Annotated in this window: 49 protein-coding genes and 1 tRNA gene (1 of these 50 only partly in view); 35 read left to right on the forward strand and 15 right to left on the reverse strand. The window is 36.2% G+C overall.

Features of this window, described 5'->3' with window-relative positions:
• From DWB61_RS08895 to DWB61_RS08920, 6 genes are all read left to right on the forward strand, one after another.
• Positions 1–46 carry the end of a DUF5320 domain-containing protein gene (locus DWB61_RS08895; protein WP_125030554.1) on the forward strand. 143 nt of this gene lie to the left of the window's left edge, so only the last 46 of its 189 coding nucleotides appear in the window; its start codon lies beyond the left edge, outside the window; its stop codon occupies positions 44–46.
• 216 nt (positions 47–262) lie between these two features.
• Positions 263–604, forward strand: coding sequence for a NifB/NifX family molybdenum-iron cluster-binding protein (locus DWB61_RS08900; RefSeq protein WP_125030555.1), 342 nt, complete (start codon positions 263–265; stop codon positions 602–604).
• Between the two features lie 70 nt (positions 605–674).
• The gene (locus DWB61_RS08905) at positions 675–1,550 is read left to right on the forward strand and encodes a nucleotide-binding protein (RefSeq protein ID WP_125030556.1); all 876 of its coding nucleotides are present in this window, start codon (positions 675–677) and stop codon (positions 1,548–1,550) included.
• Positions 1,544–2,440 carry a P-loop NTPase gene (locus DWB61_RS08910; protein WP_125030557.1) on the forward strand — a complete coding sequence of 299 codons (897 nt, stop codon included), beginning with the start codon at positions 1,544–1,546 and terminating at the stop codon, positions 2,438–2,440. Before DWB61_RS08905 ends, DWB61_RS08910 begins: the two co-directional genes overlap by 7 nt.
• Positions 2,437–2,874 (forward strand): acyl-CoA thioesterase, encoded by a 438-nt coding sequence (locus DWB61_RS08915; protein ID WP_125030558.1) that lies wholly within the window; start codon positions 2,437–2,439, stop codon positions 2,872–2,874. Before DWB61_RS08910 ends, DWB61_RS08915 begins: the two co-directional genes overlap by 4 nt.
• 218 nt (positions 2,875–3,092) lie before the next feature.
• Positions 3,093–5,570 (forward strand): FAD-dependent oxidoreductase, encoded by a 2,478-nt coding sequence (locus DWB61_RS08920; protein ID WP_125030559.1) that lies wholly within the window; start codon positions 3,093–3,095, stop codon positions 5,568–5,570.
• A 502-nt stretch (positions 5,571–6,072) separates the two neighbouring features.
• Here the strand turns inward: DWB61_RS08920 and DWB61_RS08925 are convergent.
• Positions 6,073–6,570: a GtrA family protein gene (locus DWB61_RS08925; RefSeq protein WP_125030560.1), complete on the reverse strand. Its 498-nt coding sequence runs from the start codon at positions 6,568–6,570 to the stop codon at positions 6,073–6,075.
• A 198-nt stretch (positions 6,571–6,768) separates the two neighbouring features.
• Complete coding sequence (gene ovoA / locus DWB61_RS08930; protein ID WP_125030561.1) at positions 6,769–8,904, reverse strand: 5-histidylcysteine sulfoxide synthase; 2,136 nt, start codon at positions 8,902–8,904, stop codon at positions 6,769–6,771.
• A 373-nt stretch (positions 8,905–9,277) separates the two neighbouring features.
• Here ovoA and DWB61_RS08935 point away from each other — a divergent pair, with 373 nt between their 5' ends.
• A complete protein-coding gene (locus DWB61_RS08935) occupies positions 9,278–11,743 on the forward strand; it encodes a TonB-dependent receptor (RefSeq protein WP_125030562.1) in 2,466 nt (821 codons plus the stop codon).
• Between the two features lie 116 nt (positions 11,744–11,859).
• Here the strand turns inward: DWB61_RS08935 and DWB61_RS08940 are convergent, their stop codons facing one another.
• Positions 11,860–12,501 carry a ferric reductase-like transmembrane domain-containing protein gene (locus tag DWB61_RS08940; protein ID WP_125030563.1) on the reverse strand — a complete coding sequence of 214 codons (642 nt, stop codon included), beginning with the start codon at positions 12,499–12,501 and terminating at the stop codon, positions 11,860–11,862.
• 178 nt (positions 12,502–12,679) lie between these two features.
• Positions 12,680–13,348, reverse strand: a complete 669-nt coding sequence (locus DWB61_RS08945) for a tRNA (guanine-N1)-methyltransferase (protein WP_125030564.1) — start codon at positions 13,346–13,348, stop codon at positions 12,680–12,682.
• Positions 13,349–13,904: 556 nt separating this feature from the next.
• Here DWB61_RS08945 and modA point away from each other — a divergent pair.
• The 5 genes from modA (at position 13,905) to cysK (ending at position 18,648) form a co-directional block, all read left to right on the forward strand.
• Positions 13,905–14,681, forward strand: coding sequence for a molybdate ABC transporter substrate-binding protein (gene modA, locus DWB61_RS08950; protein WP_125030565.1), 777 nt, complete (start codon positions 13,905–13,907; stop codon positions 14,679–14,681).
• Positions 14,674–15,378: a molybdate ABC transporter permease subunit gene (modB, locus tag DWB61_RS08955; protein WP_125030566.1), complete on the forward strand. Its 705-nt coding sequence runs from the start codon at positions 14,674–14,676 to the stop codon at positions 15,376–15,378. Before modA ends, modB begins: the two co-directional genes overlap by 8 nt.
• On the forward strand, positions 15,375–16,463 hold the full coding sequence (modC, locus tag DWB61_RS08960) for a molybdenum ABC transporter ATP-binding protein (protein WP_125030567.1): 1,089 nt from the start codon (positions 15,375–15,377) through the stop codon (positions 16,461–16,463). Before modB ends, modC begins: the two co-directional genes overlap by 4 nt.
• Positions 16,464–16,861: 398 nt before the next feature.
• Positions 16,862–17,701: a serine O-acetyltransferase EpsC gene (gene epsC, locus DWB61_RS08965; RefSeq protein WP_125030568.1), complete on the forward strand. Its 840-nt coding sequence runs from the start codon at positions 16,862–16,864 to the stop codon at positions 17,699–17,701.
• Positions 17,702–17,736: 35 nt separating this feature from the next.
• Complete coding sequence (cysK, locus tag DWB61_RS08970; RefSeq protein ID WP_125030569.1) at positions 17,737–18,648, forward strand: cysteine synthase A; 912 nt, start codon at positions 17,737–17,739, stop codon at positions 18,646–18,648.
• Between the two features lie 81 nt (positions 18,649–18,729).
• Here cysK and DWB61_RS08975 read toward each other — a convergent pair whose 3' ends face one another.
• Positions 18,730–19,854: a universal stress protein gene (locus tag DWB61_RS08975; RefSeq protein ID WP_125030570.1), complete on the reverse strand. Its 1,125-nt coding sequence runs from the start codon at positions 19,852–19,854 to the stop codon at positions 18,730–18,732.
• Positions 19,855–20,183: 329 nt separating this feature from the next.
• Between DWB61_RS08975 and rpsF the strand changes: the two genes are divergently transcribed.
• The 9 genes from rpsF to DWB61_RS09020 all read left to right on the forward strand — a co-directional run bounded on the left by rpsF (position 20,184) and on the right by DWB61_RS09020 (position 29,110).
• Positions 20,184–20,534: a 30S ribosomal protein S6 gene (rpsF, locus tag DWB61_RS08980; protein WP_197091168.1), complete on the forward strand. Its 351-nt coding sequence runs from the start codon at positions 20,184–20,186 to the stop codon at positions 20,532–20,534.
• A gap of 2 nt (positions 20,535–20,536) precedes the next feature.
• Positions 20,537–20,806, forward strand: coding sequence for a 30S ribosomal protein S18 (gene rpsR, locus DWB61_RS08985; protein ID WP_125030571.1), 270 nt, complete (start codon positions 20,537–20,539; stop codon positions 20,804–20,806).
• Positions 20,807–20,830: 24 nt separating this feature from the next.
• Positions 20,831–21,274, forward strand: coding sequence for a 50S ribosomal protein L9 (gene rplI, locus DWB61_RS08990; protein ID WP_125030572.1), 444 nt, complete (start codon positions 20,831–20,833; stop codon positions 21,272–21,274).
• Positions 21,275–21,618: 344 nt separating this feature from the next.
• Positions 21,619–23,061, forward strand: coding sequence for a hypothetical protein (locus tag DWB61_RS08995; RefSeq protein ID WP_125030573.1), 1,443 nt, complete (start codon positions 21,619–21,621; stop codon positions 23,059–23,061).
• A gap of 143 nt (positions 23,062–23,204) precedes the next feature.
• Complete coding sequence (locus DWB61_RS09000; RefSeq protein ID WP_125030574.1) at positions 23,205–24,254, forward strand: sensor histidine kinase; 1,050 nt, start codon at positions 23,205–23,207, stop codon at positions 24,252–24,254.
• Between the two features lie 55 nt (positions 24,255–24,309).
• Complete coding sequence (locus tag DWB61_RS09005) at positions 24,310–25,359, forward strand: histidine kinase (protein WP_125030575.1); 1,050 nt, start codon at positions 24,310–24,312, stop codon at positions 25,357–25,359.
• A gap of 54 nt (positions 25,360–25,413) precedes the next feature.
• Positions 25,414–26,196, forward strand: coding sequence for a LytR/AlgR family response regulator transcription factor (locus tag DWB61_RS09010; RefSeq protein WP_125030576.1), 783 nt, complete (start codon positions 25,414–25,416; stop codon positions 26,194–26,196).
• Between the two features lie 470 nt (positions 26,197–26,666).
• The gene (locus tag DWB61_RS09015; RefSeq protein WP_125030577.1) at positions 26,667–27,074 is read left to right on the forward strand and encodes a FimB/Mfa2 family fimbrial subunit; all 408 of its coding nucleotides are present in this window, start codon (positions 26,667–26,669) and stop codon (positions 27,072–27,074) included.
• A gap of 323 nt (positions 27,075–27,397) precedes the next feature.
• Positions 27,398–29,110: a dipeptidase gene (locus DWB61_RS09020; protein ID WP_125030578.1), complete on the forward strand. Its 1,713-nt coding sequence runs from the start codon at positions 27,398–27,400 to the stop codon at positions 29,108–29,110.
• A gap of 156 nt (positions 29,111–29,266) precedes the next feature.
• Here DWB61_RS09020 and DWB61_RS09025 read toward each other — a convergent pair whose 3' ends face one another.
• From DWB61_RS09025 to DWB61_RS09045, 5 genes are all read right to left on the reverse strand, one after another.
• On the reverse strand, positions 29,267–29,563 hold the full coding sequence (locus DWB61_RS09025; protein WP_125030579.1) for a hypothetical protein: 297 nt from the start codon (positions 29,561–29,563) through the stop codon (positions 29,267–29,269).
• 172 nt (positions 29,564–29,735) lie between these two features.
• A complete protein-coding gene (locus tag DWB61_RS09030) occupies positions 29,736–30,980 on the reverse strand; it encodes a hypothetical protein (protein WP_125030580.1) in 1,245 nt (414 codons plus the stop codon).
• Positions 30,981–31,017: 37 nt separating this feature from the next.
• Positions 31,018–32,466 (reverse strand): carbon starvation CstA family protein, encoded by a 1,449-nt coding sequence (locus DWB61_RS09035; protein ID WP_125030581.1) that lies wholly within the window; start codon positions 32,464–32,466, stop codon positions 31,018–31,020.
• Between the two features lie 335 nt (positions 32,467–32,801).
• Positions 32,802–33,443 carry a response regulator gene (locus tag DWB61_RS09040; RefSeq protein ID WP_125030582.1) on the reverse strand — a complete coding sequence of 214 codons (642 nt, stop codon included), beginning with the start codon at positions 33,441–33,443 and terminating at the stop codon, positions 32,802–32,804.
• A 34-nt stretch (positions 33,444–33,477) separates the two neighbouring features.
• The gene (locus tag DWB61_RS09045; RefSeq protein WP_158614386.1) at positions 33,478–36,030 is read right to left on the reverse strand and encodes a sensor histidine kinase; all 2,553 of its coding nucleotides are present in this window, start codon (positions 36,028–36,030) and stop codon (positions 33,478–33,480) included.
• Between the two features lie 622 nt (positions 36,031–36,652).
• Here DWB61_RS09045 and DWB61_RS09050 point away from each other — a divergent pair.
• Positions 36,653–39,460: a cache domain-containing protein gene (locus DWB61_RS09050; protein ID WP_158614387.1), complete on the forward strand. Its 2,808-nt coding sequence runs from the start codon at positions 36,653–36,655 to the stop codon at positions 39,458–39,460.
• A gap of 416 nt (positions 39,461–39,876) precedes the next feature.
• Here the strand turns inward: DWB61_RS09050 and DWB61_RS17670 are convergent, their stop codons facing one another.
• Complete coding sequence (locus DWB61_RS17670) at positions 39,877–40,038, reverse strand: hypothetical protein (protein ID WP_156190208.1); 162 nt, start codon at positions 40,036–40,038, stop codon at positions 39,877–39,879.
• Between the two features lie 572 nt (positions 40,039–40,610).
• Positions 40,611–41,504, reverse strand: a complete 894-nt coding sequence (locus DWB61_RS09055; protein WP_125030585.1) for a phosphatidylserine decarboxylase — start codon at positions 41,502–41,504, stop codon at positions 40,611–40,613.
• A 245-nt stretch (positions 41,505–41,749) separates the two neighbouring features.
• Between DWB61_RS09055 and DWB61_RS09060 the strand changes: the two genes are divergently transcribed.
• From DWB61_RS09060 to brnQ, 3 genes are all read left to right on the forward strand, one after another.
• Positions 41,750–41,971 (forward strand): YwbE family protein, encoded by a 222-nt coding sequence (locus tag DWB61_RS09060; RefSeq protein ID WP_317124882.1) that lies wholly within the window; start codon positions 41,750–41,752, stop codon positions 41,969–41,971.
• Positions 41,972–42,213: 242 nt separating this feature from the next.
• Positions 42,214–42,843, forward strand: a complete 630-nt coding sequence (locus tag DWB61_RS09065; RefSeq protein ID WP_125030586.1) for a carbonic anhydrase — start codon at positions 42,214–42,216, stop codon at positions 42,841–42,843.
• A 314-nt stretch (positions 42,844–43,157) separates the two neighbouring features.
• A complete protein-coding gene (gene brnQ / locus DWB61_RS09070) occupies positions 43,158–44,441 on the forward strand; it encodes a branched-chain amino acid transport system II carrier protein (protein ID WP_125030587.1) in 1,284 nt (427 codons plus the stop codon).
• Positions 44,442–44,495: 54 nt separating this feature from the next.
• Here brnQ and DWB61_RS09075 read toward each other — a convergent pair whose 3' ends face one another.
• Positions 44,496–45,614 (reverse strand): NADH:flavin oxidoreductase, encoded by a 1,119-nt coding sequence (locus DWB61_RS09075; protein ID WP_125030588.1) that lies wholly within the window; start codon positions 45,612–45,614, stop codon positions 44,496–44,498.
• A 66-nt stretch (positions 45,615–45,680) separates the two neighbouring features.
• Positions 45,681–46,346, reverse strand: a complete 666-nt coding sequence (locus DWB61_RS09080) for a putative quinol monooxygenase (protein ID WP_125030589.1) — start codon at positions 46,344–46,346, stop codon at positions 45,681–45,683.
• Positions 46,347–46,646: 300 nt separating this feature from the next.
• Between DWB61_RS09080 and DWB61_RS09085 the strand changes: the two genes are divergently transcribed.
• The 10 genes from DWB61_RS09085 to DWB61_RS09130 all read left to right on the forward strand — a co-directional run bounded on the left by DWB61_RS09085 (position 46,647) and on the right by DWB61_RS09130 (position 57,228).
• Entirely contained in the window at positions 46,647–47,255 is a 609-nt protein-coding gene (locus DWB61_RS09085) for a TetR/AcrR family transcriptional regulator (RefSeq protein ID WP_158614388.1), read from the forward strand.
• Positions 47,256–47,265: 10 nt separating this feature from the next.
• Complete coding sequence (locus tag DWB61_RS09090) at positions 47,266–48,555, forward strand: TolC family protein (protein WP_125030591.1); 1,290 nt, start codon at positions 47,266–47,268, stop codon at positions 48,553–48,555.
• Positions 48,556–48,575: 20 nt separating this feature from the next.
• Complete coding sequence (locus DWB61_RS09095; protein WP_125030592.1) at positions 48,576–49,466, forward strand: HlyD family secretion protein; 891 nt, start codon at positions 48,576–48,578, stop codon at positions 49,464–49,466.
• 3 nt (positions 49,467–49,469) lie between these two features.
• Positions 49,470–50,396 (forward strand): ABC transporter ATP-binding protein, encoded by a 927-nt coding sequence (locus DWB61_RS09100; RefSeq protein ID WP_125030593.1) that lies wholly within the window; start codon positions 49,470–49,472, stop codon positions 50,394–50,396.
• Positions 50,393–51,139: an ABC transporter ATP-binding protein gene (locus DWB61_RS09105; protein WP_125030594.1), complete on the forward strand. Its 747-nt coding sequence runs from the start codon at positions 50,393–50,395 to the stop codon at positions 51,137–51,139. Before DWB61_RS09100 ends, DWB61_RS09105 begins: the two co-directional genes overlap by 4 nt.
• Positions 51,140–51,462: 323 nt before the next feature.
• Positions 51,463–52,569: an ABC transporter permease gene (locus DWB61_RS09110; RefSeq protein WP_125030595.1), complete on the forward strand. Its 1,107-nt coding sequence runs from the start codon at positions 51,463–51,465 to the stop codon at positions 52,567–52,569.
• Between the two features lie 107 nt (positions 52,570–52,676).
• Positions 52,677–53,795 carry an ABC transporter permease gene (locus DWB61_RS09115; RefSeq protein WP_125030596.1) on the forward strand — a complete coding sequence of 373 codons (1,119 nt, stop codon included), beginning with the start codon at positions 52,677–52,679 and terminating at the stop codon, positions 53,793–53,795.
• A 153-nt stretch (positions 53,796–53,948) separates the two neighbouring features.
• Positions 53,949–55,226: a cyclic nucleotide-gated ion channel gene (locus DWB61_RS09120; protein WP_125030597.1), complete on the forward strand. Its 1,278-nt coding sequence runs from the start codon at positions 53,949–53,951 to the stop codon at positions 55,224–55,226.
• Positions 55,227–55,256: 30 nt separating this feature from the next.
• Positions 55,257–56,537: an adenylate/guanylate cyclase domain-containing protein gene (locus DWB61_RS09125; protein ID WP_125030598.1), complete on the forward strand. Its 1,281-nt coding sequence runs from the start codon at positions 55,257–55,259 to the stop codon at positions 56,535–56,537.
• A 202-nt stretch (positions 56,538–56,739) separates the two neighbouring features.
• Positions 56,740–57,228 (forward strand): C40 family peptidase, encoded by a 489-nt coding sequence (locus DWB61_RS09130; protein WP_125030599.1) that lies wholly within the window; start codon positions 56,740–56,742, stop codon positions 57,226–57,228.
• A gap of 256 nt (positions 57,229–57,484) precedes the next feature.
• On the opposite strand, the gene DWB61_RS09135 is transcribed toward DWB61_RS09130, so the two are convergent.
• A tRNA-Arg gene (locus DWB61_RS09135) sits at positions 57,485–57,558 on the reverse strand.
• Between the last annotated feature and the right edge of the window lie 113 nt (positions 57,559–57,671).

Below are 57,671 nucleotides of genomic sequence, written 5' to 3' on the forward strand. Positions count from 1 at the left end.
ATGTGGTAGAGGTCAGAGAAGAAGAAAACGAAAAGGTTCTTGCTAACACCTAGTTTACCACAAAATGGTCTGTTTTCAGAAACAAAATTCACGCAAGGTTCGCAATTGATCACTATAGTGTTGGAAGAATTAGGTTTGGAATTATTCTTTTGTCATAGTCAGAGATTGATTTGAGAGCTCTGCGTGGAATTTTTCTTCCATAGCAAATAGAGTTTCATTTAAACATCATATACAAAAACGCAAGCCAATAAATAATAAAATCATGAATAAAAGAATTGCAATACCTGTTGACAATCAAGACATTTTAGATGCCCATTTCGGACACTGTAGCTTTTTCGCTATTCTAAATATTGAAAATGAAACCCTTGTTTCTGAAGAAAGATTACCCCCTCCTCCTCACGAGCCGGGTTTGCTTCCAAAATGGTTGGCAGAAAAAGGCGTTAGCGATATTATTGCTGGTGGAATGGGTCAAAAGGCCATTCAACTTTTTAATCAGAATGGGGTGAATGTTTTTGTAGGTGCTCCTAAATTATCAGCTAAAGAATTGATTGAAGCCTACCTTAAAAACAGTCTAACATTTTCAGCGAACTACTGCGATCATTAATAGCTTAGATCAGGTCAATCAATAATCGGTGTCAATATAATGCACCGATTATACATTAAACTTAAATGATATGTCCTATAAAATTGCCATCGCAAGCGGAAAAGGTGGTACAGGAAAAACAAGTATTTCAGTTTGTTTACAACATTTTATCACGAAATACATCACAAAGGAAATTCAACTTATTGACTGCGATGTAGAAGAACCTAACGATATTCTATTCTACCCTGCAGCCAAGAAAAAAAAATCAAATAGTATTACCCAATTGATCCCGGAGATTGACAAAAACAACTGTAATTTTTGCAATAAATGTGCTGACTATTGCGAGTTTAATGCCATCAGTATTATTCCTTCAGCTCAATTAGCAGAAGTAAATGCAAGCTTGTGCCATTCCTGTGGAGCTTGTTTAGTGGCCTGTGAACAGGATGCAATTAAAGAAAAAGAAGTTGTTATTGGCCAGACTAACTTCTATTTGGAGGGAAATCAAACAATATTAGTAGAAGGTGTGTTAAAAATTGGTTCTCCTATGCAAACCTTAGTCATAAAAGGATTGAAAAAAGAGATTTCTGATAGCAATGTCATCACTCTTTACGATGCACCTCCTGGCACTTCATGTCCGGTGGTTGAAACCATAAGCGATACCAATTATATTATTCTAGTTACTGAACCCACTCCATTCGGCTTGCACGATTTAAAATTGATGATCGCACTAATAAAGGAAATCAAGATACCCTTTGGTGTGATTATAAACAAAGCAGGCTTGGGAAATAATGAAATCTACGACTATATGGAAACAGAGCAGTTTGAACTGTTGGGAGAAATACCCTTCGACCAAGACTTTGCAACAAAATATGCCAAGGGTGATTTACTAAAAGATATACCACAGAAAATTTCTGATTCGTTTTATAAAATAACAAATCAAATAAAAAAGAGAATGAGTTTATGTTAGAACTTACCGTATTAAGTGGAAAAGGTGGAACGGGTAAAACGTCAATAACAGCTGCACTAGCTGGTTTGGCGTCGAAGGCCGTATTATGCGATAATGATGTGGATGCAGCTGACTTACACTTAATCCTCCATCCTGATATAAAAGAAAAGCATAACTTTTCAAGTGGTTGGAAAGCGATTATAGATGCGAGCAAATGTAATCAATGTGGATTGTGTATGAGCCATTGCCGATTCGATGCCATTCACGACACAAAGAACCAACTTGAAGTGAATCCCTTTCAGTGCGAAGGATGTCGTTTGTGCGAACGCATCTGCCCCGAACAGGCTATACGATCGGAACAAAATACGAATAACTATTGGTACGTTTCGGATACTCGCTTTGGCACAATGGTTCATGCTAAAATGGGGCCCGGCGAAGAGAATTCTGGCAAATTAGTTAGTCAGGTTCGTAAAAAGGCGAGAGAAATTGCAATGATGACACAACAGGATTTTATCATTAATGATGGCCCTCCTGGTATTGGCTGTGCTGCTATATCTTCACTAACGGGAACCGACCTGGCTCTTATTGTGATTGAACCCAGCAAATCAAGCTTACACGATGCCGATCGTCTTATTAAGCTGATTGAATCGTTTAAGATTCCTGCATTTGCTCTTATCAACAAATTTGATTTAAACCTCGAACTAAGTCAATGTATAGCAGATTACCTGAAAACAAAGAATATCCCTTTAGTGGCTAAAATCCCATTCGACAAAGCCATGGTTCACGCCATGATAAACAAACAAACCATTGTGGAATATCAACCTGACTCCAATATCTCTAAAGAAATAAAAAGACTTTGGCATAAAATACAACTAAGTACACACACAGTCAATTTACATCAAGTAATATGATACAAGATACAATGCAATTAAGACCTCGCTATGGCGAAGTTGATCAGATGGGCTATGTTTATCATGCCAATTATGTGAGTTATTGTCATCAGGCTAGAACAGAGCTTTTACGAAAACTTAATTTGAATGACAAGTATCTCGAAGACATGGATATCATGATGCCTGTCATATCTTTCAATATCGATTACAAAAAACCAGCTCATTACGACGAACTCATAAGCATTACAACGATAATAAAAGGCTTGCCAACAACTCGATTCTATTTTGAGTTCCTAATAAGCAACGAAGAAGGTCAAATTCTTAGCATAGCGAATTCAACTCTTGTTTTCGTAGATAAAAAATCTCGGTATCCTAAATTAGTCCCTGAGTTCATAACAAGCAAACTTCAAGCTAGCTTCAAACACGAAAACGAGCATTCATTATTGACTTCCTAAACTCCTACACCTCAATACATTTAATATGAAAAAAGGCTTAACCCCTATAAATACGGGTGTGCCTAGCTTCATATTTGAACATATGTTCAAATACATATTGTATAACATATTACAAACTCCTGATTTCATGCTGTCGAAATGGAATGATATATTACATTTGCACTCCATACATATGGATATCTAGATATATATAATAGAGTAGCACAAAATATAATACCATGACAAAATATTTAATAGTTGGAGGTGTAGCTGGAGGTGCAACAACCGCTGCACGTCTTAGAAGAATAGACGAATCAGCAGAAATCATCATGTTCGAAAGAGGGGAATATATCTCTTATGCCAATTGCGGTTTGCCCTACTATGTAGGTGGTATAATTGCCGAAAGAGAAAAGCTAATATTGCAAACACCCGGAAGTTTTAAAGCTCGATTAAATGTTGAAGTCCGTGTTAAAAACGAAGTTATCGGTATTGATACCAAGAATAAATCAATAGAAGTTAAGGATCTTATCAATAACACATCATATACAGAAACATACGACAAACTGATCGTTTCACCTGGTGCAGAACCAATCAAACCTCCTATCCCAGGAATTAAAGATGAAGCCATATTTACCGTTCGTAATGTAAGAGATACCGATAAAATCAAATCATTTTACGATGAGAAAAAGCCTAAGAAAGCGGTAGTCGTTGGTGCAGGTTTTATCGGTCTTGAAATGGCAGAAAACCTTCACCATATGGGTATGATGGTTACCATTGTTGAGATGGCTGATCAGGTGATGACACCTCTTGACTATGAGATGGCAGCTGAAGTACACATGCACCTTAAAACTAAAAATGTTGAGTTTTACCTAAATGATGGTGTGTCTGAATTCAATCGTCAAGGTGATAAATTAAACATTCACCTGCAGTCGGGTCGAAAGATAGATGCTGATATGGTGATTCTATCTATTGGTGTTCGTCCAGAAACGAGATTAGTTAAAGAAGCGGGTATCGATTTGGCTCCCAACGGCGGTATTAAAGTAAACGAATACCTGCAAACGAGTAACGAGCACGTTTATGCACTTGGAGATGCCATGGCATTCCCTCACCCAATTACAGGAAAATACACCAATGCCTACCTTGCTGGTCCTGCCAACAAACAGGCACGTATGCTAGCCGATAATCTGGTAAACGGGCATACAAAAAAATATAAAGGTTCAATTGCTACAGCAATTGCCAAGGTATTCGATATTACAGTTGCCTCAACAGGTTTGGCTGAGAAAGTATTGAAGAAAGAAGGTATCAAGTATATCTCAAATATTACTCATGGAGCATCGAATGCTGGTTATTATCCAGGTGCAATGCCAACCACTATCAAAATCATGTTCGATCCGGAAACGGGAAAACTATTTGGTGGACAAATCATTGGTTATGTCGGTGTTGATAAGCGTATCGACATGATTGCAACCGTGCTAAAAAATAAGGGGAGCATTTACGATCTTCAAGAAATTGAGCACGCCTATGCCCCACCATTTTCATCGGCTAAAGATCCTGTGAACCAAGCAGGTTTTACGGCTGGTAATATTATCGACGGTTTAGTCAATATTATCCATTGGGATAAGTTGCACCAGATGGATGCTTCCGATAACTTTATATTGGATGTGAGAACACCAGATGAGTTTGAGCTAGGAAAAATTGAGGGTGCTGTTAATATCGAAGTTGATAAAATACGCGAACGCCTTGACGAAATTCCAAAGGACAAAAAGATTATCATTTACTGTGGTGTAGGACTTCGTGGTTATTTTGCTGCAAGAATCCTGATGCAGAGACGCTATAATGATGTTGTAAACCTAAGTGGTGGTTACAAGACTTACGAGCACGCTACCTGCAAACAAAGCAACGAGGATATTTTCGGATCGAGCTATATTGCTAAAGATGGCCAGATCTACAGAGGGAAAGCTAAGAATTCTGAAGTAAAAAAAGAGATCGAAACCATAGATATAGATGCCTGTGGCTTGCAATGTCCAGGTCCGATTATCAAACTGAAAAAAGAAATTGACAAGCTTGAAGATGGTCAACGTCTTCGTCAAAAAGTGACGGATGCCGGATTTACTAAGGACGTGGTATCGTGGTGTAATATAACAGGTAATAAGTTGATTTCTTGTGAATCGGAAAAAGGAATTATCTCTGCAGTTATCGAGAAACAAAGTAAACACGAAGTCTGCGAGCTTTTACAATCTGCCGAGGCAAAGAATAAAACCATGGTTGTGTTCTCCGATGATATGGACCGAGCTTTGGCTTCACTTGTGATTGCAAACGGTGCAGCAGCTATGGGTAGCAAGGTCACTCTGTTCTTTACCTTCTGGGGATTGAATGTGATTAAGAAAACCAACAAACCCAAGGTTAAGAAAGACATGATGGGCAAAATGTTTGGTAAAATGATGGCCAATGATGCTGGTAATCTTAAGCTATCGAAAATGCACATGATGGGTATGGGCTCAATGATGATGAAAAAGAGAATGCTTTCGAAAAAAGTTGACTCTTTGGAAGATTTATTACAGACCGCCATGGAAAATGGCGTTGAGATGATCGCCTGCCAAATGTCTATGGACGTTATGGGAGTTGACAAAGCAGAATTGCTTGATGGAGTTCAAATTGGTGGTGTAGCCACCTACCTTGAAGAGGCTGAACAATCAAACGTCAACTTGTTTATTTAAGACAAAGCAGAAATACTATTATGTAACGATGGACTACCGAAAGGTGGTCCATTTTTTTATCTCCCAATGTGTTTGCAATTACATATTAAATTATTTGTGAGCCCATCTATTTATTCTCTAGGTAGTTTAAAATATAGTCAAAATGCTTTTCACGCTTACCTATATCAGCAAGTGTTACATCATGTTTTTTTGCCATATCAATGGCTATAGCACTGCCCACCATACCAGTACCTAATACAATAACGACTCATAGAAAACAATCTTTAAGACTTAAAATCCAAAGGAATCACAACAAGTCTAACCTATTCAAAATCAAACGACGACCAAGACCTGAAGCATCAAAAAAGTAACAAAATGAAATTGTAACTAGAATAAGAAATTACCAATAAGTATAATTCAGTTTCAGTATGGTTTTGGTAGAATAGAAATAGATTTTAAACAATAAGTTGATCTGCTATGTAAAGAGTCGTTAAAGTGAACGAATCAACATTAACACCGAAGTTTAATCTTTGATTTCAATTTTGAAAGTGAAATATTTTTGAACAGTGTAGCTAAACAAAATCACAATGAGAGTGGTTACCATTTTTGATGGAGTTGGGTACCAGCCAAAGGACTCTACAAAAAGTTTCAGGAAAATATAGTTTAGAACTAGGCTCCCCATTACACTTAGTCCATACCTCAAAAGTTGAATTCGTTTCCTCAGGTAAGAACCGGGAAAACTGATATATTTAGCCAATATAAATCCAATTGGGAAAGTTATAATAAAGGACATGATAAAGGCAGCTATATGGGGTGAAATAACAATAAACCCAAAATCAACAAGCTCTTTATTCAGTACAAAATTGTAGAATAGGAAGAATAGGAAAATATCCAAAGCCGTGTTTGCACCCCCAGTTGCCGCATATTTAAAGGTTTGCTCTGGCATGAACTTTCTGAAAGGTGGGTAAAACCACAAAATAATCTTCTCTATCAATCTTATAATTGCGTAAAATAGCTTCATCTCTATAATTTAGATGACAAATATATGATTTTCAATCATAATTTTTGACTCTGATAAAATATGATTTAATAGGCTTATATCTTATTCTTTTATTCCTTTAAAATTATATAAACCTATCATTAAAATCTGCACCTGACTAAACAAGATAAAAATAGGCTTCCCTATACAAGAAGCCTTTGTTCAGATCTTCATCGAAGATTACTTTCTTCTCCAAATAGTCATTTGTGCAATAGTGTGTTGATACTTGCGAGCTGTTTCGCGAATCACAAAAGGCACATCCTTAGGTTCTGCAATCAAATCAAAATGCTCTTGCAGTTTTTCTTTCAAACCATCAAGTGTGCTGTAAGGCTCACCATTTTTACGATAACCCCCGATCCAATTCTCTACATCGGTAAACTCTTCTAACCAACTGTAAGGAGAAGTCAGCACCAACAGTCCGCCCACATTAATTCGAGAATGAATGTCGCGTAAGAACTTAAGTGGATCATAAAGTCTATCGATTAGGTTACTTGCAAAGACTAGGTCGTAAGCCGTAAAGAAAGGCTTTAGGTTGCAAGCATCCCCTTGAAAGAACTCTACCTTATAGCTATTGACATCCAAACCAAAGTCGGATAATTTAACCTCCATAAAGGTATCAAGCTTCCCTTCCTCTATTCTGCTATAATTCAGTCTACCACTCTCTTTCAGCTGCGTGCCAATGCGAATAAAACGAGTGGAAAAATCCAAACCTGTGACCTTATCGAAATACTTCGCCAACTCAAAACTTGTTCGGCCTGTGGCGCACCCCAAATCGAGGGCTGCACCCTTATTGATACTTTGTAAATGTTCTTCGATTAGATTCAGGCATGCCAAAGCATAGTTCTCTACCCCAAAGTAAGTCTGCCCATACTGAAACTCACAATATTGCGAAACCAAATCGTCGCTCTCATAGTAGTTGTCCTGAATTACCAGCTCCTCTTCTGATTCGATATAACGAAAACCAGCATGCTGAAAGAAATGACGACGAAAAGCATAACGCGAATCCTTAATGGCTAAATTTCCTGTCGATATCCATGAGCCACCTTTTATCAGATTGTGTCGAGCATCAAAGGTCGGTGTTGAAAAATCATCGTAAAAAGGATGAATCTCGAAACCCTCCAAGGCTGAAATAGGCATCTCAGTCCACTGCCATACATTACCAATTGCATCGTAAATACCATTGAATTCGAACTTATCAACTGGACAGGAAGAAGCGTAATGTTCGAGATTAATATTGCCAGGAGCCTTGTTCCAATAGGGTTGATCAGGAATATCCAACGAATTACGAAGCAAATAGTATTCCGCCTCGCCTGGCATTCTTAGCTTTTTATCGGTCTGTGCCGATTTCCAATTACAAAAAGCTTTTGCTTCCAAATAATTCACTTCTACAGGCCAATTCCATGGCATATTAATTTTCTGCAACATGCAACGAAGTTTCCAATTCTCATCGTCTTTCACCCAAAAAACAGGGTATTCACAGCCCTTATATCGAACCCAATTCCAACCTTCTTCGGTCCACCATTTTTGGGTTTTATAGCCCTTGTCGTCAACAAAAGCCATGTACTCCTTATTCGACACCAAATACTTCGAAGCCGAAAAACCTTTGACATCAGAAGATAAGTTTCCAAACTCATTGTCCCAACCGTATAAGGCAGCATCGCGTTCTTTACCCAAACTTACATTCCCCGATTTCACCTTTACAAGTTCATTTTCAGGAGCAATCCCGGCATCTGTACAAATCTGAAAAAGTGGATTTGCCTGTACCATATCGATTGGCAATTGTCGGATAAGAACAGAAGAGGTCTCAATATGTATACGTTGATGCTCAATCCCCATCATAATCACCCAAAAAGGATCATTCCAATTGATGGGGATTTTCAGGGGAAGATTAGCAATCAAATCTTCCATCATAGCTTTAACCTGCTTGCGGTAATCGCGCACTTCCTGAACGGTTGGCCAATCGTAATGCGCCTCATTCAAATCATCCCAGGACATTTCATCCACGCCAACTGCAAATATAGATTCGAACTTAGGATTTATTCTTTTGGTGATAAGACCTGCCAACATCAACTTATTGATATAAAAAGTAGCGGTATGACCAATATAAAAAATAAGCGGATGACGCAAGGGATCGGCTCGCATATAAAAAACGGTATTATCCTTCAACGAATCGTACAAGCGATCGTCCAACTCCCAAGTCGCCAAAAAATATTTAAGAATTTCCTCTCTCTTATCGGCAGGATTTCCTTGATTCAGGATAGGTGTTTTGGTTACAAGTATATTTTGGTAAGACTTTGAGTCGATGGCATCCTTCATCATAACGGCTTTAAATTCACTTATTATTCTTAACGTAATGAAGTTAAGAATTTTATTGCAAGCTTACTATCTATAAAACCAATTTCTAAGGTTTATTGTAATCTAAAGTCTAAGATTATCAGAGTAAAAACAGATTCGTTAAATATTTGTTAAAACTTAACAAAAACCACGATAAACCAGTCAAAAACGATTTTATATGATAATTTTGGCTTCGGAAGCAAAAAATAGACTAAACCTTTTGAATAAATTGGTGTCAAAGATTGATATTCGATAAAACTGAAACATTTAGTTTTATTTCAAATACAGATACAACTAACTAAGCACAACAATTGAGCCAGACAAGTGTGCTCAAACTAACACAAGGACTCAAAACATGAAGAGAATATTATTCTTACTGATTTTTGCAATGCTTGCTAATATTTCGCAAGCTGTGATGCCTGTACCAAACACAACTGGGGCAATGGGTGGTACAATTAAGGGTATTGTAAAAGATAAAGATTTAAAAACGGCTGTTGAATATGCCACTGTTTCGGTTTTCAGAATGGCTGATTCAAGTTTAGTGAATGGTACTATTACCAATGATAAAGGTGAATTCGAATTGAAACAATTAAAACCTGGCAAATACTATGCTGAGATTTCATTTATAGGCTACAACAAAAAAACTATTCGCAACATTCCAATCAGTAAAGATCAAAAGGTTGCCGACCTAAAAGAGGTTTTATTGTCACAAGCTAGCGAGGCTTTGGGGGAAGTTACTGTTAGCGCAGAAAGACTACCCATACAATATCAGATTGATAAAAAAGTGATACCTGTTAGCAGACAATTGACAACCGCTAGTGGTAATGCTGTAGATGTACTGGAAAGTGTCCCCTCGATCAATGTTGATATCGAAGGTAATGTTAGCTTACGTGGCAGTAGTAGTTTTACAGTTTTGGTCGACGGTCGCCCTTCTATTTTGGAAGCTGCCGACATCCTAACTCAAATGCCAGCTAGTGTAATTGAGAATATTGAGATCATCACCAACCCTTCCGCCAAATACGATCCGGAAGGCTCATCGGGTATCATAAATATTATCACTAAAAAAGGGAACTTGAAAGGGACTTCAGGTGTTGTTAATCTAAATGTGGGAAACTTTGGTAACTACGGAGCTGATTTCTTGGTGAACCTACGTAAAAACAAATTCAATTTCCACTTAGGGATGGATTATAGCAATCGTAATTTTTCAGGAAGTAGTGAAAGCGAGAACAGAACAACTACAGATAATAAAACAACTTACGTTTTCTCTGAAGGTGATTCTGATCGAGAGCGTTTGGGTTACGGTCTTCGAACTGGTTTCGATTATGAAATTGACGATAAGAATTTAATCACTCTTGGCCTTCGTTATGGTGGTAGAGAAATGGATATGGGCTCAAATCTTGACTATACCGATTACTTTACTTTAGATGGGGGTGCACCTAGTCTAAAGAAATATTATAAAAGTACTGACAATTGGAATCGTGAGATGGAATTCTACAATGCCAATTTCAGCTACCAGCGTAATTTCAAAGGCAAAGGTCATCAGCTATTAACTCAAGTGAACTATTCATACCGTGATGGTGATGAAAAGTCAAAAACGGAACGCAAGCAAGACGAAACAATTGTAGATGGGAAAAAAGGAACTGAAAAAGGCCCTGGTTCACATCTGGATATTAAAGCCGATTATACATTGCCTTTGAAAGGCAAAAGTAAGTTCGAAGCAGGATATCAGGCCCAACTACGACAGAGTGAAGATATTACAACACAATCGGACTATAATATCGATAGTAGTCGCTACGTTTTACAAGCAGAATATGGTCACGAAGTTGATTATAAAAAAAATGTACACGGGGTTTATGCCCTATATGCTGATCAAGTAGGTAAGTTTGGTTATCAATTAGGATTAAGAAGTGAGTATACAGATAGAGAAATTAAGTTTAAGGGAGAAACTGAAAGCTTTACAATCAATCGTTGGGATTTCTTTCCTACCATTCACACACAAATTGATTTAAAGGAAGGTAATCAATTAATGGCCAGCTACACCAGACGAATTCAGCGCCCAAGAGGATGGAACCTTGAACCCTTTATCACCTGGAGTGACGCTTATAACGTTCGAAAAGGAAATCCTAGTTTAAAGCCTGAGTATATCGATTCATACGAATTGGGATATCAGAAACGTATGGGCGAACAATCTATCTCATTTGAAACTTATTATCGTGTTACTCACAATGTGATGGAACGCATCCGATCGGTTTACCAGGATAACGTGATGTTATCAACGACTGAAAATGTTGGAACAGATTACTCTTTAGGTGTTGAGACTATGGTGAATTTAAGCTTCGCTAAATGGTTTAAAAATGACCTGATTGGTAATATCTTTCACTATAAAGAAAAAGGTGAATACTCAACTTATAATAGTGAAAATGTAGCTACTGTTCAAGATTTTTCAACAGAAAGTTTAAATTGGAGTCTTAGGAACAATTCAACTTTCATGTTTAATAAAACCACTCGTTTTCAAGTGAATGTGATCTACAATTCTGCCAGCAAAAAAGCTCAAGGAGAACGTAAAGGCTTTATTACGGCCAACTTGGGCTTGAAAAAAGATTTCATGCAGCGCAAGCTGTCAGCAACATTACAATTACGCAATATATTAAATACTGCTAAACACGAAAACATTAGTGAAGGAAATGGCTTTTATAACTATAGCAAGTTCGATATGCAATGGCCAAGTATTAAACTAAACCTAAGTTATAAAATCAATAATTACAAAAAGAAACGTGGAGCCAACGGTGAAGGTGGTGATATGGAAGAGTTTGAAATGTAGTTAATGTGGTAATAAGAGAATCTGATAATATGTTGAAGATGATTTATTTCTAAATTCAACTGCGAGATATTGAAAAAGAGGTATTTTTAGGAATGCCTCTTTTCTTTACAAGGAATTTACACCCTCGATTTTATAAAACGTTTCACAGCCTTTATTCTAAAAACAAAGCCCAAACCAAACAGAACTCCATAAGCTATCCACGACTGATCAAGAATAATTAGATGAAGCATGACAAAGAAAGTAGCTAAATAAACCCATCGATGTAGACTCTTCCATTTACGCTTCAGCAATTTCATAGCCCACTTACTTGATGTAATCGTCAAACTTAGAATGATAAGGAAAGCGACAAAACCAAAAATAAGTTCAGCCCTTGTAAAGACTTGCAAAATACCTTCTGAAAAAACAAAAACCAACACATGTAGTGTTGTAAAAAGTCCTGTTGCAATACCAATGGATTGACGAAAATACAATGGAAAATTTCGTCCAATAACAAGACTAATGGGCGTCATTAAAAATGCTGCCAGAAAAAATCGAATTGCCCATAAACCCGTCAAACTGGTCACATATTCAATACCTGGAATAAAATCTCGATCGAGTCGATAAGCCTCTTCATCCGACAACTCCACATCAATAAAATTCAGCATATTATCAGCCTGTTCTGAAAAATCTATTACTATAAACTGAGATAATTTCCATAGGACAAATAGAGCAATAAGCACGGTAGGGAATATTCCTATATAGTGTTTTTTCGAAGGCATTAAAACTTGATCTATTAAATATGAGGTTCAAGTCTTCATAGAAAATAGACTTGCATTACAAAAAAAGACAAAAAAGTCCAATTTATGGCATACACCGATTAAAATACCTAAATGTTGGTATAAAAAAAGAGTCTTAATCTGACGATCAAGACTCTTAAATATTTTTGAAGATGAAAATCTACATGCCTAAATTTCGATTCTTGTTTATTTCATCTTGTAATTTTCTAGCTAATTTCTGCTCACGCACTAAAGCATTTTTTCTATGCGTATCAAACTCTTCTCTAACCTCATCCAATCTAACTTGAGTTTCTTTGGTTACTGAATTACTTCTTTTAAATAATAGAAAGAAAAATCCTGTTAATACTAATAAGCCCCCAACTAAACTCCAGATAAATAAATTATAGCTTGACTTTGACATTTGAATACCTAATAAAAACATGCTATCTTTTTCACCCTTAATAGTTGCTAAAGCATCCTTGTTTTCTTTTAGTTCCAACTCCAAAGATTTAATCGTTTTGTCTCTCTCTCCAACTAGCTTCTCAGAAACTAGATAATCCTGGCGTATAGCATTCAAACTATCCACAAAACCAGACTGAAACTTCTTCATCCAATTAATCTGGATAACCTTATAATTTTTCCAGGTATCCCCTTTTTCCATGATATATTCAAATTGCTCTTTGATTGGAGCATCTTGAATATAGGCACGAGGCTTAACGACAGCCTGGTTATTTTGAGTTGTTTCTTCTTGTTTTGTTTGTGATTGTTCTGTTTCATTTGTTTGAGCAATAAGAGCAAATGAAAAGAATAGAATTAAGGCTAGGGTCGAAAAAAGTTTTGTAGTTTTCATCAGATGTCGTTAAAATGGAAAAGTTGTATGCACAAAGAAAATAAAAATATACCGATTCTTTATCCAATCAAAAATCTTTTTTTCATCAAAAACTGAAAATATTCCATAAGATACAAAATAAAATACGAAACAATAAATAAAATTCCCCTACTCACTTCAATTCCAATTGCCCACAATTCAAATAAAACATATTAACAAGAACTAACTAAAGCGCCACAAATACCTGAACAACAGAAAATATTAACTCACATCCACGATAGATGAAAACAGAAAACAAAATCTTTAAAACTGAATCAGAATCAAAATTAAAAAACAGATAATTTAGACTACTAACAAGAAACTGCAAACATTCATACACAACAGAAAAAGCTTCATTCGTCAAAATCAAGGGATTTTTCACAATAATAAACTTCAGAAAAATAAGGAAAGCTAAATTTCATAGGGAAGATGATTTTTTTTAAAACTATTCCTAAATAATTTGTTAGAGAATTTAATCAGAACCATCTGAATAATTCATGCAAATTGTTAATATCATATAATAAGCTATATTTGAAATATGAAGCCTATTCGTATACTGATCATATGCCTTTCCCTAGTTGTTATTCAACTATTCCCTTACTGCAAAGCGGAAAAGAAAGTTGAGAAATTAAATATTTTTGCTGCAGCAAGCCTGAAAGATGTTTTAAGCAATACAGCTGAGATTTACAAAAAGAAAACAGGAATAGAATTAAGCTTAAATTTTGCTTCCTCAGGTATACTTGCTCGACAAATTGAGCAAGGTGCTGATGTTGATTTCTTTTTCTCTGCAAATCGTGACTGGATCGATTATATTTCAAAGAAGGAATTACTACTTGCTTCATCAAAACTAGAATTAGCACAAAACAAGATGGCTTTAATTGTTCCTGAAGGAAGTAAACTAAGAGACTTTGAAAACTTCAGACCTGAGATTATAGCATCTCTTTTCGATGGTCGTATAGCCATTGGTGATCCCAATCATGTCCCAGCAGGTAAATATGCCCAAGAAATTCTTAAGCACCATAACATATGGCAAATCCTTAAGAATAGAGCGCTACCCTGTAAAAATGCAAGAGAAACACTACTTATGGTTGAAATGGGTGAAGTTGAACTTGGGATTGTTTATCTTTCCGATGCTAAAAAATCGAAAAAAGTTCGCTGCATATATGAGTTCGAAGAGTCAGACTCTTCCCCTATCCTCTATTATTCAGCTCATCGTACAAACCCCAATTCTATGGTTCAAGATTTCCAGAACTTTCTGAAACGACCAGAATCTAAAAGAATTTGGAAAGACTATGCATTTATTGTCCATGACTAATTACTTTGAATTAACAAGTACAGAATGGGAAGCCATTTCTCTTTCGCTTCAAGTTGCTTTTTGGAGCGCTTTGCTGTGCTTACCCTTGGCTATATTCACTGGTTGGTTTTTAGCCAGAAGACAATTCAAAACTAAATTTCTATTTGAAGGCTTCATCAATTTACCTTTGGTGCTTCCTCCTGTAGCAACCGGTTTCATTTTACTCCTCCTTTTAGGTCGTAATGGACTCATCGGTCAATTCCTTAATGAAATGTTTGGAATTAAAATTGCATTCTCTTATTATGCTGCTGTTATCGCGTCTATGATTGTTGCTTTTCCATTGAGTGTACGCAGCATGCGTTTATCCATAGAAATGATTGATCCTGCTTACGAAGAGGCTGCTAGAACCTTAGGGGCAGATCGTTGGCAAAGCTTTTTCCGAATCACTTTACCTTTAGCACTTCCTGGCATTATCTCAGGGTTTATTTTAGCTTTTGCTCGCTCATTGGGTGAATTTGGAGCAACCATCATCTTTGCAGGTAATATTGCTGGTGAAACTCAAACTTTACCTTTAGCCTTATACTCTGCTATTCAGATTCCTGGTCAGGAAACAACTGCCTTTCGTCTTCTGATTATAGCGGTTATTTTCTCATTTATCGCCATGGCGGGATCGGAATTATTAGTTAAAAATCTACACCATCGCAAACATAAAGCATGACAGCACTTTCTATCGATATAAAATGGTCCAGAGATAATTTCAAACTCGAAATGCAAGCTGATTTCACAGATGGAATCACTGGTATTTTTGGTGCTTCAGGAGCTGGAAAGTCAAGCCTTTTACAACTGATAGCTGGCTTAGAAAAGTTGGATGAAGGGCAAATTTCAATTGGTGATGATATTCTTGATAATAGCACAATAAAACAATTCACAGCATCTCACAAAAGACAAATAGGCTATGTTTTTCAGGAAGGTCGCCTTTTCCCTCATATGAATGTACGTCAGAACTTACTTTTCGCGACTAAATATATCAAAATCAGTCAGCAACAATTTATGCTCAGTGAGATCGTTGAACTACTTGAAATAGAATCACTCTTAGATAAATTACCCAGACAATTGTCTGGTGGTGAAAAACAGCGTATTGCAATCGGACGTAGCCTTCTTTCATCGCCTCGCCTATTGTTAATGGATGAACCTTTCTCTGCTCTTGACACATCATTACGTCGACAGATCATTCCATTTCTAATCAAAATTAACCAGAAACTAAAGTTGCCTATCTTGGTTGTCAGTCACGATTTACCAGATTTATTAAGTTTGAGTCAAAAGCTTTTATTGGTTAAAAATGGACAGATTTTAGCTCAGGGGAATTACTTTGAATTAATCGAAAAAGATTTATTAATCGATATCATGAAAGAATCAGGTTTGATCAACATGATTCCATTCAAAATTGAACATATCGATACTGATTATTTTGAGCTGAGTAAAAAAACGAATAAAGGAATCATCAGCATTAAAAGAGAAAAGCAATTACAGCACTTCGAATTGAATGATGAGATTCATGTATCGCTTCGACCTGAAGACATTGTAATTGCTTTACATCAGGTAGAAGATGTCTCTATTCGAAACCAACTGGAAGGAACTATCCTTCAGATTATCAAGCATGGTAACCAAATATACTGTCTTGTTGATGTAGGATTCAAACTACTTGTTACAATTACTGAAACTTCTCGCAAAAATCTAAAACTAGCAGAAGGCAAGACAGTATGGTGCCTATTTAAATCGATGGCTCTCAAAGTGAATATTTAATCTTAGATTCGCTCCATTTCAACTAAATTTAATGACGGTTTGCAAAACAATTCGGACAAAGAAGTATTTTATATGTAAATATTTCTTAGATTTGCATCAGTATTAATTTCCTTATGAGAGAGTATAATAGTCATATCGCATCATTTTCTTCAACTCTAATTTCTTTTGAGTTGAATATGCATGCATCTACATTTTTGACTTCTTTCAAATCAAACACATCTTTTTCAACCAGTAACACGAATTGTTGTTGTTGTTGTTGTTGTTGTTGCTGCTGTTGTTTTACCTCTTGTTGTTAGTTCTATAGTACTGTATTCTTTCTATAGACTCTCAATTTAAATGGGCAGGTTTCCTGCACCCCAAATTTTCCTTTTCAATTTACATTTTATAATCATCCAAGAATGAATTATCTAGCAAAAGTTATGGAAGAACTTCAAGCTTCACGCGAGATCAACGAACTAGATCTTCCAAGTAGAGATTTAACTCAAACCTTTGTTGAAGAAGCGATGAACACCTTATTCCCAATCAGTGCTCGACGTTCAAAAAGTCACTGCGCTCAAGAGGCTCTTTTAATACAATTAGAAACGCATCTAAAACTTCTTCTTCTCCCAGTAAAAGAAGAACTTAATAAGCCAATTGATGATTTATCAAAACAGTTTATGCTTAACCTACCCAAAGTATACAAGGCACTTTTATTAGATGCACAAGCTATTCAAGATTTCGATCCAGCAGCCAGAAATCTCGGAGAGGTCATCGTGTCCTATCCTGGCTTTTTCGCCATTATGGTTTATCGACTTAGTCATGAACTCTATCTAGCCAATATTCCCATTATTCCTAGACTAATGAGTGAATATGCACATTCTAAAACTGGTATTGACATTCATCCAGGAGCTCGAATTGGAGAATCTTTTTTTATTGATCATGGTACAGGTGTCGTTATAGGTGAAACAGCCATTATAAAACATCATGTAAAAATCTATCAAGGTGTAACTCTTGGAGCATTGCAAGTGAAAAAAAGTTTAGCTAAAAAGAAACGTCACCCAACAGTTGAAGATAACGTCATTATATATTCGAATGCAACAATCCTTGGAGGGGAAACCATTATTGGTCGAAATAGTGTAATTGGTGGTAATGTATGGTTAACTTCAAGTGTCGATTCCAATTCATTGGCTTATCACAGTCATAAAATTAAAGTCAGGTCAAGTATCAACGAGAACAACATCATTGATTTTCAAATATAGGATTATAAAACACAAACTTATAAATATATAAACAGATGAAATTAAATCATATTTTAGAAACTATTGGACAAACTCCAGTCGTAAGAATCAACAAAATTCTAGGTCAAAAGACAAAGGTTTGGATTAAATTAGAACGTAATAATCCTGGGGGTAGCATTAAAGATAGAATTGCTCTATCGATGATTGAAAAAGCTGAAAAAGATGGCATTATTAAGAAAGGGACTACTATTATTGAACCTACATCTGGAAACACAGGAGTTGGCTTAGCAATGGTTGCCGCAGTCAAGGGATATAAATTGATTCTTGTCATGCCTGAATCAATGTCACTTGAACGTAGAAAATTAATGTCAGCTTATGGAGCAGAGTTTGTATTAACACCACGTGAATTAGGAATGAAAGGTGCCATATCAAAAGCAGAGGAGCTCATAAAAACCGACGCAAACAGCTGGATGCCATCTCAATTTGACAATGAGGCCAATGTGGAAATACATAGACAAACAACTGCTCAAGAGATCATTGCTGATTTTCCGGATGGTATTGACTATCTGGTTACTGGAGTAGGAACAGGCGGACATATCACAGGAGTAGGTGAAATTCTTAAAGCTAAATTCCCAAACTTAAAAGTTTTCGCTGTGGAGCCCGAAGCTTCTCCTGTTATTAGTGGTGGAGCACCTGGTCCACATCCTCTTCAAGGAATTGGTGCTGGATTTATACCTGCAAACCTTAATGAATCTGTTCTGGATGGCGTTATAAAAGTAAGTCAAGAAGAGGCTTTCTCAATGGTTAGATCTTTGGCTAGAGAGGAAGGAATCTTAGCGGGAATATCAACAGGGGCATCTCTTGCTGCCGTTGCTAAGAAAAAGGATGAATTTGGTCCAAAGGCAATAATTCTAACGTTTAATTACGATACCGGGGAACGTTATCTTTCTACGGAAGGTTTATTCTAAATTTGATAAAACACAAAAGCTATCGAAGTCATGTTTCTTCGATAGCTTTCACATTGATACAGACCATAGGGGCATGAACCTCTAATGAAATATTAAAATTGGCATATGCGTTTTTACAAACAGCTTACGCGACATTTGTCCAAAAAATAAGCGTTCAAGTAAATTGTGCTTTCTAGCCATAATCGCGATCATTCCAATATTATTATCATGAACATAAGATTCAATTCCCTTCATCTTATCTTCAATTTTAAAAATTTGACACTGCACTGAATCATCACCCAATGACCGTTTTAGATACTTACGTAAGATGCCCATTCGATGTTCTTCCAAAGGATGTTCATCTTCTTCTTTCTCGAAATGAACACAATGTATATTCATAAAAAATGGTTCAGTAATATATTTGAGAATAGCAATGGCCTTAAAATCTGCCTTATCAAAATCAGTAGCATACATCACCTCTTTAATCTCATCTAAATCCGGATTCTCACCTCTATCAGATAAGATCAACATAGGTACGTCTATATTATCAATCACTGAAGAAACCACTGAACCAAGCAGATTTGAGGTTCCAGCAGTCTCACCTCGAGATCCCATTACCAATAAATCAGGTTGATATGTTTTTGTCATGCTTATAATTTCCGAACTTGCGATACCTCCTGACAAAGCCACATCAACTTCAACACCTTCTATTTTATCTTTTTTAATTCTAGCACTTAAATAATCCTTTAATTCATTAATCTTCGATTTGGCATTCTTTTCAACCTCGGCTAGGACTTCAACTACTGTTGCATTATAGGTATAACTATCCGAGAAAGGAACGGTCTCGATAGCAGAAGCAAAGTAGGTGTGAAATAATAGGATATCAGCGTGAAATTTCACGGCTAAATTATAAGCATAGTCGCAAATACGGGGGGTAGAATCTGAAAAGTCTACAGGAACCATTATTCGGTTTAATTCCATTACAGAACTGGGAACTAATTTATCCTCATCTTCCTCAACATAGCTCAACTTAAAGTCTTCAATTAAGATTAAAGATTTAATTAAATCTTCTTCACGAATTCGAATCTTTACACCGCCACCAATTGCCGACTGCAACAGATTGATATTTTTCAAGAAGCATTCCACCCCTTCAGATTCTAAAAAAGATTTCAATAATTGAGCCCGAGAATAGCTGTAAGTTGCTAAAGTTATGATCCTGTCTTTCATATGTGCCGATTTTAAAATGATTTAAACTAAAATCATACGACCATTAAGAGTAAGAATAATGGAACTGTTGGCATTTAAACAAACCCCGTGTTAGTTGTAAAACTTAAGCTTTATTAAAGACCTAACAAATGATTTTCTTATCATTAGGTTCACTATACAATTTAATGAAAATAAGCGAGACTCAAAAAAAATATTAAAACTCAGAAAAAAATAAAAATGGTGATAAAACTTAAGCCTTATTGGGGTTTTGAATATTAAAAAAGATTGATTACTTTTGCGGCTTAGTAAAACTATTAATTATTAGTTTATTAATTAAACATTTTTAAATTATGTTGAATCATTATGAGACCGTTTTCATTGTAACTCCCGTTTTATCTGAAGCTCAGGTAAAGGAAGCGGCGGAAAAATTCAAAGCTCTTATCATCGAAAATGGTGGTAAGATTACAAATGAGGAGAATTGGGGACTTCGCAAATTAGCCTATCCTATTCAAAAGAAAAGCACTGGGTTCTACCAATTGCTGCAATTTGAAGCTCCAGGCGAAACTATCGAGAAATTGGAACTTAACTACCGACGTGATGAGAAAGTCATTCGTTTCTTAACTTTCAGACTTGACAAGCACGCATACGAGTATTCAATTAAACGTAAAGGAAACCTTAAAGCATCTAAAGAGGAGAAATAGTCATGGCACAAAATCAATCAGAAATCAGATATTTGACTCCCCCAACGGTTGAGATCAAAAAGAAAAAGTACTGTCGTTTCAAGAAGAATAAAATTAAATTCATCGATTATAAAGATCCTGAGTTTTTGAAAAAATTCTTAAACGAACAAGGAAAGATTTTACCACGTCGTATCACTGGTACTTCTTTAAAATATCAAAGAAAGGTAGCAACTGCAGTAAAACGTGCTCGTCACATTGCTCTTCTACCTTACGTAACTGACATGATGAAATAATCTTTTAAAGAAGGAGGAAACGAAATGGAAATCATCTTAAAACAAGATATCCATACTTTAGGGTATAAAAACGATATCGTAACTGTTAAGAATGGTTACGGAAGAAATTACTTGATTCCTACAGGCATGGCAACTCTAGCGACACCGTCTGCTAGAAAAATGCACGCTGAAAACATGAGACAAAGTGCTCATAAGCAGGAGAAAATCAAAAATGAAGCTCTTGAGCTTGCGAAAAAACTTGAAGCTGTAAGCTTATCTATTGGTGCTAAAACTAGTACTACTGGTAAGATTTTCGGTTCTGTTAACAATATTCAGATTTCTGAAGCTCTTGCAGCTCAAGGATTTGAGATTGACAGAAAAGTAATCGCAATCAAAGATGCTGTTAAAGAAATTGGTAAATACACTGCTTCTGTGAAACTTCACAAAGAAGTGAAAGTAGATATCGCTTTCGAAGTTGTTTCAGAATAATCTGAATACAGCTCAATTAATTTAAGTTAAGACACAACTTAAATCTTTTCAAACAAACATATAAAAACCACTCCTTTTTCCGGGAGTGGTTTTTTAATTTCCCCCTACACGTCCTTATTTATCCAAGGCTTAAAAAAAAGCATCTCCCATTCTTTACAATTCATGACAGATATTCGACAATTGAAGTCATTCACTTTTTTATTCTTCTTAGTTTTCCTGAATATTGTACTTAGATCAAGTTAAAGACAAGGAATAAAGATTGTCAAACCAAAACGATCACATCCTAACGGATATTTTCTAAAGGATCATCAAACTATTATTGGAAATCATAAAATCAAAAGCATATGAAAGCTGTATTTAAAATCACAATCGCTCTTGCACTGATTCTATCGTCATTGATAAATCCAGCACAAGCAAACCAATTGAGTTTAGATAAGGATATCACCAATCATGAAAGATCAAATTGGAAAGCTGAGAATATTAAAGTTTCATCTCACGGGGAAATTGAGTTCAATAACAATTATACCGATGTGATAAGTATTAGTAGTGATGGCTACCTAAAAATTAGTATGGTAAGTTTCGGCATGAAACGTAAGCTTTATTTCCGCTCACAGGAAGGTCAACTGGATAAGCTATATTATGAAGGAAATAAACAGATTGAATTTGAGCCCAAAGGTCGTGAGTGGATGCAAGAAGTACTACCTGAAGTGGTACGTAACTCTGGTTTAGATTTAGAGAACCGCGTTAATAAGGTATATAAAAAAGGTGGCATAGATGCTTTCCTTTCTGAATTAAAAGCAACCGACAGTGACTATTTTAAATCACGTATGGTTCATTACCTTCTGGATAATAATGAATTGAAAAAGGAGGAAAAAGAATTGCTTTTAAAGCAGTTTCCAGCTAATATCGATTCTGATTATGAGCTTTCCCAAATCTTTAAAAAGCACAATTCCGTATTCATTGATGACAGTATTCTTTCAAAGGAGTTTTTTAACAGCCTCAATCAAGTTTCATCAGACTATGAATTATCTCAAATTTTAAATTCTGTTTTCAAGAATAATGATTTAAACGATGTAAGCTTCCAACTCTTCATATCGGCAATGAATAAAATTGATTCAGATTTTGAAAAATCTAATTTAATCAAGCTTGCTATATCTGAAGGCAAAAATTCGAGTATAAAACTGAATCTTATCCTAAACAACTTAAAGGGTATCGATTCCGATTATGAAAAAGGAGTTATCATCAAAACGGTTATCAATGAAGAATTGTTTGATCTTGATAATATCGATAAAATAATCGAATTGAGCCGGGGAATTTCTTCTGATTATGAGCATACTCAAATCATGAAAAATATGATTAAGCATAAGATGATAACACCTCAGAACAAGGATAAATTCAAAGAAATGATGAATGATATTTCTTCAGAATATTCATATAAGGAGATATTGCTTGACTTTATGGAGTATGATAAACTGGGTGAAGAAAACTTTGATTTTTTGATGGAGGCTTCAGACAAAATCTCATCCTCTTACGAATTGAGCCAACTTTATAAAATGATGTTGAATAGAGAAGATCTAAGTACAAAACAACAACTAAGGCTCATCGAAAAAGCAAGTAATATCAGTTCTGATTATGAATACTCATCCTTTCTGCTTGAAGCGACAAGAAAGCTGGATTTGGATAATGAAAAAATTCAAAATGCTTTGATTGATGCAAGTCAAAAAATTGATTCGGAATATGATTATGGGAAAATCATGAAGGCCATATACTCTCATAAAAGAAATTAAAGGTTCATAATTACGCTTCTCTAGTTAGTTGAGATTTCATGACTTTACTACCATTTATTGTAAAGTCATGAAGTTTCCTATAGAATTAGCCCTTAATTAAATCTCAATTCGTAACTTCAAGTATTCCAAATTCGTTCAATACTATGTCGCAATATTTGCGTTTTATCGTCATAAGCCCAGTTTTCGGAATACTTAGCTACATGCTAAGTTATTACAGTCAAATTGGAGAACTACCTTCTCTGAAAGAGGAATTTCTTCCCTATTTGACATCTGCGACTTTTGGCCTGCTTGCTGGATTTTCAGCAATGGGTATAGGAAAGCTCCTCAATAATGTTGTTAGTTGGAAAAAGAAACATAGCTTTCGATTTCTAGTTCAGTGTTTGGCACTTTTTATGGTTGGTTGCATTCTTATAGTTTGTTACCTTGAGCTTTTTGATATGATACTGGGGACCAAAATGACCTATGAAAAGTTTTGGTTAGAATATAAAGACGAGTTCTTAAAAACCTTGCTTATTCTTTTCATTTTCGTCTTTATATACACCATTCTTGATTTTATGATTTACTCTTTCAACTACCTTAAAAAAGAAGAAATTCAATCAGTTGAGATGATTAACAATCAGATGAATTTGCAGTTTAAAGCATTGAAATCTCAATTAAATCCACACTTTCTTTTCAACTCACTCAACACCATTTCATCTTTACTTTATAAAGATCCTGAGAAGGCTGAAGAGTTTATTCGAAAATTTGCTGAGAGTTATCGTTTTATACTGGATCAGAATGATAAAGCACTTATTCCACTAGAACAAGAGCTCGCCTTTGTTGAAGCATACAACTATATCCTTAGAATGCGATTCCAGGATTCTTATAAGCTTCGTATTGATTTGCCTGAGCTTGTAAGACATAGTTTTGTACCTCCGTTGAGCATTCAAATGTTAGTTGAGAATGCCATTAAACACAACTTAATTTGTAAAAACTCACCCTTAGAAATTAAACTAAAATGCAAAGACAACTATCTGCATATCAGCAATAATATCAACCCTTTACGCGAACAGGCTGAGTCATTCCACATTGGAATAGAAAATATAAAGAAACGTTATGCCTTTTTCACGAATGATAATATTAAACTGGAAAAAACTGATTTTTTCACTGTAAGCTTACCCCTGATTAATGAAAACAATCGGCACTTGAACTAAAAATACGATTTAGCCCTTAGAACATTACAAATGAACTAGCCACATAAATAAGGTAATGAAAACTAAATATCTCAACCAATCTCTATATCGAATATTTGCCCCTTTAATCGCGGGGCTTTTTGTCTACATACTTCTTCTTTTGGTATTCGACCGATTATCCGAAATTATCAATAATTTTCAGCCAGATGAGTTGGCTTTTCTTATACTAGTCAACTATATTTTATTCGAGACTTATAGGCTTTGGATAAACGCCTTTGAAAAATCTAATCGTTTCATTTCTGCACCCTATATAAAAAAGAGTTTTCTTTTTTTAGGAAGTTTTATTATTACTATTTCAGTAGTATCACTATGTTTATGGCTGTATTTCAACTATTATATTGAGATGAGTAGTTTTGGATCGCAACTCATATCCCTCCTTATTGTTTTTATTCTAGTTGGGATTCTCTTTCACCTTTTTTATATCAGTATTAGCTTTCTCGATAAGCAAAACTCGCTCCTATTACAAAAAGAAGAGCTTAATAGAAGAAACATTCAGTATGAACTTGAAGTGTTTCGAAATAAAATCAACCCTGATTTTTTATATAATTCTCTTGAAGGCATTATCAGTTTAATCCGTAAGAATAATGTCGATCAGGCTGAGAAACATATCGATTATTTGGCCCTATTCTATCGAAGAATTCTGGGTAATCGCTATTCAGAAATTATCAGCCTTGAAGATGAAATTAAAAAAATTGAACACTATATAGAAATTCAAAACTATTTGTATGCAGGTAATCTGGTTTTAGATTGGCAGTTAAAAACAAGTGCAAAAGAGATTATGATTGTTCCCAACACCGTTCTTCAGACCATAAATCTGATTGAACAAACCCAATTGGTAAATGCAAATACAAAATTGAACATCAAAATAGAGATCGAAGAAGAATATATTTGCTTTAACTATAAATCATCAGCTCGATTAAAAGGAGATATCAGGCCTAACTCTTTACTAGACAGTATTAATCATAGTATTAGTTTTTATAGTAACTTTAAAGCCATCATCATCGAAGATGATAAAATAAATATGATGAAAATTCCCACAGTTAAGTTGGAGAACCACCAAGCATAAAGAAGCAACAATCGAACTATCTCTTTATAGAAAATATATAAAGTAACACGCAGCATGAAAGTCATAATAATAGAAGACGAAGTTTTAGCCGCAGAAAAACTTGAACGCTTAATCAAGAAATACGACTCCAAAATTGAAATTATTGAACGTTTCGATTCTGTAAGTGAGTCGAGTATTTGGTTGGGTGATCCAGAAAACAAAATCGACCTTATTTTTCTTGACATTCATTTGGTTGATGGTTTGAGTTTCGAAATTTTCAATAGAGTACAAGTTCATACACCTATCATTTTCACAACGGCTTATAATGAATATGCTCTAAATGCTTTCAAATTAAACAGCATTGACTACCTACTAAAACCAGTTAGCTTCGACAACTTGTTTACAAGCATGAAGAAGTTAGAAAATATGCGAGCCTCTCTTTCTTCAGAGCCAAATCTCAGAAGTTTCGAAAATCTAAGTCAGGTATTATCTAAAATTCAGAAAAACTATAAAACACGCTTCATGATTAAAGTAGGTGAAAAACTACGTTCTTTCACTTGCAACGAAATAGACCTTTTTTTTAGTGAGGGGCGTGATGTCTTTATTCTACTTAAAGAAGGCAAGCATTATATTGTCGATTACAAAATGGAGGAATTACAGGAACTCTTAAACCCTGATGAATTTTTCCGTATTGGTCGATCATTTATTGTTAATATTAATGCTATATCAGGAGTTAATATCCACTCGAACTCACGTCTTAAAGTCAAACTCAATCAGGAAACAGATAAAGAGCTTATTGTTTCGCGTGAAAAAGTGAATGACTTTAAAAATTGGTTCAGTGGAAATCAAAGAGATTAAGTTATTCAGAAAGATCTATTTTTTTTAAAGCGAGCATTTTTCTATATAAAAGATGCTCGTTTTTCTTTTTAGACAACTACTACCCTTGTAACTGACAAATAAAATCTCAGATTAAACACCTTCTTCAGAATTAAAATCCAGGCTTACTCGATTCAAAAAAGAAGCCTTTATCGAACAAAATTCTCAAAATTGCCCTTTTACTCACTTTTCTCCCTTTTCCGAAAACGTTATCATAATTAGAGAATTATAGATTCAGCCCTATTAATGATAATTTTCTTTAATAAACTTCTCGAACGCAAACATTTTCGGAACTTAACGAAACCGTTTGTAATGAAAATAATTGCAAAATCAACTCTCTCTGGTCATTTTATCTAGATCTTTTCTAAGAATACTTCATAGATTTACAATGTCAAACAAACCACTTAAAGTGTTTGTCAAAACAATTAATTATTAACCAAAGTTTTTTAAAGATGAAAAATCTAAAATTGAAATTGAGAGGATTGGCACTCGCTGCCGCACTAGTGTTAAGTTTGAGTTCTGCCTTTGCAGGCGGTAATGTTAAAATCAACCCTTACCTAAACACAGATTACTCTATCGTTTCTGTATTTAACACTAGCAATTCAAACCTTAAACTAAAAGTTTACGACGAGAACGGATATGTGTTTTATAGTGAAACTGTAGAAGCAGAAAGCAACACACAAAAGCTTTTCGATCTATCTTACTTATCTGATGGAAATTACACTCTAGTTTTAGTTGGTAAAAACACACGTGTTGAAGAAACCTTTCAGGTAGCAGGTAAAAAACTCCTTGTTACAAATGAATTGATGCAACTAGCAGAGAATAAAAACAAAAGCTCTCAGTATGCATTCGAAAAATAAGTATTCTAGTCAGTACGATGTTTGCATAAAGCATCAACATTTATATAAGTGTATCCCTCAACAATAAGAGATACACTTATTTTTTTTGTTTACTTATCTCCCCCCTTCCTTTTATATTTTAGTTGAACCCCCTGCAATGGTTGAGTTAAACAACACTTTTCAATAGAGCGATTATCGCTTCCTAATCTCCCATTTTTTGCTATTTTTGTACATCTTCGTTCCATTTTTGAAATATATAGATTCTTAAATGGTCGAACACCAACAAACAATTGTAACGCAAAACAAATATTAACTGTCTTTAGACCAGTAAAAAAACAATTAAAATGAAAAAGTTATCGATTTTTGCATCACTGTTCATGTTGTTAGCCATTTTCTCAGCTTCAACTGCCAGTGCATGTACCAATTACCTAGTAACTCGAGGTGCCAGTGCTGACGGTTCCAACATGCTTACCTATGCTGCCGATTCACACGTTCTTTACGGAGAATTATATTTCCGCCCAGCTGCAGATTGGGCTGAAGGAACTATGCTAGATGTTTACGAATGGGATACTGGAAAATATTTAGGACAGATTCCTCAAGTACCTCACACCTATTCTGTAGTGGGAAACATGAATGAATTCCAATTGGCTATCGGCGAATCCACTTGGGGTGGTGTTGACCAGTTAGGTTCACAAGAAGGTGGGCTGATTGACTATGGTAGTTTGATTTATTTAGCCCTTCAGCGTTCGAAGAATGCACGTGAGGCGATTAAAGTAATGACTGAATTAGTTGAAACTTACGGTTATTACAGCTCTGGAGAATCTTTCTCAATCTCTGATAAAGATGAGATTTGGATTCTTGAACTGATTGGAAAAGGAAATGGTGAAAAAGGTGCCGTTTGGGTAGCGCGCATGATTCCTGACGGTTATGTTAGTGGACACGCGAACCACGCTCGAATCACAACTTTCCCATTGGAAGGTAAAACGTCTATCTCGTCTGATAAAATCGACAAAATTTTTGATACTGATGTAACAACTGTATACGCTAAGGATGTTATTTCTTTTGCAAAAGAAAAAGCGCTTTATCCTAAGGATGGTAAAAACAAAGATTTTAGTTTCTCTGATTCTTATGGTCCTGTAGATTTCGGTGGTGCACGTTACTGCGAAATGCGTGTTTGGACTTTCTTCAACCGTGTAAATAAGGATATGGCTAAGCATTTCGATTACGCTAAAGGTAATGTGAAGCTTGATAAAAAAGGATATGCAAGTAACCGTATGCCTCTTTGGATTAAGCCAGACCATAAAGTTGAACTTTCGGAGCTTAAGGATGCCATGAGAGATCACCTTGAAGGGACTGAACTTGATATGTCGAAAGATATGGGTGCTGGTCCTTTTGGTAATCCTTACCGCTGGAGACCTCTTACCTGGAAAGTTGATGGTGTTACTTATTGCAACGAGCGTGCTACTGCCACTCAGCAAACAGGTTTTTCTTTTGTTACTCAGTCTCGTAACTGGTTACCTGATGCAGTAGGTGGAATCAACTGGTTTGGTGTTGATGATGCTGCTTCTTCTGTTTATTTCCCAATGTATTGCTCAGCAACTCGTGTTCCTGAAACATTTGCTGTTGGTAATGGCAAAATGATGGATTTCACGAACAAATCTGCATTCTGGGTATTCAACCAGGTAACTAACTTGGCTTATACTCGTTACAATGCAATTCACCCTGAAATAAGAGACAAGCAAGTTGCTCTTGAAGCTAAATACCAGAAATTCACTCAGATTATCGATATGGCTGCTGAAGGCATGATTAAAGCTGACAAGGCTGCTGCAATCGAGTTCTTAACTGACTTCTCTTGTAACCAGGGCGACAACCTTACAAACGAGTGGAGAGACTTCTACGGTTACTTATTTGCTAAGTTTATGGATGGTAACATCAAAACGAAGGATGGTAACAAGCAGAACCCAACCATGAAGCAACCTGGCTATAGCGAAAAGTGGAAAAGAGCTGTAGCAAACGACACTGGTGATCAGCTAAAAGTAAAAGGTTCTTCTCATTAATCGGGAAATAAACCTATAAATATTATAAAAGGAAGCTTCGGCTTCCTTTTTTATTACTCTAAACATTCATATTCTGATTATAGGTAAGCTTTAAACTTAAGTTCGTGACTAAAAATCAGAAGAACTTATAAAAGTCGGTAGTAAATACTCATATTACTAATAATGAGACCAGGGGGTTTTTACTTGCCTAATATTATCATCCTCATCAAGAATCTGAGGTACAGAACAATGAATATAGCAAGTCAATTGAAAAAGGTTTTTGTAACGAAAGCTGCGATCAATAAAATTGCAAATTTCTATTTCAGTTCCATTTTCATTGACAAATTTATCCTTTCTGGTATAGCAAGTCGTGATGTGGAGTGATTGAGAATCGTCTCCTAAAAATTCAATATCTTTTACTTCCCAATTATTAGGCAAGTCTAATGCTAAGCGAATTAATTCAATGCTGTTCATACTAAATCGAATTTAAGATGAAACGTCTTTGGATAAGTATTAACAAAGATATGAAACAAAACAGACCCGTCAGAACGACGAGCCTGTTCTTTCTATATACCCTTTAAAAAAAACAAAGCTATACTCATAAATATCGCCTGACAGCTCTGCTTTTCATTTGTGATTCAGATGTCTAGAAAGTATATTTTACATGCAGGAGTACTCGAGTACTGCTTACAAGGTCAGTATTGACAACTGTTCCATCTATTTGAGTCGTACCATAAGCTGCACCAGTATAAATGATTTCACCACCAAATTTCATTTTACCAGACAAAAATTCAATACGAGGAGAAATTTGGTACAGATAATCAATATTTGATCCACGACTATACAAACCGATAAACTTATCATTAGATCCTTTAGCCAAATCGTCCGCGGCCCCTAAATTCTTGCTATAACCAAGGTTGAAACCATAACGAACATTACCTGTTGTTGTATATAAATCTGAGGTTAAACTCATTGTCGAGATATTGGTGTATTCGTAATCGCCGTTGGCTTTCACATTTTTCACACCGTATCCTCCAATCATTACAAAGTTATACATGTTCTGACCATAGATTCCCTGCAAATTCCACTTCAGTTTCTTTCCAGTCATTCCCAACCAGGTATTGAAATAGTAACTCCCAAGTTTCTCATCTGTTTTTACACCATTGCTATTTACAGTAAGCGGCATAATTGTTTTATAACCTGCAGTAAAGCCAGCTTCTACCCCTTTTGATAAATTCGTCTTTACTTGAGCTGTAAATTCCGGAATACTAGATTGCTGAGCGTACTTTTCACTAATGCCATCAGGCCCTGTACTCTTGAAATCCATTTCGGATAAAGCTGCAAAACTCAATGTGGTATTCGTATTTAGCTTACGGGTGTAACGCAACTGTGGTGCACGATTCAATAATCCAAAAGGAAGACCAGCACCCCAGTGCAAAACATTTGGGTAAGCTGAAGGAACAAACATGGGATGCCAGAATTTTCCAGCAATCAGTTGATCTTTCTCCCAATCTAATTTAATGAAAGCATGACGAAGACGGAACAAACCCGTTTTATCGTTTGATGTTCCTACAAAATCACCTTCAATTACCGCAGATCCCTGTGCACCAAAAGCCTCGAAACCAGAAACTGTTGCTCTCAAACGCGATTGCACTGTTGTCATGAAAAACTCAGAGCGATCATTCAAATCATTTCCTTCAGAATCCAACAATTCATTAGCAGGATACAGTAGGATAGCGCCTTCCCGAGAGTTAACTGTTTTACGAGTATCGAAATAGCTTTCTGCTGCAACGAATCCACTCAACTTTACACTTACTTTTTTCTCTTCTGCTTTGACTGAAACTCCAGTTAGTATCAGAACCATTAAGCATATAAAAAATCTATTTTTCATTATTCTTCAGTTTTATAGATGTTTAGGTTTGATTATTTTACACTCTCACTTTTACTTCTCTCAATTCAGGTTTCATTTTCGTATTAGCCACGTATAAAAAAACAGATAAGGTTGCAATTGTAGTTAGAATACCCACTGTATAAGCGATAGTTTGTGATACGTGGAAACCTTCAGGCGCAATAAGAATGTAAGTGGTTACTACAGCTGTCATAAATGTGGCAGGGATTGTTGCGAACCAGTGACTGCGTCCTTTTGTTACCATATACATAGCAGCCGTCCACAATACAATTGTTGCAAGAGTTTGATTAGCCCATCCAAAATATCTCCAGATAATAGCAAAATTGACTTGAGTCAATAAAAAGCCGATCGCAAATAAAGGAAGTGTAATCGCTAATCGCTGAATCAATTTCTTTTGAGAATAACCAAAAGAATCGGCAATCGTCAAACGAGCAGAACGGAAAGCAGTATCACCAGATGTAATTGGAGCAGCAACAACACCGAATATTGCCAACACACCACCAATTTTACCTAATAGACCCCCGCAGATTTCATTCACAACCCATGCAGCATTATGCCCTGATTGTCCCATAGTTTCACCTAATTCTCGAACACCACCAAAGAAAGTCATAGCAGCTGCTGCCCAAATCATAGCAACAATACCTTCTGAAATCATCGTTCCATAAAAAATCTTTCTCCCCTGCTTCTCATTGGTCATACAACGAGCCATAAGCGGAGACTGCGTGGCGTGGAAACCAGATATAGCACCACAAGCAATCGTAATAAATAGCATAGGGAAAACAACAAATTTAGAAGGATTGGCATGCATATTAGCAAAATTGGTTGCTGTTAATTCTGGAATGCTATGATCCCCTAAGATTAAAGCACCAGCAATACCAAAAGCCATAACCAAAAGAGAAATACCAAAAATTGGGTATATTTTACCAATCAATTTATCAATTGGAATCATGGTCGCTAATAAATAGTATAAGAAAATACCACCAATCAATATAGAAACATTAACACCTGTTAATCCGGTAAGAATGGCAGCAGGGCCTTTTATAAAAACAACGCCCACAAGCACTAATAGAATAACAGAAAAAACACGCATGAATTTTTTGAAGCCTGACCCCAAATATTTCCCTACAACCTCAGGAATACTGGCTCCACCATGGCGTACAGAAAGCATTCCTGAAAAGTAATCGTGAACGCCACCGGCAAAAATACAACCAACAACAATCCATATAAAAGCAACTGGCCCCCAGAGAGCTCCCGCGATAGCACCAAAGATTGGTCCTAAACCGGCAATATTCAGGAATTGAATCAAAAAGATCTTCTTCCAGTTCATAGGAACAAAATCGACACCATCTTTTTTTGCGATCGCTGGGGTAACCAGATCAGGATCAACTCCAAATTTTTTCTCAACAAATTTTCCGTAAATCAGATACCCTAGGATAAGGGCAACGATACTTAAAATAAAAGTTATCATACTCGTGTTGTTTAGTTTGTAAATAGCTCTTAGTAAAGTGAATCGAATCACTACAAACAAAACAAGCGGATTTGGCAAGAGCAAAAAAGGTAGAAAAGACCTATTTATAAGACAGACAACACCCATTTCAATATGGGTATTTTCACCCATATTTTACGGAACAAAACACATAAGAGATTTAATGCAAGGCAATTACATTCCTTATTTTGAATACATCTGCACAACAGGAAACGTTTGCGGAGATTAAAAAACCTTAAATTTTGCAAAAAAAAACCTTTTTTCAGAGGAACAAATTTAGGCCCTAGAAAAGCAGATATAATTTATCAATTGAGGGTTTACACTTCAATAATTTTATTTTTCACAGCATACATCACCAATGATGTCGAATTGGGACAGCCAGTTTTACTCAAAAGATTGGAACGATGACGATCAACCGTACGATGACTAATAAAGAGTTTCTCGGCAATATCTGTATTACAAAAGCCTTCGCAAATCAACTTCAATACTTCCAGCTCACGCTGGGTTAGTTTAACTACTTCGTTCTGAAATTGCTTTTGTTTCTTTTTGTCGAGAATACCAACCAATAGTTCTTGAGAAAAATAAGTACCGCCATTAATAACAGCCTGCAAAGCCGCATTCAATTCTTCAACACCCGAGTTCTTCAAAAGAAAACCCTGAACACCAGCATCCAACATCTGATCGTAATACTCCTCTTCACCATGCATAGAGAGGACAATAATTTTAAGTTTAGGGTAAAGTTTTAGCGCTTCACAGGTAGCCTCCAATCCATTCATCTTGGGCATATTAATATCCATCAAGGCAATATCGATAATCTCATTGGCTGCCAAGTCAAGAAATTCCAAGCCATTGGAAGCCTCACCCACAACTTTCATTTCGGGAATATCGTTTAGTAAAAAACGTAATCCACTACGAAACATTTTATGATCGTCAACTATGGCTAGCCTGTACTCTTTCATTCTCGTCTATTTTAGGGTATTTCTATACAGTTTATTATTTCGCTCCAGATTCTAACTTGACTGAAAGTACAGCCATCATTCCGCCATTCACGAGGTTACTCTTAATTTTATGCGTTCCATTTAAGGAGCGAACACGACTCAAGATATTGTAGAGTCCCATCCCGTTGGTCTTATCAGATTCAAGTTTTCGAGTATCAAAACCAATACCATCATCAATATAGATCAACTTAAGTTCATCCTTTTCACGTGAAAGATTAATTTCAATATTTTCGGCCTTAGCATGTTTAATCGTATTGTGAATCAGTTCAGTTACCACTCGATATATCACAACTTCGACCTGTTCATTAAGGCGCTCATTTAAATTCTCTGCATGAAAACTAATATTAATCCGCTCCGAAACCTGTAATTTTTGAGTAAAAGAATTAATGGCTTTCTCTAGCCCAAAATCACTCAAAATGTGCGGACTCAGATTGTTCGAAATCTCCTTAATACTCACTAGGGCTTCATTTACCGCTTCGCGTGAAACTTTAATAATACTTTGCTTTTTCTCCGCTTCATCGGTTTGCTTAAGAGCCGAAAGATAAAGATTTATACTGGAAAGCAAAGGTCCTATAGAATCGTGTAAGTCCTTAGCAAAGCGTCTTCGTTCATTTTCCTCGGTCTCAATTACCGCATTCAGAACCTTGCGCTCTGTTTCCTGTCTCTTACTAATGTCTCTCACTACGGCCAGTATTAACTGATCCTCTTCCAGGTCGATAAGACTTAGATTAATTTCCACTGGAAACGTGGATCCATCATGCCGTTTTTGTATAGATTCCATATTGATAGAACTTTTATCTGGACTGAGCTTATTCCAATAATCCACCAAGTTTTGAGCTGAATACTTAGAATCCAAGTCTGCATAATTCATCTCTAACAAATCCTTATGGCTATAACCCAAGCTTTGACAAGCTGAGGAGTTAGCATCAATAATTTTTCCACTAAAGTTGTGAATCAAAATCTCGTCAGCAGCCTGTTCGATCAGCGATCGCCAACGTTTTTCAGAAGCCCTAATCTGCTTCTCATCTTCCTGTATTTGCTCTTCGGCCAATTTTCGTTCTGTAATATCAGTTAGGGTACCTACCATATTTGTGGGCGCATTAGCATCATCCCGATCCAGTATCTTCCCCTTTCCCTTATACCACTTCCACTCCTGATTGGCATTACAAATGCGAAATACAACTTCAAAAGTCTCAGTTATCTCCTTTAAACAATCTAATCGTTTGCCTTCCACTTTTGCTTGATCATCGGGATGAATATGTGCGTATACAAATTCCAGTGTATTCTTAACCCGATCGGGATCATAACCCAAATTCAACCAAATTTGTTTACTGAAAGTAAGGCGCTCCGATTTAAAATTGTGTTCCCACACCCCATCTGAATTTGAATCCAACATTCTGAGCAAACGTGTTCTATTGACTTTTAAATCCTTATTAATAGCAAGTAATCTATTTTCATTTCGCTTCCGTATGTATCTGGAATAAAAAATAATTATACATATCAGTATTAAAAAAACGGATATAAGAAGCAGATAAGTTTTATACTTCTCAAACAAGGTAAGCGGTAAATGAATAATTTGACTCCCTTCAGGCAATTGGTCAGGACTAATATCAAATCGCTGCATCTGATTATAATCGAAAATGAGGCTATTGTAGCCAGATGTTACCAAAGGAATCTGGTTGATGTCCTCTCCATTTATCACTCTCAATGCAATTTGAGCTGCGAGCTTACCTTGTTCAAAACCACTGGTCAGCATGCCACCCACAATACCCTCACCCAAATAAAATACCCAGGAACTATAAATAGGAAGCTGAGTAGCCTCCCGAATAATCTCAATGTTCTCCTGGTAAGAAATATAATTACCCTCTTTGTCTTTACTAAAATTCAAAAGAAGAATGATATTTGAATCATCCAATTGGTTCACTTTATCAACGAGTTCATCAATTGATAAATTCTCTAAAAAAACCAGATTGACATCTGTTTTAATATCGGGCCAAAATGATTTAATGTGATTACGATTGATGATGGCAGAGGTGGTTTGATTATCGTTAATCACTACCAGATTTTTTGCTTTGGGATGCAAACGTAAAGCCTCCTGAATTGTTCGCTTAAAATCGATGAATTCGGTTACCCCGGTCACATTTGTCATCCCTTCAATCAGACTCTCATCAAATTGATCGATAGAAGCAAAAACGACGGGAATATCCTTAAAATAAGTATTCTGATATTTTCTGGCAAACTCAAGTGCATTATTGTCTGAAGCAATAATCACCTCAAAAGGGATATTATGATGTTTCAGTTCGTAGAGTTTGGCAAATTCAACCAAATAGGCAGGGTCCGAATTTCGCTTTGAATCCATATATTCAAATTGCACTTCCAAATTGTCGTGCTGCTCAAAAATAGATTGCATCCCCCGTGTAATATTATCCGTCCAGTTCAAACCCTGATGATAGGAATGCAAAACCAGAATCTTTTTCTTGCGTGCCCAAGTTGGATTCGTTAGAAAAAGTAAGCACAAAAACAAAAAAAGATAATGTTGATATTTCATGGGATAGCTTCCTTTAGTCAGACCTAATTGCTGTAAAATCAAAGGACACAACAATCTCGACCTGCGTAATTTACTAAAGCCACTAATTAAAAACAAATTACACATAGAGTAAGCTGTAAATCAATACATGATTCTAAAAATTCAATTAAGTAGAAAATTTTTACTGCACACTCAATTTAGATTATAATAGTGTAATAACTGTCGTAAAAAACCAACTATAGGTTTAAAATTTATGACCTTAAAAATTTAAAAAAAACAGTAATAGAAAACTAAATTTCATGGGCGGTGGAGTCGCCAGAGAGTTAGTTCAATTAATAAAAACTGACAAACCATCTAGATTTGATTTTCACAAAACACAAACAAGTTTAATCGACTTACTTATTTAACTATTTAATAGGAGGTGCGTTTGAAATCGTCCACGAAACTTGGCAATACCTTTACATTTATTGACATAGCCTTGTTGAAAATTATATTAATAAAATTCATTATATTTAAAATTTGATTAAAATCACTAAGTAATAGCTAGTTGAAGAATTATAAGCTTTATTAGAAATTATTGATCAAACTTAGAAAATTATGGTAGAGAAGAAAAAAACTCATGACTAATTCCAATATTCAGAACATGAAAAAAATCCAATTTAACTCATTAAAATCACGAATAACGATTACCATTACAGGAATTCTTGTAGTATCACTATTGTTTACTACATTTTTTTTTGCAAGCAGTGCAAAGCGAGAGTTATCTAATGCAATTGAAGCAAATGCACTTAATTTATTAGAAGCAACAAAAAACCATGTTGAATCTCAACATAATAGTATTCTTTACCATAAAACATTTGTACTGGAACGTAGAAAAAATGAATTAAAAAATAATATAGCAGTGCTGTTAACGATGATTAACAGGGCATACAAGCTTTATGAAACAGGTCAGCTAAACGAATATGAAGCCAAGCAACGTGCAATCACAGCAATACAACAAGCACGATATGATAATAATGTGGGTTATTTCTGGATTAATAATACAGAACAACCTATTCCACGAATAATATTGCATCCTACAATGCCTCACCTCGAAGGTACTATTCAGAATAGTTCTAAGTATGATAGTGCTCTAGGAAAAAATATTAATCTGTATAAAGCACAGCTTGATATTTGTTTGGAACATGAAGAAGGATTCCTCGATTATCTTTGGGAAAAACCAACATCAGAAGGGCTCACTGAACAAAAACAACTAAAAATTTCGTATGTAAAACTTTTTAAACCTTGGAATTGGATAGTTGGTAATGGTGTTTATTACGATGATATTGAAAAAGATGTACAAAACAGAATTAATGCTGTACTTGACGATTTAAATAAAACAATTAACAAACAGCGAATTGGCGAAAGTGGTTATTTCTTCATTTTTAATGAAAAAGGCCTTGTACTTGTTCACCCAAGTTCTACAAGCGACAGCTCGAGTCATTTAATCAATCCTATAACAGGCGATCTGCTTTATGAAGAATTAAAGGCGGCGGCATTTAGTCAAAGTCATTTTATGGAATACAATTGGGATAAACCAGGCTTCGAAGGCGAATATAGATTTCCTAAGAAAGCTTTTGTAACTTATTATAAACCTCTTGGATGGTATATTGCGACTTCAGTTTATAAAGAAGACTTTGAGCAAAAAATAACAAATCTAACCAATACAATTCTCTTGTTTTCAATCTTTTTTATCGCAATTGCTTTTGTTATTTCGCTTCTTATGTCCAGAAGCATTTCCAACCCTTTAAATATGCTTGTTAATACAATAAGCACAGTTGATAAAGATGGTCTGCCAACGAAACCTATTTCCCCGGCAAAAATTTCAGAAATAAAAGTACTCAGTGCTACAATTAATACTATGATTGATTCTATACGGAAATCCAGAAAGGAGTTAAAAGTCGAGAGAGATTATTCTATGGAGCTTATTAATGCTACGCCTGATATTATTTGCGGTTTGAATAATGAGGGTATTACAACATTTATTAATCCTGCGGGAGAAAGAGTAACGGGTTACAGTAAAGAAGAAATTATTGGAAAGAATTGGTGGAAACTGTTATATCCAGACAAGGTATACAAGCAGGTTGAAAGAATTTTTAATACTTTTCCAGAAGGTAAAGTTATTGAAATAAAACTATTCAGAAAAAATGGGGAAAAGAGAGATATTGTCTGGAACTCTTTTACCAGGAGAGATCATAATAACAATATTTTGGAAATCATCGGGTTTGGTAATGATATCACCAATCGTAAGCAAATTGAGAAAGAACTAATAGAAGCAAAAGAAAAAGCAGAAGAAAGTGACCGATTGAAATCAGCATTTTTAGCTAATATGAGCCACGAAATACGTACCCCGATGAATGGTATTCTGGGATTTATCAACCTTCTTAACGAACCTAACTTAAACAAATCTCAAATTGATAAATACTCTACTATCATTAATAAGAGCAGTGACAGGCTACTAAATACAATCGACGACATTATTGATATTTCAAGGATTGAAGCTGGAGAAGTACTTGTTTTAAATACTAAGATTTCGATACAGGCTGTCATGAATGAACTTTATACTTTCCATTCTCCTGAAGCAAAACTGAAAGGATTATCGTTATCTATACAACCTTCACTCTCCCCTGAACAAACAAACATAATCACCGACCGCAATAAGTTCCATAGAATATTAAGTAACCTTATTAAAAATGCAATTAAATACACTAAAAGAGGGGCAATCACTTTTGGCTATTCCTGGAAAAATAAATGTATCGAATTTTTTGTAAAAGATACAGGAATAGGTATCCCCAAAGATCGAACGCAAGCAATTTTTAATCGTTTTGAACAGGCTGATAATGGGAACACAAGGCTCTTTGAAGGTTCTGGCTTGGGACTTGCACTATCAAAGGCTTATACTGAAATGCTTGGCGGAAAAATTTGGGTCGAGAGTAAAGAAGGGAAAGGCTCAGTATTTTATTTCACAATTCCATACAAGCCTGAATTGAAAGATAAGGACAGTTTAGCTAAAATTGACAATGATTCTAAGGATGAGAATCTAATTAATAACCTAAAAATTCTTATTGCCGAAGACGACGAAATATCGGGAATGCTAATTGAAATTGAACTTGAAAAATACTGCAAGACGATTATAAAAGCTAGAACTGGTGCAGAAGTTGTTGAAATTTGCCGAAATAATCCTGACATTGATTTAATTCTGATGGATATAAGAATGCCAATTATGGATGGATATGAAGCCACACGTCAAATTCGACAGTTCAATAAAAATATTATAATTATTGCTCAAACAGCATATAGTTTTGTTGGAGATAGAGAAAAATCTATAGAGTCAGGATGTAATGATTATATATCGAAACCAATATTAAAAGATAAATTATTTGAGCTAATACGTCTCTATTTCAGAAAATAAAGTTAGTATAAACATATCGACTATGGATAATAATGCATATGGCTATAATCGAATAGGTCGCAGCTAGATCATAAGCCTATTGGAAAACCTAAGCCTCTTTATATTTAAATGATTGAACAAGTTCAGTTCTAACCAATGGCGGATTTAATGACATCGTACTTTTAAGAGATAAGCTTTTTTAAGAGGCAAGTCTTGAGAGATTCTATTAAATAATTTTAAAGATAAAATTAGATATTATAGAAAAACAATCATAAAAAAGCAGTTCCTTCAACAAATATTCTGAATGGTCTGCATTTTACCGATAATAGTCAATTTTATAACAACGGTTGGAGTATTTTCAAGTATTATCTGTTCTCTTTATGTAGGGTTTACTGAAAAACGGACAAAGTTTGCTTTCTCCGTTTTTCAGTAAAACCCTAAGTAGTACGCAACCATAACTTTATTTGATGAATGACATGATGAAATTGTTTGAAATTCATCCCATTACTACGGCCAGGTTTCATATTCTCTTTGCCTCCAATTACAAATTCATCAACATGAATTTTCCCGTCTATGGGATGAGTTTCACTACTTTTCATTGCAACTCGTGCTTTATGAGTGAATAACCATGCGGTTTTTCCGTGTTATACCATACCGTTTTGCTAATTGAGATGCAGATATACTTTTAGTTGTTGCAGTCATCTAAAATGAGAATAAAGAATGCCTTTCTCAATTCAAATTTAACTTTGTGGAACATTATATTTGCTGTAGGACTTTCGATATGAAAACATTTAGTGCAGACCTTAGACATGTTCGGTTTGTTTGAATGTTTATCATGTCCACATTTACAGCATTTATACCCATCATTCCACATTATGTCTGACAAATATTGTTTACATAGTTCATCTGTTGGAAATTTCGCAGTAAATTCAATAAAGTTCTCGCCTTTAAATATATCCATAGCCTTCTTAATTGTTAAGGCACAAATATAGTTGAATTGTACTTAGGGTCTACTGAAAAACGGAGAAAGCAAACTTTGTCCGTTTTTCAGTAGACCCTAAATACAGTGAAACTAAAATGACCAATGGTCTATTCGAAAAGATGTTCAATTGCAAAGCAACAACACGAAATTGGAAAACAGTACTGAAACTTTCAGACTTAGCTCAATAAATTAAACCGTAGTTTTACAAGCAATATTTTCACCCATAAACACAGCCGTTTCAAAGCCTTTACGCGTATTTTCAAGAAGGTCATCAGCTAATTTCACTTTCCCTTTTTCGAAGAATAGCACTAGAGTAGAACCTCCGAAAGCGAAATAACCTTTCTCATCTCCTTTCTCAACCTGAGAATTATCCTGATAAGTTTGGATGATACTACCAACCATGGTAGCCCCTACTTCAGAGATAATGATATTACCAAAATCTTCAGTTTTAAGCGTACTATAGGTTCTGTAATTCTGACAGAAAATTTCCAAACTCTTTTTCAAAGCCATTGGAGAAACCGAAAAATACCTTCCTTTAATTGATTTAGATTCGGATATAAAACCACTTGCGGGGAAATGAAATCGATGGTAATCCGTAGGTGCCAAACGAACTATGACCATGGAACCATCGACATACTTTTTAGTCAGTTCTTTATTCTTAAGAAAAGTTTGAATCGTAAACTCTGACCCCTTCACAAAAAACGAAGAAATATCTTTTATGGACTGAAAAGCAAGAATCTTACCATCAGCAGGTGAAACAACCCCATTACTTATAGGTCGCTTTCCAGCTTGTATTTTTCTAAAGAAAAAATCGTTAAAGTTGAGATAAGCTTTACTATCGGTTATCTTATAATTGGATAGATCAATTTGATATTGAGCAATAAATTTATCAATCTTCTTTTTCGAAAAACGACTACTCATATACCAGCCACCAAGCATGGTTAACATCTTTCGTTTAACAAGAGTATGAAGTGTTACTTTTCCCAAAGAAGAATTATAAAGCCATCTTAACATGCCTTCGCTTGGAACGAATTCCTTAACTAAACTTCCACTCTTTCTGTCTATGTATCGTATCGTTCCCATAAATCTGATTTGAATGCAAATTTAATCGATTTCGAAAAACATCAGGTATTCTTTTCCATTTTCTCGTAATTTTATCCAATCTTATATGCGTCTCACCTCTTTTTAGGACTTACTTATCTCTTAAACACCATCATTTCATGTGAAAACTCCTTAAAGCTAAAAATAGGTTTGAAGAGATCATCAGAAGCTCTATCTTGTCGAAGCAAATAGAAATAGCCTTTGATCTAAAAATTAGCAGATAAAATATGATGGAAAATGGTCAGCCAGATGGCAGAAAAAGAAAAGATATTAAAGTTGGACTAGAAGTTGAAATTGTGCAAAAGCAAGATCAACGAAGTGGCAATTTAACCGAAGGTATTGTGAAGCGCATTCTAACCAAATCGCCGAATCACCCTCATGGTATCAAAGTGCAACTAGAAACAGGTGAAGTAGGCCGTGTAAAAAACATCCTCGATAATGAAGATTAAATAAAAAATATAAACAGAAACGTTTTGACTATACGAAACGTTTTTTTTTTATGCCCCACATCCCTTATTCAAAAGCATAAAACAGACATTCTCCTCTTTTTATCGCATCGATTCAGCTTATAAAAAAAAGAACTTTACTATATTTAGTCTCACAAGAGTGAAAACCACACACACATTTCCATCACACAGTTGCTGGAAGCAAATATCAGACACTCTAAATTATATAACCAAAATAGACCATAGTGGACATCGAATACATTTTTAACAACAATCGGCAATGGATTTCTGATAAACTCAAACAAGATTCCGACTATTTCAAAAAACTTTCAGGAGAACAAAGCCCCGAGATTCTATACATAGGTTGTTCCGACAGTCGCGTGACTACAGGCGATTTAATGGGCATAGAACCTGGTGATATGTTTGTACACCGAAATATTGCTAACATGGTATCTAATACCGATTTGAGTGCCATGTCAGTCATCAACTACGCCGTTAGCTACCTTAAGGTGAAACATGTCGTTATCTGTGGGCATTACAATTGCGGTGGTGTAAAAGCCGCAATGCAGTCTAAGGATATGGGCATTTTAAACCCGTGGTTAAGAAACATTCGTGACGTTTATCGTTTGCACAAAGATGAACTGAATGCCATTGAGGATGAAGAACAAAAGTACAACCGACTGGTTGAACTGAATGTGCAGGAACAATGTGTGAATTTGATTAAGACTGCCGAAGTGCAAAAAGCCCTTCTACACGATCATATCACTGTTCATGGTTGGGTTTTCGATATCCACACAGGGCATATTATCGATATGAAAATTGATTTCAATAAAATATTAAAGGACATCATGGAGATTTATCGACTGGAGTCGTGAGTTCACTTTATCACACCACATAAGTTTAACTTTATCCACATTCATAAATAAGATTATTCCGATAGAAAATAGGAGAAACTCACCCAAATCTGGTGAGTTTTTTTTTATGAATATACCGAAGTGAATTTTTGCACCAAAAGTCAGGCTACACCTCATAGACAAAAGAAGCATATTTTACAAACATCAGTTGAATGCATTCATTCCCACTTATAAGCGCCTATTTTTCTACACAAACCCCAAATAGATGATAATTGTTAGTTTTATTTCATCAATCAATTAATACATTCGCGCTCTATTAAAAAAAATAAGATCTAATGAAGAAGTTTAAGGATATTGTGGTGATTGGCGTAGCACTGTTTGCGATGTTTTTTGGAGCAGGAAATTTGATATTTCCACCTCAATTGGGAGTTTTGAGTGGTGATTCGTGGCTACAAGCCATCATGGGTTTCTTCACGACCGATGTGAGCTTGTCAATACTGGCTATTATTGCTATTGCAAAATCGGGAGGCACATTCAATTCTTTTGCTTCTAAAGTCGGACCTAAGTTTAGTATCGTCATGGGTATCATCATCATGTTGATTATTGGTCCACTCTTGGCTCTACCCAGAACGGGAGCGGTCAGTTACGAGATGGGTATACTGCCCATATTCCCTGGTATTCCTCAATATATCTTTACTTTGGTTTATTTTGGCATATCCCTTCTCTTTGTCATCAACCCCAAGGGCATTATAGATAAAATAGCCGTCTATCTGACACCGATCTTGCTTATTGCACTGGTATCAATAATCGTAAAGAATATATTGATGCCCGATAACATTATGCCTGCGGCGAAATTAACAAACGTCTATACCTATGCATTTCTGGAGGGCTATCAGACTTTGGATGGCTTGGCAGCAGTGATCTTTGCTGGCATTATTCTTATGGGCTTAAAAGAAAAAGGCTATACCGATACCTCATCGCAAATAAAAATGACCATCAAATCGGGCTTAGTCGCTTTTAGTATTATTGGTTTTGTATATGGCGGTTTAATCTATTTAGGAGCTAATGGAGCCAGCAGTATTCCCGAAGGCATGAGCAGAACAGAAACATTTATGGCTCTTGTTGATCGAATGTTCGGACAATATGGCCTTTGGATGGTCGCCGTTACTGTTATATTTGCCTGTTTTACTACGACAGTCGGATTAACAACTACCGTTGCTGAATATTTTAGTGAATTATCAAACAACAAACTTAGTTATCGATTCAATGTCGTTACAATAACTTTAGTCAGCTTCGTCCTTGCGAATCTGGGTGTTGAACAGATCGTATATTTCTCAGGTCCTATTTTGGGTATCATCTATCCTGCCATACTAGTTTTAATCGTCCTCAATCTCTTCGATAAATACATCACTTATAAAGGAATTTATTCAGGAGTTGTCGGCGGAACACTAGGCTTTAGCACCCTGATGTTTATCTGTAAGTCATTCGATTCCTTATCGGCTGCGAAAGATTGGTTATCATCCTTCCCTATGAGCACTTACGAAATGGGATGGTTGATACCTGCCATTTTTGGAGGGTTGATTGCTACAGCCTTTTATAAGATTAAGACTGTACGATAAACTCAAGCTAAAATGAGCTTTAAGTGTGCAATACTATTAAATCTGCTGATTAAATTATTTCTTATTGGAAATCTTATTCTTGCGATCAAGAATGCAAACATTCCCTCCCGGAGACCAGCATTTAGCACAGGAAACACATCTGGGTTCATGGGAAGGATTTTGTTTCCATTTATTCGGAAGGTCTGGCTCAGAAAATAGAGTGCGTGACAAAGAAACATAAGAGATATTACTATCATTCAGGATGTGTTCCATCAATTCCACATGTCGATGACCACCTACGGATATCACGGGAATACTGAGTTCTGCAGCAATTTGTTTTGTTGCTTCATAGAAATAGGCTTGTTTTTCCCTTTTCACAATCTTGGTTCTTATGGGTCTTTTAAGAGGGTATCCAGGATCAGGATTGCCACCACTAAACTCTATAGCTGTGATGCCACGTTTTTCCAGTTCTTTTGCCACCCAAAGACTCTCATCTGGAGTCAAACCGTTTTCATCCCAATCGTCGGTGCAATGCATCTTTATTAAAACAGGATAGTCAAGCCCCACCTCTTTGCGAACCGCTTCGAGTGTTTCGAACAGTATCCGGGCACGGTTTTCTATTGAGCCCCCATAGGCATCCTCCCTACGATTGAAATAAGGCGAAAGAAACTGGCTATACAAATAGGAATGAGCGGCATGTAATTGTACCCCGTCAAAACCGGCTTCTTTTACCCTTCTGGCACTTTGCGCATAAGCTTCTATCACAGTTCGAATATCCTCGGATGTCATCTTTTTGGGAGTTACTCCAGAGGACGGATTCTTAACAGCAGATGGTCCCCATATCAGCCTACCTTCAGTTTGATATTTAGTTGAGGAGCCTCCGTAGCAAACCTGCATGATGAGCTTAGAACCCAATTCATGAATTCGCTTAACGAAAAATTGGTATTCCTCAATAAAATTATCTGAGTAGATGCCCAACATCCCTGCATTGGGTTGTTCATTTTCCAGAATATGAGCATAACCCGTAATAACAGTGCCCACGCCACCTTTAGCCAGTTCTTCATAACGCCAAATCAGTTCCGGAGTTAGGTGCCCCTTTTCATCAGCCAGGTTCAACCAGGTAGCCGAACGCCACAAGCGATTCTTTAGTTCTAAATGACCAATACGAGTCGCTTCGAAGATCTTCTTTTGCATATTTTTATATTGAATATCTAAGGTCTAAAACTAAACAGACCATTTAAAACAAACGTTCTTTCTAATTTATTCTTTCGCCCAATTCCCACGGGGTTGAAGGATACGAAAATTTCGCAAAGTTTGAACTGCATCGGGTAAAATACTCTCGTATAGCTTTTGATGTTTCTCTGGAAAATCAACCTGACAGGTTTTGTTCCAGCGCTCATAAATAGTAAATCGAGTTGGATCTTCAGCATCCTGATGTAGAAAAGCACAAATAAAACTGTCTTCTTTCACCATCCTATCAAATACCTTCATGGCTGCTTCTTTCCAATCTGTTTGCCTGTCAGTCTTAATCTGAAAGTTCGAATAAATAGTCAAATCATTGGCTACCGTTTCGAACTGCGTACTTGCCCAAAAAGCCATTGGGCGCAGGATGTGTATTTTTCTCGGACTAGCACTCATTTCTGGCAGTCGCTGCTCATAAGTCTTACGATAATCTTTGGCAGCCATCTGATAGGTCATAAAATCCTCTTTCGAAGCCTCGGTCCAACGTTCATACATGCTAAATCGGTTAGGGGCTTCAGTATCCTCGTGTATAAAAGCACTTACAAAAGCTGCCTCTTGAGTCATATTATCCACAAGCTCAAACAAGCGTTCCTGGAACTCTTCAATATATTCGGGCTTAATATGGTATTTAACGTAGAAAACCAGATCATCCGGATTGGCTATTCTTGCTGGATTGGTAGTCATGATTTAATCCCCCCTTTTATCTATTCGTAATAATTTTACAATTCTTCATTAGGTTTATACAAGTTATCACTTTTGAAAGCATAAAGCAATAAAGAAATCTTCACATATCGCAAGAACCTAAAAATCAAAGCTTATATCTATATCTTCAGGATTTCAACCATCTAATTTAACCAAGTGGTTAAAAAAACCACTTTTAATTTGCAGATAAAAAACAATCCATTACATTTGCATTAACCAAATGGTTAAAACGTCTGGTTAATTTTTTACAAACAATTTAACCAAATGGTTAAACATATGAAGATGGAAAAGAAATCAATTGAAACCCAAGAGAATATTCTAAACGCCGCAAGAATAATATTTGCAAAAAAAGGATTAAGCGGAGCCCGTATGCAAGAAATAGCTGATCATGCCGGTATTAATAAAGCACTCTTGCATTACTACTACCGAAATAAAGAAAAACTGTTTGAGCAGGTTTTTGAGGAAGCCTTTAAAAAGTTGATTCGCCCACTTGGGGCATTCCTAACAGATGATTCAGAATTGTTTCAGAAGATCAGGAACATTTGTAAACTCTACAACGAAGTGTTGACCAAATACCCCTTTATCCCCAACTTTGTAATAAATGAAATGAATATCGATCCTTCCAGAATACTCAACCTACTGGATATTGGAGGAGTTAAAGAGGGGAAAATCAAAACTGCCATACAAATTAACGAAGCCATTAAAACAGGCATGATCAGACCCATCGACCCTAGAGAACTAATCCTAAACATTATTAGTCTCTCTGTATTTCCTTTTGCAAGCCGTCCCATATCAGAACAATTTTTATATAAGGATGAAGACATGGATGAGGTTCTTAAATCAAGAGCCGATGGTGTAGCAGAATTTATTATTCAATCGATAAAAATTTAAATAAATTAAAATGGACTCACTTTTGAAAAATAACAAATACCTCCTTCTCTTGGTGTTCCTTATTCAAATTCAGGTTGGATGGACTCAAGAAGTAACACTAAGTTTGGAGCAATGCCAGAAAGAAGTGCAGGAAAACTTTCCTTTGGTTAAAGGGAAAGAACTTTTAAGTCAATCTTCAAAACTGAATATTGAGAACATCAAAACATCATATTTACCCAGGCTTTATGCAAATGGGAAACTCTCCTACCAATCGGATGTAACCGGCATTACCTTTCCAGGCATGGCAACGCCCCAAGCACCAAAAGACCAATATGCCCTCAATCTGGATGTGGAGCAGTTGATATATGATGGCGGAAAAACAAAAAATAGAATTAAGATCGAAAAAGAAGCTTCGGAGGTAGAAATTCGAAACCTTGAGATTCAGATCTATCAGTTGCGCGAAAGGGTGAATTCCGCATTCTTTGGTATTCAACTTGTTCGTAAAAATAAATTGATACTTATCGACAAGCAAAAAACCATTTCGAATCGATTAAAACAAATAAGATCAGCGGTAGAAAATGGTGTTATTTTACCCGCCAACCTAAAAGTTATGGAGTCGGAATTGTTGCTAATCGATCAACAGGTTCAGGAACTGAATGCGCATGAAGCCTCTTCATTTCATATCCTGTCGGAATTAATGGGACGACGAATCGATGCAAAAGCCAAATTGAAAGCAAGCAGCTTTGATATGGAATCAGCCAATGATTTAAAGACAGATAGTAAAGAGAGACCGGAATACCACATGTATTCGAGTCAGAAGTCATTGCTTGAAGCGCAAAAAGAACTGCTAAAGAAAGACCGTTACCCCGTGATCTCAGGATTTGGTCAGTTGGGATACGGAAATCCCGGCTACAATCAATTGACGGATGAGTTCGATACGTATTACATGCTGGGTGCGAAAATATCCTGGAATATTTTCGATTGGAAATCAAATCGCCGAAAGCTAAAAGAGATTACCATCCGTAAGGATATTGTAACAACTCAAGAACTAAGCTTTTCTCAAAACCAACTGATTGAATTGGGAAATGAATCCATCAAGCTGAGGAAATTTAAAATCTTGCTCGAAAAAGATGAAGCCATTATCGACCTGCAAGAAGCCATCAGTGCAAGCTCAGCCTCCCAGTTGGACAACGGCATCATTACTTCAAGTGATTACCTGGAAGATTTAAACAAGGAAATTCAAGCAAAATTGAATAAGGAATATCATTTAATTCAGTTACAGCAATCTTTGGCTGAATACGAAAGAATCAAGGGAATTTAAAAGTACTTAAAAATATAAACATGAAACTACAGACAATAATCGGACTAAGTCTGGCATTGGCATTTCTGACTTCTGCCTGCAATCAAAATGGAGAAGAATCGGATGCCTACGGAAATTTTGAAGCGACGGAATACCTGATATCAGCAGAAAACAGTGGGAAGATACTCGCTCTTAATCTTGATGAAGGAGATGTGTTCGATCAGGCGAAACAGGTGGGGCTTATCGACACAACGCAGCTGTTCTTACAGAAAGAACAACTGAAAGCACAAAAGCAAGCCATTGCCTCGGGTGTTAAGAATATACTCTCGCGAATTGCAGTTTATCAGGAGCAGATAGCCATACTCAAAAAGGATAAGTTGAGAATCGACAAGATGTTTGCAGATGGTGCAGCAACCAGCAAAGAGGTTGACGATATCAATGGAAAGATTCAGCTTGCCCAAAAACAAATACAGGCAGTTAGAACTGAAAATGCCAAGGTACTTGGTGAACTTGAAAATGTTGATCGCAAGATAGAGGCTTTGAGCGATTTGATTGGGAAAAGCGTAATCTATATTCCAAAGTCGGCAACTGTTTTGGAGAAATATCACGAAGAATACGAAATGGTGAATGTGGGCACTCCCCTATTCAAATTAGCCGATTTGAACACACTTGACTTAAGGGTTTACATCAGCGGCGATCAGCTCTCTGAGGTTAAAATTGGTCAGGAAGTTAAAGTATTGATTGATAAAAACAAAGAGGAAAACCAGACGCTCACAGGAAAAGTGATTTGGATTTCTTCACAATCGGAATTTACACCCAAAATTATCCAAACCAAGAAAGAACGTGTAAAATTGGTTTATGCACTTAAAGTGAAGGTGAAAAATGACGGGCGCTTAAAAATTGGCATGCCAGGTGAAATCAGATTCAAGTAGCTTATGGACTCCAAAATCAGCATAAAAGATCTATCGAAATCCTATGGGGATGTTCAGGCTCTTAAAGGGATTAATCTCGACATAGAGTCAGGAGAGCTGTTTGGCTTGATAGGACCGGATGGCGCGGGAAAAACAAGTCTTTTTCGCCTGCTGGCAACCTTACTGCTTCCCGATTCGGGCTCTGCCACACTCTGTGGCTTCGATATGGTAAAGGAATACAAGCCCATCCGAAACATTTTAGGTTACATGCCTGGTCGATTTTCCTTGTATCAAGATTTAAGTGTTCTGGAGAATCTCAATTTCTTTGCTACTGTCTTCGATACGCGAATCGAGGACAATATGGAAATGATTCGGGATATATGGCTTCAAATTGAACCCTTCAAACACCGATTGGCAGGAAAATTATCCGGTGGTATGAAACAGAAACTAGCCCTTTGTTGTGCACTCATTCATCAACCCAAAATATTGTTGTTGGATGAGCCGACTACAGGCGTTGATGTGGTTTCGAGAAGTGAATTCTGGCAAATGCTAAAGAGCCTGAAAGCAAAGGGTGTCACCATTATTGTGGCAACGCCCTATATGGATGAAGCCAATTTATGTGAGAGGGTTGCACTGATGCAGGATGGAGAGATATTAAGTCTGAACACGCCTGCCGGTATCATTTCAGATTTTGGCAGGGATTTGTATGCGATACAAGGCAAAGATATCTACCAACTGCTTTTGGACTTGCGCACCTATCCTCATGCAAATTCTGTTTTCCCTTTTGGTCAGAGCATACACTATACCGATAAACGGGATGCTATTTCTCCTTCGGAGCTTAAAGATTATTTGATATCTAAAGGACAATATGATATCGAGATTAGCAAAATTACCGCTGGCATTGAAGACTGCTTTATGGCCTTGAGTCAGCAAAATAAGGTTCAGGCATGAATACAGATCAAAAAGTAATATCGGTACGAAACTTGACCAAGAAGTTTGGCGCTTTTACGGCTAATGACAGTTTATCCTTTGATGTATACAAGGGTGAGATTTTTGGCTTTCTTGGCGCAAATGGTGCAGGTAAAACCACCGCCATGAAAATCCTTTGCGGTCTTTCGTATCCAACATCCGGTGAAATCATGGTGGCAGGCTTAGATGTATACAAGCAGCGGGAAGAGCTAAAAAAGAATATCGGTTACATGAGTCAGAAGTTTTCCTTATACGAGGATCTAACGGTATTTGAGAATATCCGATTTTATGCGGGTATTTATGGCATGTCGTCCAAGGAAATCAAGGCTAAATCGGATGACTTGCTGCAAAAGCTGGGTTTGGTTCATGCCAGAAACAAGCGTATTGGTGAACTGCCACTGGGATGGAAACAAAAGCTGGCCTTTTCGGTAGCCATTTTCCACAATCCTGAAATTGTATTTTTGGATGAACCAACAGGAGGTGTCGACCCCGTTACCAGGAGGCAGTTCTGGGATTTGATTTATGAGGCTTCACGAAACGGGATTACCATTTTTGTAACGACACACTATATGGATGAAGCTGAATATTGCAATAGAATTTCCATTATGGTCGACGGACGAATAGATGCATTGGATACACCGGAAAGATTAAAGAAACAGTTTGAAGCCAAGGACATGGATGAAGTATTCCTTAAGCTGGCTAGAAAAAGCAACTATCAGGAGTAATACCAATTTTTCTTCAGGAAGTCATGAATCATTCTTACGATCGTTTATGTCTTTCTATTAAAAAACAAAAATAGATTAAACCACTAAGCGCACTAAGAACGCAATGAAAAAAAATGATAAAATTAAACTTTGTGCCATTTTACTCATTTACTAACAAGAATGTATCGGTCTGACTAAAGTGAATTTGACAAAACAAGCCCTTATGTACGCAAAGGAATAATATAAATCAACTTTGTGTTCGTTGTGATCTTTGCGGTTAATAAAAACGCTTATCGCACATGCTAAAAGGACATTATTCTTTTACTATTATTTTAAAAATTACTATGAAGCGATTTATCGGTTTTATAAAAAAAGAGTTTTATCACATTTTCCGCGACAAAAGGTCAATGCTGATTTTATTTGGAATGCCCATTGTGCAGCTATTGCTTTTTGGCTTTGTGATTACCAACGACCTTAAGGATGTGAAAATGGCAGTGGTAGACCATTCCAAGGATGAATACACATTAGAGATTATAAATAAAATTACATCCTCTGGCTATTTCAAGCTGGTTGAAAATCTTGATGGCATTGCACAAGTGGATGAAATATTCCGAAAAGGCGAAACAAAGGTGGTATTGGTTTTTGAACCCGATTTCGGTAAAAATCTTGTTAAAGGATCCCATGCCTCAGTGCAACTATTAACGGATGCCTCAGAGCCCAATATGGCGAATATGGAGGTAAACTACCTTCAGGGAATCCTGCAGAATTACAATGTAGAAATAAACAGGGGAAAGAGGGTACCGAATCAGATTGTCCCACAAACAAGAATGTATTTTAATGCCGAACTGGAGAGTGTTTATATGTTTATCCCAGGTATTATGGCAACTATTCTGATGTTGGTTTCCGCCATGATGACCTCCATTTCAATTGCACGGGAAAAAGAGTTGGGAACCATGGAGATCCTTCTGGTTTCGCCCCTTCAACCCTGGCAAATTATTCTGGGAAAGGTAACCCCCTACTTGGTCTTGTCTTTTATAAATGCTCTGGTTATTGTTGGCATGGGGTACTTTGTATTTGGGGTTCCAGTGTTGGGCAGTTTTGTGCTGCTTATGGCTGAAAGTGTTTTATTTATCTTATTGGCACTCTCACTGGGGATTTTCATTTCTACAGTGTCAGACAGCCAGCAGGTAGCCATGATGCTTTCCATGTTTGCCTTAATGCTGCCAACAATTCTGTTGTCAGGCTTTATTTTCCCCTTACGGAATATGCCTCTGCCCTTACAAATACTAAGCAATATTATTCCGCCCAGATGGTTTATTGTGATCATCAAGAATATCATGCTTAAGGGAACCGGCTTTGAGTTTGTTTGGAAAGAAACACTGATTCTTATTGGAATGACAGCAGGTTTAATAGCCTTAAGTGTCAAGAAATTTAAAATAAGATTGGAGTAATATCGGCAAATCTAAATTTGGGATGAAACGATCTCAATACCGTCTTGAAAGGGTTCAGATTGAGACTCTGCCAGAGGCTATTTTTTAAAACTTTACAGAACGAATACATGCGAACAATTAAATACATATTGCAAAAAGAGTTTCTTCAGATTTTTAGAAACAAAAGTATGTTGCCCATCATTTTTGCAATGCCAATCATTCAACTTTGTGTTTTGGTTTTTGCAGCAACCTTCGAGATGAAAAACACGAATGTGTATGTCGTGGACAGGGACCTTTCCAGTCATTCCAGACAAATTATATCCAAATTTTATGGCTCGCCTTTTTTTACCGTTAAGGATGTTGATTTCTCAATTAAAAATGCAGAGGATGAGCTTTCAAAAGACAATGTGGATGCTATTCTGTATTTTGAAAATGGCTTTGGCAAGGCTGTGGATAAAAAAGAACACGCATCGGTTCAGGTTTTGGTGAATGCCATAGATGCCAGTGCTGCCGGATTGTACAATGCCTATATTCTTTCTGTGATACAGGATTATAACCTGCAGGTGAATTCCAAAATTCAGTCAGTTGACAAAAACAATACTGTTCTGCAAGTTAAAAACACCTACTCATACCTGTTCAATGCTGAGATGAAATACATTCCCTATATGTTACCTGGGATATTGGTCTTGTTAATCACGGTCATTGGTCTGTTTTTATCTGCCATGAATGTGGTGCGTGAAAAAGAAATCGGGACCATTGAACAGATCAATGTAACGCCTATCAAAAGGTATCAATTCCTTATCGGGAAACTAATTCCCTTTTTATTGATCGGCTTTTTCGAATTGGGCGTCGGTCTTATAATTGCCGCATTCGTGTTTAAAATCCCAATTTTGGGATCGGTTTGGTTGATTTATCTGGTTGCTTTTATTTACCTGCTTACCATATTGGGAATTGGCTTGTTTATTTCAACACAAACAGATACACAGCAACAAGCCATGTTTATTGCCTGGTTTTTTATGATTATTTTTGTCCTAATGGGTGGATTGTTTACACCAACTGAAAGCATGCCGGAATGGGGACAAAAAATGAATCTATTAAATCCAGTCGCCTATTTTATCAAAATCATTAGAATGATCATGCTAAAGGGATCAGGATTTATGGATATATTAAAGGACTTAAGCATATTGGCTCTATACTCACTTGTCATGTTAAGCTTTGCAGTAAACAGGTACAGAAAGGTAGCCTAAACCAAAAGAAATCCATTATAATATGGGTATACTTGTTCAGCAAGAATTTTAATTTCTTGATTTTCTCTTTTAACCGATATAAAGGCTGCATTTATCCGTTATGGATATTTAATAAGGCTTAGTTGATTACATTTTGAATTATAAGCAAAACCAATGATAATTAAACCCCGATATTCCAAATTCGATACTGCCTGGAGAATCCTTGTTATCCTGACCGTATTGGTTCAGGCGACCTTGTTGCCTTTGGATTTTCTCTTTGAACTCAGGTTTCAGAGATGGTATGATATGTTGGATCTTGTGATAACGGTTATTTACTTGCTTGATTTTGGGGAGAACATGCACCGATACAAACGCATTCAGAAGCACGCGGTTTATAAGGATATTTATTGGGATACATATTCATCGGGAAAGTTTTTTATTTCTGATGTATTGGCGATTCTACCATATGCCTTTTTGTTTTCCCATCCAGCCTTTCAATTCCTTAGAATGTTTAAATGGGTAAAGGTATTGCGAACCATGCACTTCTTCCAGATTCGGAACATCAGGAACACCACACGCAGTTCCCTTTGGTTTCTTTTAATTGGTACATTTTTGGTTGCCCATTGGTTTTCTTGCATTTGGCTCAGGATTCATGGCTTCGAAGCTGACATAAGCCATTTGGACAATTACATCAAGGCACTCTACTATATTGTCACAACCTTAACTTCGGTTGGCTATGGCGATATTGTTCCAAATGGAAATGCTGAAATGCTGTTCAATATTCTTTTGCAGTTGACAGGCGTTGGTTTAATTGCCTTTCTTGTTGGTAGCGTGGTGGGGCTCTTCACAAAAAGAAATCCTGCAGAACAACGCTTTACCGAAAATATGGAAAAGTTGAGAGCTCTGATTCATTATCATGATATTCCTTCGGAATTGGAAAAACGAATAAGTGACTATTTCACCTATGAATGGAAACAAAAACTGGGTTACGATGAATCGGAATTAATGGAATCCCTACCATTTGGCTTAAAAAACGATTTGCAGCTGGAGTTTAAAAACAGAACCATTAAGCACATCTCAATCTTTGAAGGTGTCGATGAAAAGTTTGTTCGTGAAATCGCACTCTATTTAACGCCAATCGTGCTGACACCAGGTGATTATTTGTTTCGTACGGGCGATGTTGCCAATTCCATGTTCTTTGTAAAAAAAGGCAAAATCAGTGTGTTAACAGAAGATGAAAAGCAAGAATTAACCATCCTGAAAAGTGGCGACTTCATGGGTGAAATAGCCTTGTTTAAAAAATCAAACAGAACGGCAACCGTTAAATCCATAGGCTATTCCGATATTTACGAATTGCACAAAAAGGAATTCGAGAAAGTCATAAAAAAGTATCCTGATATTGCCTTACGGATTAAGGAAAAATCAATATCACGAGAGCAACGTTACATCTAACATTTAGAGATCACTGTTAAATTAAAGCTCATGTTTAAAGATCATCATATCACAAATGCATTACATCCTGAATTTTTGAAAATAGAAAGAAAAAGAGTTGGCATTATTTTAATTCTATTTTTACTAATCTCGCTAAGCATTCCTGTGATACATCATTTAATTCCTGAGCTTTTGCGAGACTCTTTAAACAATAAAGAATTCGTTAGAGTGATGTCCGTGTGGTGGATGGTTTTTTTCTTGTTTGAAATTTTTGTTTTCATTAGGATGAATTGGCTTATTAGAAATAAGCGTTCAATTTCCAAAAAAATATTAATTATCAATTTATTAATGGAATTTGGACTACCTGCCGTTATTCTATATAATGCAGTCAAATACGACAACTCCCTATTGGTGTTGGAGTATGATGGACTTACATTTTATTTTTTGCTGTTAATGTTATCGGCAATGCACCTTGATTTTAAGATTTCACTGAGTGCTGGAATATTGGCATGCCTGGGCTATATGGGGGTTTCCTATTGGGGAATGCAGTTTTTAAAACCTACCGGTGATATCGATCAGCTGATTGAAATCTACACCATGAGAAGTCTGGGTTTATTGGCTGCGGGAATAATCGCTGGAATCGTTGCTGCGGAAATCAGAAAAAGAGTTAATAATTTCCTGAAAACCAAAAACGAACAAAACGAAATAGAAACTCTATTAGGACAACAAGTTTCGCTGGATGTGGCAAAAGAATTAATTTCACATCGAAATGATACGATTGGGCAAAAAGTAACGGGTTCCATCATGTTTTTGGATATCCGTAATTTTACACCAATGGCAGACCAGCAGAGCCCTGAGGAAACCATGGCATACCAAAATGCCATATTCGATCCACTGATTCGCATCATCGAGAAACACAATGGCATTATACACCAAATCCTGGGTGATGGTTTCATGGCATCATTTGGAATTGCAGTTAAAAACACGAATCACGCTCAGGATTCATTCAATTCAGGAATAGAAATTATCGAGACCATAAATCACCTAAAAACAGGAGACAATGGCTCTAAAACCCTTGTTGGTATCGGTCTACACTGTGGTGAGGTAATCACCGGCAATATTGGGAACGAAATTCGAAAGCAGTTTTCATTGGCCGGAAAAAATGTCATAATAGCCTCCCGGATTGAGCAGCTAAACAAACAATTCAACTCTCAGTTCCTTATAAGTAAACCCATTGCTAATTCTATAGATGATAAAAAGATGTTAACCGATTTAGGTCAGGTTAAATTAAAAGGGATTGATGATAAAGTTGAGATCTTGCAAGTGGTGTAATACAATTTAGTCCTCTTCCGTATTCCAGTTGTGTGTAATGATGATGAGTAAAAATGACCTCCAGAAAAGCTTGGTGATACAGGTATCATGATATAAATAGATAATATAATCAGCTCATATAAGCTTATTGGATGAAAAGTTTATTTTTGTTCGAAAACATCAAACACTCGAGTCTCACCCGATATAAAAGAAAGCAGATAACTTGATAAGAAAAATACTAAGCCTCACTATTATAGCATTTACGATTGCCTCCTGTTCCACAAGCGAACGTGTAATCAAACAAGATACAAGCATAGATGGGCTTAAACGTTCGAAAAAGAGAATCAGTTTAAAAGACAAGCTTGAGAAAGAATACCAAAACTATAAAGGCGTTCCTTATAAATATGGAGGCACCACCTATAAAGGTTTCGATTGTTCCGGTTTTGTTCAGAGTACGTACAAAAAGGCTTTAAACATCAACCTGCCACGATCAACAAGAGAGATGCAAAAAAAGGGCATTGTAGTACCCAAGAGCAAACTTAGAATTGGCGACCTAGTATTTTTTAAACCAAGAAACACCTATCGCCATGTAGGCATATTTATGGGAAACAATATGTTTATACATGTATCATCGTCAAGGGGCGTTATCAAGTCGAGCTTAAAAGAAGATTATTGGATGAAATATTATTTCCAGTCTCGAAGAGTTTTCTAGAAAGGAAAGATTAGCTTTATTTTAAAGACTATATAAAAAAAACTACAGATCGCTCACGACTTTTGTTGCAAGTCCAGCCTTTTAGATCTCTGAATTGAAAAAGCAAAAAAACTCATCAGTTTTCTTTGAACACGGAGGGATTACCCCCTCGTTCCTCGCTCATTAATTTATTGCGAACCCCAAAAGACGTTCCAATTCAAAAATCTAGTACAACAAAAAAGAGATCAATCAATTTAATGAAAGATCTCTTCTTCTGTGAACACGGAGGGATTCGAACCCCCAACCTCCTCGGCCGTAACGAGGTGCACTATCCAGTTATGCTACGCGTCCAGTATGTTTTTCTAATGGTGAACATGGAAGGATGATTCCTCGCAAGCTCGTCATGAATATATTGCGAACCCCTTTGGGTTCTCATCCCTCCTACTTGGTGGGAAATTCAATCT

The sequence above is a fragment of the Ancylomarina euxina genome, from assembly GCF_003863355.1.
GTDB lineage: Bacteria > Bacteroidota > Bacteroidia > Bacteroidales > Marinifilaceae > Ancylomarina > Ancylomarina euxinus.

Excerpts from the sequence above, each read along its gene's own strand:
- DWB61_RS08900 (WP_125030555.1), top strand. The coding sequence starts at position 263 with ATGAATAAAAGAATTGCAATACCTGTTGACAATCAAGACATTTTAGAT.
- rpsR (WP_125030571.1), top strand. The coding sequence starts at position 20,537 with ATGGCACAAAATCAATCAGAAATCAGATATTTGACTCCCCCAACGGTT.
- DWB61_RS09030 (WP_125030580.1), bottom strand. The coding sequence starts at position 30,980 with ATGAAAAATAGATTTTTTATATGCTTAATGGTTCTGATACTAACTGGA.
- DWB61_RS09090 (WP_125030591.1), top strand. The coding sequence starts at position 47,266 with ATGGACTCACTTTTGAAAAATAACAAATACCTCCTTCTCTTGGTGTTC.
- DWB61_RS17670 (WP_156190208.1), bottom strand. The coding sequence starts at position 40,038 with ATGAAAAGTAGTGAAACTCATCCCATAGACGGGAAAATTCATGTTGAT.
- rpsF (WP_197091168.1), top strand. The coding sequence starts at position 20,184 with ATGTTGAATCATTATGAGACCGTTTTCATTGTAACTCCCGTTTTATCT.
- DWB61_RS08915 (WP_125030558.1), top strand. The coding sequence starts at position 2,437 with ATGATACAAGATACAATGCAATTAAGACCTCGCTATGGCGAAGTTGAT.
- DWB61_RS09040 (WP_125030582.1), bottom strand. The coding sequence starts at position 33,443 with ATGAAAGAGTACAGGCTAGCCATAGTTGACGATCATAAAATGTTTCGT.
- DWB61_RS09025 (WP_125030579.1), bottom strand. The coding sequence starts at position 29,563 with ATGAACAGCATTGAATTAATTCGCTTAGCATTAGACTTGCCTAATAAT.
- DWB61_RS08940 (WP_125030563.1), bottom strand. The coding sequence starts at position 12,501 with ATGCCTTCGAAAAAACACTATATAGGAATATTCCCTACCGTGCTTATT.
- DWB61_RS09015 (WP_125030577.1), top strand. The coding sequence starts at position 26,667 with ATGAAAAATCTAAAATTGAAATTGAGAGGATTGGCACTCGCTGCCGCA.
- DWB61_RS09055 (WP_125030585.1), bottom strand. The coding sequence starts at position 41,504 with ATGGGAACGATACGATACATAGACAGAAAGAGTGGAAGTTTAGTTAAG.
- DWB61_RS09110 (WP_125030595.1), top strand. The coding sequence starts at position 51,463 with ATGAAGCGATTTATCGGTTTTATAAAAAAAGAGTTTTATCACATTTTC.
- DWB61_RS09020 (WP_125030578.1), top strand. The coding sequence starts at position 27,398 with ATGAAAAAGTTATCGATTTTTGCATCACTGTTCATGTTGTTAGCCATT.
- DWB61_RS09010 (WP_125030576.1), top strand. The coding sequence starts at position 25,414 with ATGAAAGTCATAATAATAGAAGACGAAGTTTTAGCCGCAGAAAAACTT.
- DWB61_RS09095 (WP_125030592.1), top strand. The coding sequence starts at position 48,576 with ATGAAACTACAGACAATAATCGGACTAAGTCTGGCATTGGCATTTCTG.
- cysK (WP_125030569.1), top strand. The coding sequence starts at position 17,737 with ATGAAATTAAATCATATTTTAGAAACTATTGGACAAACTCCAGTCGTA.
- DWB61_RS09000 (WP_125030574.1), top strand. The coding sequence starts at position 23,205 with ATGTCGCAATATTTGCGTTTTATCGTCATAAGCCCAGTTTTCGGAATA.
- DWB61_RS09100 (WP_125030593.1), top strand. The coding sequence starts at position 49,470 with ATGGACTCCAAAATCAGCATAAAAGATCTATCGAAATCCTATGGGGAT.
- DWB61_RS09115 (WP_125030596.1), top strand. The coding sequence starts at position 52,677 with ATGCGAACAATTAAATACATATTGCAAAAAGAGTTTCTTCAGATTTTT.
- brnQ (WP_125030587.1), top strand. The coding sequence starts at position 43,158 with ATGAAGAAGTTTAAGGATATTGTGGTGATTGGCGTAGCACTGTTTGCG.
- modC (WP_125030567.1), top strand. The coding sequence starts at position 15,375 with ATGACAGCACTTTCTATCGATATAAAATGGTCCAGAGATAATTTCAAA.
- DWB61_RS09120 (WP_125030597.1), top strand. The coding sequence starts at position 53,949 with ATGATAATTAAACCCCGATATTCCAAATTCGATACTGCCTGGAGAATC.
- DWB61_RS09080 (WP_125030589.1), bottom strand. The coding sequence starts at position 46,346 with ATGACTACCAATCCAGCAAGAATAGCCAATCCGGATGATCTGGTTTTC.
- ovoA (WP_125030561.1), bottom strand. The coding sequence starts at position 8,904 with ATGAAGGATGCCATCGACTCAAAGTCTTACCAAAATATACTTGTAACC.
- modB (WP_125030566.1), top strand. The coding sequence starts at position 14,674 with ATGACTAATTACTTTGAATTAACAAGTACAGAATGGGAAGCCATTTCT.
- DWB61_RS09085 (WP_158614388.1), top strand. The coding sequence starts at position 46,647 with ATGGAAAAGAAATCAATTGAAACCCAAGAGAATATTCTAAACGCCGCA.
- DWB61_RS09105 (WP_125030594.1), top strand. The coding sequence starts at position 50,393 with ATGAATACAGATCAAAAAGTAATATCGGTACGAAACTTGACCAAGAAG.
- DWB61_RS09045 (WP_158614386.1), bottom strand. The coding sequence starts at position 36,030 with ATGAAATATCAACATTATCTTTTTTTGTTTTTGTGCTTACTTTTTCTA.
- DWB61_RS09035 (WP_125030581.1), bottom strand. The coding sequence starts at position 32,466 with ATGATAACTTTTATTTTAAGTATCGTTGCCCTTATCCTAGGGTATCTG.
- epsC (WP_125030568.1), top strand. The coding sequence starts at position 16,862 with ATGAATTATCTAGCAAAAGTTATGGAAGAACTTCAAGCTTCACGCGAG.
- DWB61_RS08995 (WP_125030573.1), top strand. The coding sequence starts at position 21,619 with ATGAAAGCTGTATTTAAAATCACAATCGCTCTTGCACTGATTCTATCG.
- DWB61_RS08935 (WP_125030562.1), top strand. The coding sequence starts at position 9,278 with ATGAAGAGAATATTATTCTTACTGATTTTTGCAATGCTTGCTAATATT.
- DWB61_RS08945 (WP_125030564.1), bottom strand. The coding sequence starts at position 13,348 with ATGAAAACTACAAAACTTTTTTCGACCCTAGCCTTAATTCTATTCTTT.
- DWB61_RS08905 (WP_125030556.1), top strand. The coding sequence starts at position 675 with ATGTCCTATAAAATTGCCATCGCAAGCGGAAAAGGTGGTACAGGAAAA.
- DWB61_RS09050 (WP_158614387.1), top strand. The coding sequence starts at position 36,653 with ATGAAAAAAATCCAATTTAACTCATTAAAATCACGAATAACGATTACC.
- modA (WP_125030565.1), top strand. The coding sequence starts at position 13,905 with ATGAAGCCTATTCGTATACTGATCATATGCCTTTCCCTAGTTGTTATT.
- DWB61_RS08920 (WP_125030559.1), top strand. The coding sequence starts at position 3,093 with ATGACAAAATATTTAATAGTTGGAGGTGTAGCTGGAGGTGCAACAACC.
- DWB61_RS08910 (WP_125030557.1), top strand. The coding sequence starts at position 1,544 with ATGTTAGAACTTACCGTATTAAGTGGAAAAGGTGGAACGGGTAAAACG.
- DWB61_RS09075 (WP_125030588.1), bottom strand. The coding sequence starts at position 45,614 with ATGCAAAAGAAGATCTTCGAAGCGACTCGTATTGGTCATTTAGAACTA.
- DWB61_RS09125 (WP_125030598.1), top strand. The coding sequence starts at position 55,257 with ATGTTTAAAGATCATCATATCACAAATGCATTACATCCTGAATTTTTG.
- rplI (WP_125030572.1), top strand. The coding sequence starts at position 20,831 with ATGGAAATCATCTTAAAACAAGATATCCATACTTTAGGGTATAAAAAC.
- DWB61_RS09005 (WP_125030575.1), top strand. The coding sequence starts at position 24,310 with ATGAAAACTAAATATCTCAACCAATCTCTATATCGAATATTTGCCCCT.
- DWB61_RS09060 (WP_317124882.1), top strand. The coding sequence starts at position 41,750 with ATGATGGAAAATGGTCAGCCAGATGGCAGAAAAAGAAAAGATATTAAA.
- DWB61_RS08975 (WP_125030570.1), bottom strand. The coding sequence starts at position 19,854 with ATGAAAGACAGGATCATAACTTTAGCAACTTACAGCTATTCTCGGGCT.
- DWB61_RS08925 (WP_125030560.1), bottom strand. The coding sequence starts at position 6,570 with ATGAAGCTATTTTACGCAATTATAAGATTGATAGAGAAGATTATTTTG.